General features: G+C 67.9%; 59 protein-coding genes (1 of these 59 running past the window's edge). 25 read left to right on the top strand and 34 right to left on the bottom strand.

Features of this window, described 5'->3' with window-relative positions:
• Positions 1-346: 346 nt before the first annotated feature.
• From ACO0E1_RS14710 to ACO0E1_RS14720, 3 genes are read right to left on the bottom strand one after another with little or no spacing between them, the layout of a single operon-like run.
• Positions 347-1,003, bottom strand: a complete 657-nt coding sequence (locus tag ACO0E1_RS14710) for an ABC-2 transporter permease (RefSeq protein WP_422874878.1) — start codon at positions 1,001-1,003, stop codon at positions 347-349.
• Positions 1,000-1,890: an ABC transporter ATP-binding protein gene (locus ACO0E1_RS14715; RefSeq protein ID WP_422874879.1), complete on the bottom strand. Its 891-nt coding sequence runs from the start codon at positions 1,888-1,890 to the stop codon at positions 1,000-1,002. The genes ACO0E1_RS14710 and ACO0E1_RS14715 overlap by 4 nt, the downstream gene beginning before the upstream one ends.
• Positions 1,875-2,249, bottom strand: coding sequence for a GntR family transcriptional regulator (locus ACO0E1_RS14720; protein WP_281266246.1), 375 nt, complete (start codon positions 2,247-2,249; stop codon positions 1,875-1,877). Before ACO0E1_RS14720 ends, ACO0E1_RS14715 begins: the two co-directional genes overlap by 16 nt.
• Positions 2,250-2,326: 77 nt before the next feature.
• Between ACO0E1_RS14720 and ACO0E1_RS14725 the strand changes: the two genes are divergently transcribed.
• Positions 2,327-3,118 carry a phosphatase PAP2 family protein gene (locus ACO0E1_RS14725; RefSeq protein ID WP_422874880.1) on the top strand — a complete coding sequence of 264 codons (792 nt, stop codon included), beginning with the start codon at positions 2,327-2,329 and terminating at the stop codon, positions 3,116-3,118.
• Between the two features lie 59 nt (positions 3,119-3,177).
• Here the strand turns inward: ACO0E1_RS14725 and msrA are convergent, their stop codons facing one another.
• Positions 3,178-3,699 (bottom strand): peptide-methionine (S)-S-oxide reductase MsrA, encoded by a 522-nt coding sequence (gene msrA / locus ACO0E1_RS14730; protein WP_422874881.1) that lies wholly within the window; start codon positions 3,697-3,699, stop codon positions 3,178-3,180.
• A gap of 96 nt (positions 3,700-3,795) precedes the next feature.
• On the opposite strand from msrA, the gene ACO0E1_RS14735 reads away from it, so the two are divergent.
• From ACO0E1_RS14735 to ACO0E1_RS14745, 3 genes are read left to right on the top strand one after another with little or no spacing between them, the layout of a single operon-like run.
• Positions 3,796-4,440 carry an alpha/beta hydrolase gene (locus ACO0E1_RS14735; RefSeq protein ID WP_422874882.1) on the top strand — a complete coding sequence of 215 codons (645 nt, stop codon included), beginning with the start codon at positions 3,796-3,798 and terminating at the stop codon, positions 4,438-4,440.
• 33 nt (positions 4,441-4,473) lie between these two features.
• The gene (locus ACO0E1_RS14740; RefSeq protein WP_422874883.1) at positions 4,474-4,911 is read left to right on the top strand and encodes an SRPBCC domain-containing protein; all 438 of its coding nucleotides are present in this window, start codon (positions 4,474-4,476) and stop codon (positions 4,909-4,911) included.
• Entirely contained in the window at positions 4,895-5,218 is a 324-nt protein-coding gene (locus tag ACO0E1_RS14745) for an ArsR/SmtB family transcription factor (RefSeq protein WP_422874884.1), read from the top strand. The genes ACO0E1_RS14740 and ACO0E1_RS14745 overlap by 17 nt, the downstream gene beginning before the upstream one ends.
• 107 nt (positions 5,219-5,325) lie before the next feature.
• Here ACO0E1_RS14745 and ACO0E1_RS14750 read toward each other — a convergent pair whose 3' ends face one another.
• From ACO0E1_RS14750 to ACO0E1_RS14760, 3 genes are all read right to left on the bottom strand, one after another.
• Positions 5,326-6,558 carry an ice-binding family protein gene (locus ACO0E1_RS14750; protein WP_422874885.1) on the bottom strand — a complete coding sequence of 411 codons (1,233 nt, stop codon included), beginning with the start codon at positions 6,556-6,558 and terminating at the stop codon, positions 5,326-5,328.
• A 128-nt stretch (positions 6,559-6,686) separates the two neighbouring features.
• Positions 6,687-7,670, bottom strand: a complete 984-nt coding sequence (locus ACO0E1_RS14755; RefSeq protein WP_422874886.1) for a hypothetical protein — start codon at positions 7,668-7,670, stop codon at positions 6,687-6,689.
• The gene (locus tag ACO0E1_RS14760; RefSeq protein WP_422874887.1) at positions 7,667-8,545 is read right to left on the bottom strand and encodes an SDR family NAD(P)-dependent oxidoreductase; all 879 of its coding nucleotides are present in this window, start codon (positions 8,543-8,545) and stop codon (positions 7,667-7,669) included. Before ACO0E1_RS14760 ends, ACO0E1_RS14755 begins: the two co-directional genes overlap by 4 nt.
• Before the next feature lie 51 nt (positions 8,546-8,596).
• Here ACO0E1_RS14760 and ACO0E1_RS14765 point away from each other — a divergent pair, with 51 nt between their 5' ends.
• Complete coding sequence (locus ACO0E1_RS14765) at positions 8,597-9,202, top strand: TetR/AcrR family transcriptional regulator (RefSeq protein ID WP_422874888.1); 606 nt, start codon at positions 8,597-8,599, stop codon at positions 9,200-9,202.
• 46 nt (positions 9,203-9,248) lie between these two features.
• Here ACO0E1_RS14765 and ACO0E1_RS14770 read toward each other — a convergent pair whose 3' ends face one another.
• From ACO0E1_RS14770 to ACO0E1_RS14780, 3 genes are read right to left on the bottom strand one after another with little or no spacing between them, the layout of a single operon-like run.
• Positions 9,249-9,455, bottom strand: coding sequence for a tautomerase family protein (locus tag ACO0E1_RS14770; protein WP_422874889.1), 207 nt, complete (start codon positions 9,453-9,455; stop codon positions 9,249-9,251).
• 40 nt (positions 9,456-9,495) lie between these two features.
• The gene (locus ACO0E1_RS14775) at positions 9,496-10,398 is read right to left on the bottom strand and encodes an SDR family oxidoreductase (RefSeq protein WP_422874890.1); all 903 of its coding nucleotides are present in this window, start codon (positions 10,396-10,398) and stop codon (positions 9,496-9,498) included.
• Positions 10,398-11,138, bottom strand: coding sequence for an SDR family oxidoreductase (locus ACO0E1_RS14780; protein WP_422874891.1), 741 nt, complete (start codon positions 11,136-11,138; stop codon positions 10,398-10,400). Before ACO0E1_RS14780 ends, ACO0E1_RS14775 begins: the two co-directional genes overlap by 1 nt.
• A 96-nt stretch (positions 11,139-11,234) precedes the next feature.
• On the opposite strand from ACO0E1_RS14780, the gene ACO0E1_RS14785 reads away from it, so the two are divergent.
• A complete protein-coding gene (locus tag ACO0E1_RS14785) occupies positions 11,235-11,945 on the top strand; it encodes a TetR/AcrR family transcriptional regulator (RefSeq protein WP_422874892.1) in 711 nt (236 codons plus the stop codon).
• Positions 11,942-12,442: a VanZ family protein gene (locus ACO0E1_RS14790; RefSeq protein ID WP_422874893.1), complete on the top strand. Its 501-nt coding sequence runs from the start codon at positions 11,942-11,944 to the stop codon at positions 12,440-12,442. The genes ACO0E1_RS14785 and ACO0E1_RS14790 overlap by 4 nt, the downstream gene beginning before the upstream one ends.
• Before the next feature lie 27 nt (positions 12,443-12,469).
• Here the strand turns inward: ACO0E1_RS14790 and ACO0E1_RS14795 are convergent, their stop codons facing one another.
• Positions 12,470-13,381 carry a helix-turn-helix transcriptional regulator gene (locus ACO0E1_RS14795; RefSeq protein ID WP_422875002.1) on the bottom strand — a complete coding sequence of 304 codons (912 nt, stop codon included), beginning with the start codon at positions 13,379-13,381 and terminating at the stop codon, positions 12,470-12,472.
• 17 nt (positions 13,382-13,398) lie between these two features.
• On the opposite strand from ACO0E1_RS14795, the gene ACO0E1_RS14800 reads away from it, so the two are divergent.
• Positions 13,399-14,082 (top strand): SDR family NAD(P)-dependent oxidoreductase, encoded by a 684-nt coding sequence (locus ACO0E1_RS14800; protein WP_422874894.1) that lies wholly within the window; start codon positions 13,399-13,401, stop codon positions 14,080-14,082.
• Positions 14,083-14,163: 81 nt separating this feature from the next.
• Here the strand turns inward: ACO0E1_RS14800 and ACO0E1_RS14805 are convergent, their stop codons facing one another.
• Positions 14,164-14,991 carry an SDR family oxidoreductase gene (locus ACO0E1_RS14805; protein ID WP_422874895.1) on the bottom strand — a complete coding sequence of 276 codons (828 nt, stop codon included), beginning with the start codon at positions 14,989-14,991 and terminating at the stop codon, positions 14,164-14,166.
• An 87-nt stretch (positions 14,992-15,078) separates the two neighbouring features.
• Here ACO0E1_RS14805 and ACO0E1_RS14810 point away from each other — a divergent pair, with 87 nt between their 5' ends.
• Positions 15,079-15,504 carry a MerR family transcriptional regulator gene (locus tag ACO0E1_RS14810; protein ID WP_422874896.1) on the top strand — a complete coding sequence of 142 codons (426 nt, stop codon included), beginning with the start codon at positions 15,079-15,081 and terminating at the stop codon, positions 15,502-15,504.
• Positions 15,505-15,507: 3 nt separating this feature from the next.
• Here the strand turns inward: ACO0E1_RS14810 and ACO0E1_RS14815 are convergent, their stop codons facing one another.
• Positions 15,508-16,578, bottom strand: a complete 1,071-nt coding sequence (locus ACO0E1_RS14815) for an alpha/beta fold hydrolase (protein WP_422874897.1) — start codon at positions 16,576-16,578, stop codon at positions 15,508-15,510.
• 66 nt (positions 16,579-16,644) lie between these two features.
• On the opposite strand from ACO0E1_RS14815, the gene ACO0E1_RS14820 reads away from it, so the two are divergent.
• Together ACO0E1_RS14820 and ACO0E1_RS14825 are read left to right on the top strand one after the other, a co-directional pair.
• Positions 16,645-17,220 (top strand): TetR/AcrR family transcriptional regulator, encoded by a 576-nt coding sequence (locus ACO0E1_RS14820; RefSeq protein WP_422874898.1) that lies wholly within the window; start codon positions 16,645-16,647, stop codon positions 17,218-17,220.
• 205 nt (positions 17,221-17,425) lie between these two features.
• Positions 17,426-18,031: a GNAT family N-acetyltransferase gene (locus ACO0E1_RS14825; protein ID WP_422874899.1), complete on the top strand. Its 606-nt coding sequence runs from the start codon at positions 17,426-17,428 to the stop codon at positions 18,029-18,031.
• Between the two features lie 167 nt (positions 18,032-18,198).
• Here ACO0E1_RS14825 and ACO0E1_RS14830 read toward each other — a convergent pair whose 3' ends face one another.
• The 9 genes from ACO0E1_RS14830 to ACO0E1_RS14870 form a co-directional block, all read right to left on the bottom strand.
• Positions 18,199-19,419 (bottom strand): glycoside hydrolase family 32 protein, encoded by a 1,221-nt coding sequence (locus ACO0E1_RS14830; RefSeq protein WP_422874900.1) that lies wholly within the window; start codon positions 19,417-19,419, stop codon positions 18,199-18,201.
• 24 nt (positions 19,420-19,443) lie between these two features.
• Entirely contained in the window at positions 19,444-20,544 is a 1,101-nt protein-coding gene (locus tag ACO0E1_RS14835; protein ID WP_422874901.1) for a glycoside hydrolase family 172 protein, read from the bottom strand.
• Between the two features lie 12 nt (positions 20,545-20,556).
• A complete protein-coding gene (locus tag ACO0E1_RS14840) occupies positions 20,557-21,447 on the bottom strand; it encodes a carbohydrate ABC transporter permease (RefSeq protein WP_422874902.1) in 891 nt (296 codons plus the stop codon).
• On the bottom strand, positions 21,447-22,325 hold the full coding sequence (locus ACO0E1_RS14845) for a carbohydrate ABC transporter permease (protein WP_422874903.1): 879 nt from the start codon (positions 22,323-22,325) through the stop codon (positions 21,447-21,449). Before ACO0E1_RS14845 ends, ACO0E1_RS14840 begins: the two co-directional genes overlap by 1 nt.
• 140 nt (positions 22,326-22,465) lie before the next feature.
• The gene (locus tag ACO0E1_RS14850; RefSeq protein WP_422874904.1) at positions 22,466-23,770 is read right to left on the bottom strand and encodes an ABC transporter substrate-binding protein; all 1,305 of its coding nucleotides are present in this window, start codon (positions 23,768-23,770) and stop codon (positions 22,466-22,468) included.
• 126 nt (positions 23,771-23,896) lie between these two features.
• A complete protein-coding gene (locus ACO0E1_RS14855) occupies positions 23,897-24,979 on the bottom strand; it encodes a LacI family DNA-binding transcriptional regulator (protein WP_422874905.1) in 1,083 nt (360 codons plus the stop codon).
• A 175-nt stretch (positions 24,980-25,154) separates the two neighbouring features.
• The gene (locus tag ACO0E1_RS14860; protein WP_422874906.1) at positions 25,155-26,411 is read right to left on the bottom strand and encodes an erythromycin esterase family protein; all 1,257 of its coding nucleotides are present in this window, start codon (positions 26,409-26,411) and stop codon (positions 25,155-25,157) included.
• Between the two features lie 321 nt (positions 26,412-26,732).
• Positions 26,733-27,437, bottom strand: a complete 705-nt coding sequence (locus ACO0E1_RS14865; protein WP_422874907.1) for a carboxymuconolactone decarboxylase family protein — start codon at positions 27,435-27,437, stop codon at positions 26,733-26,735.
• Positions 27,434-28,828 carry an MFS transporter gene (locus ACO0E1_RS14870; RefSeq protein WP_422874908.1) on the bottom strand — a complete coding sequence of 465 codons (1,395 nt, stop codon included), beginning with the start codon at positions 28,826-28,828 and terminating at the stop codon, positions 27,434-27,436. The genes ACO0E1_RS14865 and ACO0E1_RS14870 overlap by 4 nt, the downstream gene beginning before the upstream one ends.
• Before the next feature lie 113 nt (positions 28,829-28,941).
• Here ACO0E1_RS14870 and ACO0E1_RS14875 point away from each other — a divergent pair, with 113 nt between their 5' ends.
• The 12 genes from ACO0E1_RS14875 to ACO0E1_RS14930 all read left to right on the top strand — a co-directional run bounded on the left by ACO0E1_RS14875 (position 28,942) and on the right by ACO0E1_RS14930 (position 37,516).
• Positions 28,942-30,006, top strand: coding sequence for an aldo/keto reductase (locus ACO0E1_RS14875; protein WP_422874909.1), 1,065 nt, complete (start codon positions 28,942-28,944; stop codon positions 30,004-30,006).
• 32 nt (positions 30,007-30,038) lie between these two features.
• Complete coding sequence (locus tag ACO0E1_RS14880) at positions 30,039-30,497, top strand: GlcG/HbpS family heme-binding protein (RefSeq protein ID WP_422874910.1); 459 nt, start codon at positions 30,039-30,041, stop codon at positions 30,495-30,497.
• A gap of 85 nt (positions 30,498-30,582) precedes the next feature.
• On the top strand, positions 30,583-31,500 hold the full coding sequence (locus tag ACO0E1_RS14885) for a helix-turn-helix domain-containing protein (RefSeq protein ID WP_422874911.1): 918 nt from the start codon (positions 30,583-30,585) through the stop codon (positions 31,498-31,500).
• Between the two features lie 25 nt (positions 31,501-31,525).
• Entirely contained in the window at positions 31,526-31,927 is a 402-nt protein-coding gene (locus ACO0E1_RS14890; protein ID WP_422874912.1) for a (R)-mandelonitrile lyase, read from the top strand.
• A 62-nt stretch (positions 31,928-31,989) separates the two neighbouring features.
• Positions 31,990-32,202, top strand: coding sequence for a hypothetical protein (locus ACO0E1_RS14895; protein ID WP_422874913.1), 213 nt, complete (start codon positions 31,990-31,992; stop codon positions 32,200-32,202).
• A gap of 24 nt (positions 32,203-32,226) precedes the next feature.
• Positions 32,227-33,249, top strand: coding sequence for a zinc-dependent alcohol dehydrogenase family protein (locus tag ACO0E1_RS14900; protein ID WP_422874914.1), 1,023 nt, complete (start codon positions 32,227-32,229; stop codon positions 33,247-33,249).
• Between the two features lie 101 nt (positions 33,250-33,350).
• Positions 33,351-33,725: a DUF2255 family protein gene (locus ACO0E1_RS14905; RefSeq protein WP_422874915.1), complete on the top strand. Its 375-nt coding sequence runs from the start codon at positions 33,351-33,353 to the stop codon at positions 33,723-33,725.
• Positions 33,722-34,936: an MFS transporter gene (locus tag ACO0E1_RS14910; RefSeq protein WP_422874916.1), complete on the top strand. Its 1,215-nt coding sequence runs from the start codon at positions 33,722-33,724 to the stop codon at positions 34,934-34,936. The genes ACO0E1_RS14905 and ACO0E1_RS14910 overlap by 4 nt, the downstream gene beginning before the upstream one ends.
• The gene (locus tag ACO0E1_RS14915; protein ID WP_422874917.1) at positions 34,936-35,925 is read left to right on the top strand and encodes an aldo/keto reductase; all 990 of its coding nucleotides are present in this window, start codon (positions 34,936-34,938) and stop codon (positions 35,923-35,925) included. Before ACO0E1_RS14910 ends, ACO0E1_RS14915 begins: the two co-directional genes overlap by 1 nt.
• Positions 35,926-35,937: 12 nt before the next feature.
• Positions 35,938-36,141 (top strand): aldo/keto reductase, encoded by a 204-nt coding sequence (locus ACO0E1_RS14920; protein WP_422875003.1) that lies wholly within the window; start codon positions 35,938-35,940, stop codon positions 36,139-36,141.
• Between the two features lie 143 nt (positions 36,142-36,284).
• Positions 36,285-36,410 carry a hypothetical protein gene (locus tag ACO0E1_RS14925; RefSeq protein WP_422874918.1) on the top strand — a complete coding sequence of 42 codons (126 nt, stop codon included), beginning with the start codon at positions 36,285-36,287 and terminating at the stop codon, positions 36,408-36,410.
• A 374-nt stretch (positions 36,411-36,784) separates the two neighbouring features.
• Positions 36,785-37,516, top strand: coding sequence for a hypothetical protein (locus tag ACO0E1_RS14930; RefSeq protein WP_422874919.1), 732 nt, complete (start codon positions 36,785-36,787; stop codon positions 37,514-37,516).
• A gap of 577 nt (positions 37,517-38,093) precedes the next feature.
• On the opposite strand, the gene ACO0E1_RS14935 is transcribed toward ACO0E1_RS14930, so the two are convergent.
• From ACO0E1_RS14935 to ACO0E1_RS14945, 3 genes are all read right to left on the bottom strand, one after another.
• Positions 38,094-38,690, bottom strand: coding sequence for a TetR/AcrR family transcriptional regulator (locus ACO0E1_RS14935; RefSeq protein ID WP_422874920.1), 597 nt, complete (start codon positions 38,688-38,690; stop codon positions 38,094-38,096).
• A gap of 87 nt (positions 38,691-38,777) precedes the next feature.
• Positions 38,778-38,951 (bottom strand): hypothetical protein, encoded by a 174-nt coding sequence (locus ACO0E1_RS14940; protein WP_422874921.1) that lies wholly within the window; start codon positions 38,949-38,951, stop codon positions 38,778-38,780.
• 49 nt (positions 38,952-39,000) lie between these two features.
• Positions 39,001-39,216 (bottom strand): hypothetical protein, encoded by a 216-nt coding sequence (locus ACO0E1_RS14945; RefSeq protein ID WP_422874922.1) that lies wholly within the window; start codon positions 39,214-39,216, stop codon positions 39,001-39,003.
• A 272-nt stretch (positions 39,217-39,488) separates the two neighbouring features.
• On the opposite strand from ACO0E1_RS14945, the gene ACO0E1_RS14950 reads away from it, so the two are divergent.
• Complete coding sequence (locus tag ACO0E1_RS14950; protein ID WP_422874923.1) at positions 39,489-40,442, top strand: AraC family transcriptional regulator; 954 nt, start codon at positions 39,489-39,491, stop codon at positions 40,440-40,442.
• A 14-nt stretch (positions 40,443-40,456) separates the two neighbouring features.
• Positions 40,457-41,461: a helix-turn-helix transcriptional regulator gene (locus ACO0E1_RS14955; protein ID WP_422874924.1), complete on the top strand. Its 1,005-nt coding sequence runs from the start codon at positions 40,457-40,459 to the stop codon at positions 41,459-41,461.
• Positions 41,462-41,502: 41 nt separating this feature from the next.
• Here ACO0E1_RS14955 and ACO0E1_RS14960 read toward each other — a convergent pair whose 3' ends face one another.
• The 9 genes from ACO0E1_RS14960 to ACO0E1_RS15000 all read right to left on the bottom strand — a co-directional run.
• Positions 41,503-41,727 carry a hypothetical protein gene (locus ACO0E1_RS14960; RefSeq protein WP_422874925.1) on the bottom strand — a complete coding sequence of 75 codons (225 nt, stop codon included), beginning with the start codon at positions 41,725-41,727 and terminating at the stop codon, positions 41,503-41,505.
• A 194-nt stretch (positions 41,728-41,921) separates the two neighbouring features.
• Positions 41,922-42,827, bottom strand: coding sequence for an SDR family oxidoreductase (locus ACO0E1_RS14965; protein ID WP_422874926.1), 906 nt, complete (start codon positions 42,825-42,827; stop codon positions 41,922-41,924).
• 2 nt (positions 42,828-42,829) lie between these two features.
• Complete coding sequence (locus ACO0E1_RS14970) at positions 42,830-44,041, bottom strand: zinc-dependent alcohol dehydrogenase (RefSeq protein ID WP_422874927.1); 1,212 nt, start codon at positions 44,039-44,041, stop codon at positions 42,830-42,832.
• Positions 44,042-44,094: 53 nt separating this feature from the next.
• Complete coding sequence (locus ACO0E1_RS14975; protein ID WP_422874928.1) at positions 44,095-45,243, bottom strand: glutathione-independent formaldehyde dehydrogenase; 1,149 nt, start codon at positions 45,241-45,243, stop codon at positions 44,095-44,097.
• Positions 45,244-46,238: 995 nt separating this feature from the next.
• Entirely contained in the window at positions 46,239-49,961 is a 3,723-nt protein-coding gene (locus ACO0E1_RS14980) for a hypothetical protein (protein ID WP_422874929.1), read from the bottom strand.
• A 626-nt stretch (positions 49,962-50,587) separates the two neighbouring features.
• Positions 50,588-51,451 carry a hypothetical protein gene (locus ACO0E1_RS14985; RefSeq protein WP_153001724.1) on the bottom strand — a complete coding sequence of 288 codons (864 nt, stop codon included), beginning with the start codon at positions 51,449-51,451 and terminating at the stop codon, positions 50,588-50,590.
• A 116-nt stretch (positions 51,452-51,567) separates the two neighbouring features.
• Positions 51,568-51,738 carry a hypothetical protein gene (locus tag ACO0E1_RS14990; RefSeq protein WP_161968397.1) on the bottom strand — a complete coding sequence of 57 codons (171 nt, stop codon included), beginning with the start codon at positions 51,736-51,738 and terminating at the stop codon, positions 51,568-51,570.
• A gap of 86 nt (positions 51,739-51,824) precedes the next feature.
• Entirely contained in the window at positions 51,825-53,894 is a 2,070-nt protein-coding gene (locus ACO0E1_RS14995; RefSeq protein WP_058749358.1) for a TniQ family protein, read from the bottom strand.
• Positions 53,891-55,040, bottom strand: partial view of an AAA family ATPase gene (locus tag ACO0E1_RS15000; RefSeq protein WP_422874930.1) — the 3' portion only. 8 nt of this gene lie beyond the right edge of the window; 1,150 of the gene's 1,158 nt are visible here — the last part of the coding sequence; its start codon lies beyond the right edge, outside the window; its stop codon occupies positions 53,891-53,893. Before ACO0E1_RS15000 ends, ACO0E1_RS14995 begins: the two co-directional genes overlap by 4 nt.

Consider the following 55,040-nt stretch of genomic DNA (forward strand, 5'->3'; position numbering starts at 1 on the left):
GAACGCGGCACCGCCGAGGACGAGGGCACCCGTCGTGGCGAGGGTGATGGTGGTCTTGAGGGACTTGCGCATGATGGAGCCTTCCTGATGCGATCTGTCGCGTCGATGCTGTGAGCACGACAGATCGGCCCCGGAGGGGGCGTGTGGAACAGCTGATCGCTGTGTGACCACCACGGATCGTGGTGGTCTGTGGAACGTATTCGGCGGACATGCGAGCCCGGAACGGGCCCGTGTACCCCGATGTTGTCCCCTGGGTGCTGTCCAGCGGTCGTGCGCGGATGGCGAAGGGGGCGACGTCGAGCAACGGTGACGAGTCGCCGACGCGACCAGGTGCTGGGCGGGAGGCTCAGAGCTCGCGTCGCCGGTACACCCGCACGGCGACCGCAGCAGATCCGACGAACAGAGATCCCACCACGACGAGCACGAGCGCCGTGAGCCACGGTGCCGGGGTGAGGACGTCAGCGGGACCGATCCCGGCGAACCACCCGGTTTGCCCGACGATGAACCCGGCCACCGCGATGATGCCGACCGGGATGTAGATCATCGGCCGTCCGCGGGTGAACCCCAGCGCGAAGAACCACGGCAGTTGGACGGCGAACGAGATCCCGACGCAGGCGGCAGCTCCGAGGAGCATCGTCGCGACGAGCGGCCACCCGATGTCCTGGTGGCGGACCGCCCCCGTCACGAGCGTCGTCGCCGTCCCGATGCCCACCGCGACGACGGCGAACACCAGCATCGACAGGTAGCGGCCGAGGACGACGGCGGTGCGGCCGATCGGTGCGATGCCGTAGAGGGTGTCCAGCCGGCCGCGCTCGTCGCCCTGGAACGGGATCGAAGCCGAGACCGCCGTGACGACGGCACCCACGGCGATGCCCATGCCCGGAACCGGCAGGGTGACGCAGAACACGACCGTGAAGAGCAAGGGCAGCAGCACGCGCAGGGGCTGCGTGCGAGCCATCGCGACGAGGTCGAACCGGGCGAAGCGGATGACGGCGGCGCTCATGCGGGGATCTCCTTCCTGGTGGAACGGGTGTCTTCGGCGAGGTGCACGACCACGTCGTCGGTGGTGGCCTGGTCGATGACGACGTCCGGCCCGAACCAGGCCGTGTCGTCGGAGCGGATGAGCCCCTCCCACCGACCGGTGGTGTCGTGCCGGACGCCGATCGTCGACGGCCGCGCGACCTCCGGGAACGCGCCCGCACCGCGGACGACGGCGAAGCGCTCGTGCAGTTCGTCGACCGCACCCTCGTACGCGACCGTCCCGCCGGCGAGCACCACGAGGTGGTCGGCGAGGTCGTCGAGCTCCTCGGTGATGTGCGTCGAGAACAGCACCGTGTGACCGGGGTCGAGGACGAACTCCCGGATCGTGTCGGCGAGCTCGCGCCGTGCCACGGGGTCGAGGCCGCTCGACGGCTCGTCGAGCACGAGCAGCTCGGGATCGTGGGCGAGCGCCATCGCGAGCGAGAGCTTCACCGTCTGCCCGCGCGAGAGTCCGCCGACCCGGTTCCCGGCGGGGACGTCGTACCGGTCGAGCAGCTCGCGGAAGCGGCGGTCGTCCCACCGCTCGTAGAGCAGCCCCGCGTACCGACCGACAGATCCGACCTTCCACTCCGGGGCTGCGCTCACCTGGTCGAGCACGACGCCGATCCGCTCACGGACCCCGGCGTCCTGCGGGCTGCCCGTACCGAAGAGCTCGACGGAGCCGGAGTCCGTGCCGACCAGGCCGAGGATGCTCTTGACGAGGGTCGTCTTGCCGGCGCCGTTCGGCCCGACCAGGCCGGTCACGAGCCCGGTCGGGATCGTGACGTCGACGTCGTGCAGGGCGAAGGTCCCCTGTCGTCTGTGGAGGGAACGGACCGCGATCGCGGTGTCGGTCAGTGTCGGTTCCATGCGTCTTCGACCTTCCGTCGGATGTCGTCGATGGTCATGCGGGCTGCTCGGGCCGCCTGGACGAGTTCGTCGGTCGCGCCGTCGACCCGTGCGGCGAGGGCGGACCCCGCCGCGCCGGCGTCCACGGCTCGAACCACGAAGCCGCGGCCGTGCTCGTTCCGGACCAGCCCCTCGGCCACGAGGTCGTTGTAGGCGCGCGTCACGGTGATGACGCTGACCCGCAGTTCGAGGGCGAGCTGGCGGAGCGACGGCAGGAGCGCACCCTCGGCGAGCTCCCCGGCGTGCACCGCGTTGCGGACCTGGGTCTTGATCTGTTCGTACATCGGCACCGAACTGGTGCTCGAGAGGATGATCCGCAAGCCGTGCTCCAACTGTTTATGTACAGCAGAACAGTACGCATGCAGCAACGGCCAGTCAAGAGGAGCACGATGATGTCGTGACCGATGCGACGACGACGGTGTTCGGGCGAGACGTGCGGACGTGGTCGACCCGACCGGGTGAACGGCTCGCCCGCGCGCACCGGAAGGTCGCGCAGCGGGTCGGTAGCCGCGCGGCGTCGACGATCGGCCTCGTCGTCGGAGGCGTCGTCGTCGCGATGAGCACCGCCGCCGCGATCGCCGTCTACGACGACGTGACCGGTCGGTCCGGGGTGCAGCGGCTCGACGGCCCGGCACTCCGGCTCGGGAAGCGCCTCCGCTCACCGTCGATCAACACGGCCGCGGGGTCGATCGCGTACGGGTTCGGACCGGTCGGCATGCCGCTGCTCACGCTCGGGACCGGCGCCGTGCTGGCGCTCCGGTCCCGCAAGGCCACACCGCTCGCGTTCGTCGCGGCTGCCGGCGGCGGATCCCTGGCGATGACGTTGCTCGGGAAGCGGATCGTCCACCGCAACCGGCCGCCCCGCCGAGACGCGGCGCCGCCGTACGAACACTCGCCGTCGTTCCCGTCCGGACACACGATCAACGCGGCCTCGGTCGGCGCGGTCGTCGCGTACCTGCTCGTGCTGCAGCAGCGGCGGCGCGGGAACGAGATCGCCGTCGCCACCGCTGCCGGCACCACCATCGCGGCGGTGGGGGCGTCCCGTGTCCTGCTCGGCGCGCACTGGTTCACGGACGTCGTGATGGGGTGGACCACCGGCCTCGGCTGGGCCACTGCGGTCATCACCGCGCACCGACTCCACCTGTCGCTCTCCGAGGACCGGGCGGGCGACGCGGGCCAGGCCGGCTGAACGGACGGGAGGCGCGGTGCCAGCTGGCACCGCGCCTCCCGTCCTGTGTCGCGACCGGATCAGACCGTCGCGGTCGCCTCGTCGCGGTGCGGCAGCTTCCAGCCGGGCCGCACGAAGTGGCAGGTGTAGCCGGCCGGGTACTTCTCGAGGTAGTCCTGGTGCTCCTCCTCGGCCTCCCAGAAGGCTCCGGCGGGCTCCACCTCGGTCACGACCCGGCCGGGCCAGATCCCCGAAGCGTCGACGTCCGCGATCGTGTCGCGTGCGACCCGCTCCTGCTCGGGCGAGGTGAAGAAGATCGCCGAGCGGTAGCTGCGGCCGACGTCGTTGCCCTGGCGGTCCTTCGTCGACGGGTCGTGGATCTGGAAGAAGAACTCGAGCAGGTCACGGTACGAGATCACCGACGGGTCGAAGACGATCTCCACCGCTTCGGCGTGGTCGCCGTGGTTCCGGTAGGTCGCGTTCGGGGTGTCGCCACCCGAGTAGCCGACGCGGGTGCTGATGACGCCCGGTCGACGACGGAGGAGCTGCTGCGCTCCCCAGAAGCAGCCGCCGGCGAGGATGGCGGTTTCGGTGGTGGTCATGCTGGCCTCCTTTGGTCGTGCCACTGGTGCGGGCACTGCTCGATGCAACACGGGACGGGGGTTCCCTGTTCCCGTGGTCCGGGGCAGAGTCGGAACATGTCATCCTCCCGCCGGCTGCTGCACGCCCCCCGTGGGGTGTCGCTGACCGTCGCGCCGGGAACGTCTGCGACCGAATCGCCATTGGTGCTCCTGCACGGATCGGACGGCCACGAGACCGACCTGCTGCCGCTTGCCGGTCGCGTCGCGCCCGGCAGCGCGACGATCGCACTCCGTGGCGCGGCGACGACCCCGCTCGGACACGCCTTCTTCGACCGGCGAGCAGATCGGACGATCGACGAAGCGCTGGTCCGCGACCGCATCGATCCGGTCGTCGACGCGATCGAGTTCGTTGAGCCCCTGGTCGGAGCTGATCGGCGCAGGTGGGTGATCGGCTTCTCGAACGGGGCGGTGATGGCAGCAGCCCTGGTCGAGACACGGCCGGACCTGTTCGCCGCAGCGGTCCTCATCCGCCCGGCAGCGCCGTTCCGCTCGGGACCGGTCCCGGTGCGCCTCTCGATGCCGGTTCTGGTGCTCGATGCCCGACACGATGCGCGTCGGACGCCGGAGGACGGGATCGCAGTGGCGAACAGGCTCCGGGACGCTGGCGCCACCGTCCAGCACACGACCCTCGAGGTCGGCCACGGCATCACGCCTGCCGACGAGGAGGTGGTGCGCACCTGGCTCGCCTTGCAGACCCCTTGACAAGAGTCCCGAGAAAGGCAACCATTTGGTTGCATGAAGGATCGCATCGAGACGAACGTGGAGATCACCGCGAGCCGTGAGCGAGTGTGGGAACTCGTGTCCGAGCCCGGGTGGTGGATCAACACCGGCACACTCGGCGGCCACCGGATCGAGCGCAGTGGCGCGGAGTGCACGGTCACCGATGCCACGCTCGGTGCCTTCACGGTCGGCATCGTGGCGCTGGAACCGACAAGCAGGGCGGTCTTCACCTGGCAACCCGGGGGCGACGACGTCCCGCGCACGACGGTGGAGTTCACGCTGACGGAGGTCGATCCGGACACCGTGCGCGTGACCGTCGTCGAGAGCGGCTTCGCGCAGATGGACCCGGATCAGCACCGACGCAACTACGGCGACAACGTGTCGGGCTGGACCGAGGAGCTCGGGCTGCTCCAGCAGCGGTCGGAACAGGTGTCCGATGCCCCTCGCCCCTGAGACGCGGAGCGTCCTCGCCGCACTCTCGGATCCCACCAGGGTCAGCATCTTCGACACCCTGTCGCGCGCTCCCTCGAGCATCACGACACTGTCGCGCGATCTGCCCATCACGCGTCAGGCGACGACCAAGCACCTCGCGGTCCTCGAGACGGTCGGTCTGGTCAGGTCGCACCGCGTCGGACGACAGACCGTGTACGAAGCCGTGCCCGGCCCCTTGGAGCCGGCCGTCGTCGACCTCTCCGAATCCGTCTCCACCTGGACCAGCCAGCTCGCGCTGCTGAAGCGGGTGGCCGAAGCGCAGCGGTGACGGCCCGTCACGCGTTCCGACCACCGGACGGGAGGCACGGGTCGGGCCCGCACCGAGCCTCCAGTCCGGCGGATGGCGGTGCGCTCACTGCCGGTCCCGCCGACCGGTCAGGCGCGGCCAGCGCGTCGGCGGTGGCGGGCGACGACGGTGAGTGCGGTGCCGGCGGCGAGCAGCGCTCCCGCGAACCCGAGGGGGACGGTGGGGTCGCTGCCGGTGGAGGCGAGCTCACGACCTGATCCGTTGCCGGCGCGGACGGCTGCCGCGGTCGGCGTGGACTGGGCGGGCGTCGGCGCTGCTGCCGACGGCGTGGGGGTCGCGGCGGCGCTCGGTTGCACGGTGATGGTGACCGTCTGCGTGTCGTTCGGCGCTGTCCCGTTGGACGCGGTGATCGTCACCTCCGAGGTTCCCGGCGTCGTCGGTGTCCCGCTGATGACACCGGTCGTGCTGTCGATCGTGAGCCCCGCTGGCAGCCCGGCCGCGGTGTACGTCGGGGTCGGGGTGCCCGTCGCGGTCACGGTGTACGAGTAGGGCGTTCCGGCGGTGGCCGGGGTGGGTGCGCCGGAGGAGATCACCGGCGCGGTCGTCTCCGAGGGAGTTCCCGGCGTGGGGCAGCCGCTCGAGGCGGTGATCGTGTTCGTGTCGAGCGTCACCGCACCGGTGCGGGCGAGCAGGCGTCCGACGATGGTGGCGCCGGTGGTCGCGGTCACGGACTGCTGGGCGAGGACGGTGCCCTGGAACTGTGCGCCGCTGCCGATGGTCGCGGAGCTGCCCACCTGCCAGAACACGTTGCACGCGTTCGCGCCGCCCGTGATGGTGATGCGGCTCCCGGATCCGATCGTCAGCGTCGACGCGGCTTGGAAGACCCACACCGAGTTCGCGCTGCCGGCCAGGGTGAGTGCGCCGGTGTCCGCGAGCTGCAGCGCGCCACCGGAGTACACGCCGGGTGACAGCGAGAGCCCGTCGAGCCCGGTGATGCCGGTCCGGGTCGGGGTGAGGGACGCCGCGACGTCGTACGCCGTCGTCGTGTCCCGTTGTGCCTGCGCAGCTGCCGCGTCGGTCTGGTGCACGGTGCCGTTGACGACGCCGTTCGGTGCGGTGCCGAACCCGGTGATCGACGTGCCGGGGGAGACCCCGAGGTCGCCGTTGACGACGGAGGGGCCGGTGTTGGTGACGGCGCTGGCGCCGAGGACGCCGTACGTCGACGCGGTACCGAGGCCCACCGGACCGTCGATCACCGTGGCTGCCGATGCGGACGACGGTGCGGTCACCGCCAGGCACGCCGCGAGACCGAGGCCCGTGAGGACGAGGAGGACCGGTTGGAAGGAACGGGACGTAGCCATGGGAGGCCTCTGTCTGAGCGGGAGAGGCACAAGGCGAACGTCGACGACGCGAACATGATCTCCGGTCTCCGCAGTATGCGCGTCATCCGCCTCGAACGGTGGGGATACCTCGCATCCCAGGCGAACGGTCAGGAACGTCCAGTCCGGTCCTGGCCCGGACTGCTGGACTCGGGACGCGCGCGGCGGAACCGTGCGACGGAGACCACGGCCGAGGTCGCGACGAGCGCGGCGACGACCCCGACCGCCCCGATCGTGAGCGCGTCGGGACGGAGGACCGACTGCCCGCGCAGGGCTTGCCACAACGCGATCGCGGTGACCGCGGCGTAGGCCGATCCTGCGAGGACGACGATGCGCAGGCGCGTCCGCTCCCGCATCGTCGCCGGCAGGACGAGCGCGACCATCGGCAGCACCTGCAACGCGTGCATCCCGATGAAGTGGGACACGCGCAGGTCACCGTGCACGGTGTTCCACCCGAGGAGTGGGATCCCGCCGGATGCGTCGTCACCGCGGACGGAGTGGGAGCCGTAGGTCCCCGATGACGGGTCGGCGAGCTGGGCCGCCGTCGGGACGACCATGAGGAAGCCCACGGACAGGCCGACCAGCGCGATGACGAGCCCGGTCCGGAGCGCCCAGGTCAGGGCCCGGTCCCGCACGGTCGAGGACACGGCCACCGCGCCGCCGACGAACAGGGTGGCGCAGTACATCAGGGTCACCCCGCCTGCCATGAGCTGGTAGAAGAGCTGGTTCGTCGGGGTCGAGACGTTGAAGTGGCTCCCCACACCTCGGACCACCTGGATCGATATCACGACGATCTCCAGGAGGGACGCGGCCGCGCCGATCGTCCCGGCCCACCAGCCGATCCGTCGCAGGACGGGCCGCTGCAGCAGGGACAGCATCCACGCGAGCGTCACCGCGTACAGCGCGAGCGAGACGGAGAACTTGAGCGGTTTCGCCCAGATCGGATCCGCTGCGAGCGTGCGTGGGTCGATGAGCAGTCCGGCGAGGCACACCACCGCCCACACGCACATCGCCGCGGCGAAGACGACGAGCGGGCGGTGCCACGCTCGTACCCCGCGCCGAACCGAGCGCGTGTCGTCGAGGACGATGCTCACGGGCGGGCGTCCACTGCCGTCATCTGCTCGGAGATCGACCAGAGGCGTGCCGCGGTCTCCGGGTCCTGGGCTTGCTTCGACCGGCCGATGACCTCGGCCCCGCCGCGCATGTGCATCATGCGCTGTGGTCCGACGAAGGTCCCGCCGGGCAGGTCGGCGGTCGCCGCCAGGAGGGACGGCAGCGCCCCGTCCTCCGGCTCCTGCCCGAGGATCGGGACGAGACGGTCCCACAGGTTGGGGCGCTGTCCGGCCGGTCGCTGGTAGATGGCCGTCTTCACCAGGCCGGGGTGGGCGGCGAACGCGCGCACGTGGGAACCCGAGGCCAGGAGGCGCCGGTCGAGTTCGGAGGTGAACAGCAGGTTGGCGAGCTTGGAATCGGCGTACGCGCGGCCGCCGTTGTAGGTCCGCCGGTACCAGTCGAGGTCGGTGAGGTCCAGCCGGGCCATGCGTTCCGCTTGGGAGGCGACGGTGACGATCCGGTCGGTGATCCGCGGCAGGAGCAGCGTCGTCAGCAGGAAGTGCCCGAGGTGGTTCGTCCCGAACTGGAGTTCGTGCCCGTCCGCCGTCCGCTGCAGGTCCTTGGACTCGACCCCGGCGTTGTTGACGAGGATCGCGACGGGCTCGTCGACGCCCCCCGCGAAGGCCTCGACCGTCTCGAGCCGGGCGAGGTCGAGGTGCCGAACCCGATGGGTTCCGCGTGTGCCGGGGAACTCGGCTGCGACCGCGCGCCCCTTCTCCTCGTTGCGGACCGCGAGGATGACGCGCGCTCCTGACTCGGCCAACGCGACGGCGGTCGCTCGGCCGATGCCGCTCGTGCCGCCGGTGATGATCACGGTCTCGTCGGTCGGAGCGCGACCGGTCCTGATGTCGTCCATGTCGCCAATGTAGACAGTGACCACTTTGTTGTCAACGTCTACACTGGAGTCATGAGTGGGCAAGCACGTCCGTACCACCACGGGTCACTCCGACAGGAGCTCGTGCGAGAAGGCCGTGCGCTCCTGGTCAAGGAGGGACAGCAGGCCGTGACCGTGCGAGAGCTCGCGCGTCGCGTCGGCGTCAGCCATGGTGCGCCCCTCAGACACTTCCGCGATCGGGACGCCGTGCTCGACGCGATCGCCGCAGACGGCTTCGACGAGCTGCGCGGTCACCTGGAAGTCGCTCGTGGCACCGGGGACCTCGAAGGCCGCCTCACCGAGTACGTCCGGGCACACGTCCGGTTCGCCCAGCAGAACGGTCCGCTCATGCAGCTGATGTTCGCGGCGACCGACGACGGCTCGCACACCGAGCGCGACCCGGAGTCGCAGTCCGCGGCGGAGCGGTTCTTCGCGTTGGGCGCCGAACTGCTCGGTGAGCGCGACCCGGGCTCGATGGGCCCGGTTCCCTTCCTGCTCGCAGCGACGACCGAGGGCATCAGCGCACTGGCCGCGGCCGGCCGGATCCCGCCGGATCGTGTGGACGAGGTCGTCGTCACGGCCGTGCGGATGCTCCTGCCGCAAATCGAGGAGCAGCTCGGCGGCGCCACCACGGCGTGACGAGTGCCCGGTCCGCCGGGGCACTCGTCACGCCGTCAGCAGGGAGTCAGACGCGGCCGAGCATCGCCTCGTTGAGGACGGTGCCGCCGAGCATCCAGCCGCCGTCGGCGACCTCGTCGAGGATCACGAGCGTCGTCGGGCGCGCTCGCTCGCCGTACACGTCGACGATGGCGTCCGTGACCGCGTCCTGCAGCTTCTTCTTCGACTCGGCGGTCAGGGTGTCAGCGGGGATCTTGATGTTGACGAAGGGCATGGTGTTCCTCTCGGTTGGGGTGTCCCGGACGATCCGGGGGTCAGAGTGCGGCGTTCGAGGACAGGAGGTCCTCGATGCCGACACGGCGGTAGAACTCGGCTCGGATGCGGTCCGCGACCGCCGACACGACCTCGCTGCCGTCACGAGACGGGTCGACGTGGACGCGGTGTGGACGACTGCCGTCCGGGAGGCCGACCACGCGGACGATCTCGTCGGCGACGTCCCGCACGTCGGCGTCAGCCGGAACGATCGCGGCGAGGCGGTCGGTCAGGTCCTGTCGGAGCGCCCCGTACTCCACGTCGTGTTCGGCGAGACGGGCGGTGTCCGCCGGGGTCGCGGCGTTCGTGAAGTGGTTCGTCCCCGAGGTGAAGGCGCCGGGGACGACGATCGTGGTGTCGATGCCGAAGCGGACCAGCTCGGCGGCGTAGCTCTCGGCCAGGGCGTCCATGCCGGCCTTCGCCGCGAAGTACGGGGCGAGGAACGGCGGGTGACCGCCTCGGGTCGAGGAACTCCCGACCCACACCACCAGTCCCGACCGTCGCGCGCGCATGTGGGGCAGGACCGCACGGGCGACGCGCTGGGTGCCGACGACGTTGACGTCGTACAGGGCGGCGAACTGCTCCGGTGTGAACGCCTCGGCGGGGCCGTAGGCCATGTGACCGGCGTTCTGCACCAGCACGTCGATCCGCCCGTGGGCATCGGTCACGGCGTCGATCGCCCGGTCGACGGAGTCCTGCGCCTGGACGTCGAGCTCGACCGTGCTGAGCCGGAGGCCCTCGCGGGTGGCGAGCTCCCCGAGCGAGTCCCGGGCGGGCGCGTTCCGGCCGTCGACGGCGCGCATCCCCGCCACGACCACGTTGCCCGCCCGCGCGAGCGCCTCGGCCGTGAGCCGACCGAAGCCGCTGGAGGCACCCGTGACGAGGACGACCCGTGAGCCGGACATCAGACCATCCCGCCGTTCGCACGGATCGTCTGGCCGTTGACCCAGTGGCCGTCGGGCCCGACGAGGAACGCGACGACACCGGCGATGTCCTCCGGCGTGCCGAGGCGCTCGAGGGGCGGGACCTTCGCGAGCGTGTCGATCTGTTCCTGCGTCTTGCCGTCGAGGAAGAGCTCGGTCGCCGTCGGCCCCGGCGCGACCACGTTCGCGGTGACGTCCCGACCACGGAGTTCCTTCGCCAGGATCATCGTCATGCCCTCGACGGCGCTCTTGCTCGCGACGTACGCCCCGTAGGTCGGGAACTGCGTCCCGACGACCGAGGTCGACATGGACACGAACGCGCCACCGGGCCGCAGACGACGGGCAGCCTGCTGCGCGACGACGAAGGTGCCGCGGATGTTCGTCCGGTGCAGTGCGTCGAGGACCTCGAGGTCCTGGTCGGCGATCGTCGACAGTGCGAGCCGTCCAGCGGAGTGGACGACGACGTCGACGCCGCCGTGATCGGCCTCGACCCGGTCGAACATCGCGGCGACGGCGTGCTCGTCGGCCACGTCGGCCTGCACGGCGACGGCGCGACCGCCAGTGGCTTCGATCTCCTCGACGGTGGAGGCGGCGGCCGCTGATCCGCTGGCGTGGTTCACGACGACGGTGAAGCCGTCCGCCGCCAACCGGGTCGCGACCGCGCGACCGATGCCGCGGGAGCCGCCCGTGACCACGGCGACGCGTTGTGGAGTGCTGCTCATTGCGGTTCCTTTCAGTGATATGCGCTTGTGATTTCAGCGCTAGCGGCAGAGTAGCACGGTTACGATCATCGATAGCAACTGCGCTACGATCGCTCCATGGCCCGATCTGACGAAGCACTCCGGAACGCGCTGCTCCGCGCGGCGGAGGAGCAACTCATCGCAGCTCCCGACGGCGACATCGCCACCCGTGCCGTCTGCGAAGCGGTCGGCGTGACCCAACCCGTCCTCTACCGCCTCTTCGGTGACAAGCGCGGGCTGCTCGACGCCCTCGCCGACGCGGGACTGCAGCGGTACGCGGCTCGGAAGGCCGAGCTCGAGGTGTCCGACGACCCGTCAGCAGACCTGCGCCGCGGCTGGGACGACCACCTCGCGTTCGCACGCGAGCACGCGGCGCTCTACCGCCTGATGTTCGCTCCCCGGCCGTGGGCGAGCAGTTCGGCGCGAGACGGCGTGACGGCGTTGCTCGAACGGACGCTGACCCGCTGCGCGGCCGCCGGCGTGCTCCGTGTCGACATCGGCGTCGCGGCGACGATGCTGCTCGCCGCGAACGTCGGACTCGCGCTCGACCGGATGGACACGAACGGCCGCGACGACTCCGACGACGTCGCCGACGCGCTCCGGAACGCGGTCCTCGACGCGGTTCTGCTGGGCTCGTCCAGCGGGGACCAGCACGACGTCGACGCGGCCTCCCGACGTCAGCTCCGCGCGCGGCTCGAGGCAGGCGGATCGAACGCGCTGCTCCCGGAGGAATCCGCGCTCATGCGGCTGTGGCTCGACCGACTCGACTCCGAGGCGGACTCCCGATGATCTCCACCTTCCTCGTCGAACACGCACCGCTCGTCCGCCCGGCGTTCTGGGCGGCCGTCACCGTCGCGGCCGCGCTCGCTTGGATCCTCCAACGCCTGCGGTTCCGCGGCGTGCTGCTGGGACTGTCCGGGGCGTCGCTCGTCGCGGTGCTCGTGCTGACCCTGCTGCCCGACGGCGCCCGGTCGGGAGGCATCACCTGCACCGTGCAGTTCTCCGCGCCGTTCCAGGGCATCGACACGCTCGCCAACGTCGCGATGCTGCTGCCGCTCGTGCTCTTCCTCGGAACGGCGACGAACCGCCCCCTCGTCGTCCTCGCCGGTGCGGTCGCGCTCTCCGTCGCGATCGAGGTCGTGCAGGCACTCGCGCCGGTGCTCGGTCGACGCTGCGACACGAACGACTGGTTCATGAACGCCGTCGGAGCGGTCCTCGCCGCCCTAGTCGCCCTCGTCATCTGCAGGACCGATCGACGTCGCAGGAGCGCCACCGTCGCCCAGTGACTGAAGTGCGCCGCGACGGCGGTTTCGCTACCGCAAGAGCGCGCGCAGCCGCTCGGCGTCGACGGACCCCGCGTCCGCGTGGTGGACCACGAGCGCCAGACCGTCCGTGCCGCTGACCTCCAGACGGTCGCGGTTCAGCGTGAGCGGCCCGACGTGGGGGTGCACGATCCGCACCGTTCCGCTGCTCTGCCCCTGCACCTCGTGCCGCGCCCACAGTTCACGGAACCGCGGGTTCCCGGCGAGCGCCGTGATCAGCTCCTCGAAGCGCCGATCCCCGTCGTTGCCGATGACCTGCCGCAGGCTCCCGACGAAGCACTCGGTCAAGCTCGTCCAGTCCGGGTACATCGCCTGCTCGGACGGGTCCTCGAACAGGGCGAGCAACTGGTTACCACCGACGTCGAACCGGGTCGAGAGCGCCCGCGCCCACTCGTTCGACGCGACGACGTCGAAGTGCCGGTCCTCGATGAACGCCGGCTGGTCGATCGAGTCGAGGAGCTTCCGGACGCTGTCCGGCACCTCGGTCGCTCCCTGCCGCGGACGACGGTGCGCCGGGTCGTCTCCGCCGAGGCCGAGCAGGTGCGCACGGTGGTCGTCGTCGAGCCGGAGGACGCGGGCCAGGGAGTCGAGCACCTGCACGGACGGGTTCCGGTCGCGTCCCTTCTCGAGCCGCAGGTAGTAGTCGGCACTGATGCCGGCGAGCATCGCCACTTCCTCGCGACGGAGGCCGGGCACCCGCCGGACGCCGATCACGGAGATGCCGGCGACCTCCGGCGTGACGAGCTCTCGACGGGCGCGGAGATACTCCCCGAGGGGGTTACTCCGCCCTGCAGGAGGGTGCTGGTCGAGCGGGAGTCCCGCGGGACCCCCCGGGACGAGAGGGCTCTGGGAGCAGGACGTCAGCGCGCATACCGTCGACAACGGCCGACCCCGGCACAGCATTTCGAGAGGACCCACGCATGACCGTCACCCTGATCACCGGCGCCAACAAGGGCATCGGACTCGCGACCGCCCGCCAGCTGACCGACCTCGGGCACACCGTCTACATCGGCGCCCGCGATGCCGAGCGCGGTGCCAGGGCGGCCGAGTCGATCGGTGCGCGGTCGGTGCAGCTCGACGTGACCGACGACGACTCGGTCCGCGCCGCCCTCGCCACGATCGACGCCGCCGAGGGGCGCCTCGACGTGCTCGTCCACAACGCGGGCGTGCTCGACACCACGGTCGACGGCCCGACCGCCCTCCGCTCGTTCGACACGAACGCCGTCGGCATCGTCCGCGTCACCGAGGCAGCGCTCCCGCTCCTCCAGCGCTCCGACGACCCGAACGTCGTCACGGTGTCGAGCAGCGCCGGCTCGTTCTGGGCGGTGACCAACCCGGAGCGCGTCGAGTCGACCCTGCCGTTGCCGCTGTACTCCGCGTCCAAGGCGGCGGCCACGATGCTGACCGTGCAGTACGCGAAGGCACACCCCGCGATCCGGTTCAACGCGGTCGAGCCGGGTCCGACCGCGACGGACATGACCGCGGGGTTCGGCATCGGTCGGCCGGTCGAGGAGAGCGCACGGGTCGTCGTGCGCCTCGCGACGCTCGGCGCGGACGGTCCGACGGGCACCCTCCAGGACGAAGGCGGCCCGCTCGCCTGGTGACGGACCAACGGGACCAGCAGCGGACTGGAGGCACGGTGCGGGCCCGCACCGAGCCTCCCGTCCGGTGGGTGGTCGCGACGGTCAGCTCGTGGTGACCACCGAGTAGGCGGTGTCCCGTGCCGCCTCGTGCTCAGCGAGGCGCGCCCGGAGCGCCCCTCGGACGTCCTCGTAGGTGTCCGAACCGAGCGGCAACCGGAGCACCCTCGAGCCGGAGTCCACGTGCGCGATGATCGCGGCGGCGATCTTCTCCGGGTCGTTCGGCAGCGGGAACCCGCCGTCCGCCAGCGCGCGCCGGACGTCACCGGCAGGGGTCGCGTCGTACGCCTCCATGACGGGCGCACGGTCCAGCCCGCTCCCGAAGCCGGTCGGCGTCGCGCCGGGCTCGACGATGGTCACGGTGATGCCGAACGGCGCCACCTCGGCGGCGAGGGTCTGCGCGAAGCCCTCGATGCCCCACTTCGACGCGTGGTAGTAGCTGAAGTTCGGGTACGTGGTCTGTCCACCGGCGGTCGAAACCTGCATGATGTGCCCCGAACCCTGCGCCCGGAGGTGGGGGAGTGCCGCGCGGACGACCCGGATCGAGCCGAGCAGGTTCGTGTCGACGACGCGCTCGATCTGCTCGTCCGACGCCTCCTCCACCGAGGCGAAGACGCCGTAGCCGGCGTTGTTCACGACGACGTCGATCGTGCCGAGCTCGGCGAACGCGCGATCGACGACCTCGCGGACCTCGTCGGGATCCGTGACGTCCAGCCGCGCGACCCAGAGGCGGTCACCGAAGCGCTCGCGGAGGTCGTCGAGCACTTCGGGCCGACGGAGCGTCGCCGCGACGCGGTCTCCACGGGCGAGGAGCTGTTCGGTGAGGAGCCGACCGAAACCGGTCGACGTGCCGGTGATGAACCAGGTGGTCATGGTGTCCTTCCACGCCGGGAGTCTCTCGGCGACATGAGCACGGTAGGAGTTCGAGTCGACTCGAGGTCAAGTGCTTATGCTCGGCACATGACGACGACCCAGGAGCGCACCTTCACCATCGGCGAGGTCGGCGAGCAGACCGGGCTCACCACCCACACCCTCCGCTTCTACGAGAAGGAGGGGCTCTTCCCGATGCCGGTGCGCCGTGACTCGGCCGGCCGCCGTGTGTTCTCGGTCGAGGACGTCGAGTGGCTGCGGGTCTGCACGAAACTGCGGTCGTCCGGCATGCCGTTGCCGTCGATCCGGGCGTACGTCGAACTCGTCGTCGCCGGACCCGGGAACGAGCACGAACGACTCGCCGTCCTCCAGGAGCACGAGGAGAACGTCCGGCGGCAGGTGGCCGACCTGCAGGACGCGCTCGCGGTGATCCACCACAAGGTGGACCTCTACCAGCGGCGGCTTTCCGAGGGCACGGCGGACGGGCTGTGGCGGAACGGGCCGGAGTGCGACTGAGGCTCAGGCCGATCGGTCGGTCTGGGCGATCCCGAGTGCCATCCGGAGATCGCGCGCGTACACCTCCGGCTGTTCCCAAGCCGCGAAGTGACCGCCGTGCGAGTGCGTCAGGTACTCCCTGACGTTCACGAACCGTTCGGCGAACTCGCGCGGTGCGGGTTTCGTGTCGTGGCCGAACACGCTGAGGACGGTCGGCGTCGCGACGTACGGTACGGGCGGCACGAAGGATGCGTACGTGGCGAACGACGACCCGATCGTGTTGGTGAACCAGTACGCGCTGATCCACTCGAGCGCGTGCTGCGCGGACGGCGGCTCGTCGCTCCAGCTGGTCAGCTTCTCGAGGAGCCAGGCAGCGAGGCCGGCCGGTGAATCGCTCAGGCCCACGGCGAGCGTGCCCGGAGCGCTCGACTGCGCCGCGACGTACGCTCCCTCCGACCGTGACCAGCGAACGACCAGGTCGAGGTAGTCGAGTTCGAGGTCGGACATGCCCGTTCGGTCCGCGAACACAGCGTGCAGCGGCGAGATGTTCGTCAGGTGCAGGCTGGCAACGGCAGCCGGGTGGTGGACGGCCAGGTGCTCGGCGACGTCAGCGCCGACGTCGCCCGCAGAGACCGTGTAGGTGTCGTACCCGAGTTGGTCCATCACTGCTGCCACTGCCGTCGCGATCGATGCGGTGTCGATGGGACCAGGAGACCACGGGGCGGCGAAGGGGAACCCCGGGAGGGCGGGGACGACGACGTGCACGTCCTCGAGGAGCGGCAGAACCCGTTCGTACCGCAGGACGGAGTCCGGCCAACCATGCAGGAGCACGACGACCGGGGCGTCGGCTCGTTCCGCACGCTGGTGGACGAACGCCAGGGCGCCGACACGTTCCCACGGCATTGCAGCCACGCGGCGTTCGACGGCATGCCAGTCGAAATCGGATCGCCAAGCCGCGAGGAGGTCGGCCAGGGCGGTTCGGTCGACGCCCACCGACGCCGGTCCGTCGACGAGCACCGGCGGACGGCGCCGATCGAGGCGTTGCCGCAGGTCGGCGATCGCTGCATCGTCCACACGAGGGAGGTTCTCCGTCATGTGTACGAGCATACACATCATGTGTTCACGTGTACACTCAGCCGTGCGACCCGGTACTGTCAGCGGATGGGCACTCCCGGGCAGGTCAAGGACGCGAGCAGGACGCGGGCGCGGATCCTGTCCGCGGCTGCTCGCGAGTTCAGCCGGGACGGCTACCAGGCGACCACCGTGCGGTCCATCGCGGCGGCCGCCGAGGTGTCGCCGAACCTCATCACCCGGTACTTCGGCGGGAAGGAGGGGCTCTTCGACGCGGTCGCGGAGATCGACCTCGGCGTCGATCGCTTCGCCAGGGGCCCTCTCGAGACCATCGGCGAGCGCCTCAGCGACTCGGTCGTGACGCGGTGGAGCCGACTCGAGGACGGAGACCCGCTGGTGGCCCTGCTGCGTGCATCCGGAGAGCACCCCCCGTCGGCCGCCAGGCTCGCAGCCTTCCTCGACTCGGAGTCGTTGGCGCCGATGCAGCGACAGCTCGAGGAACACGGCCTGCCTCCGGAAGACGCGGCCGCACGTGCACGAGCGGTCGATGTCTTCCTCCTCGGCGTCACGGCCCGCTTCCGCATGCTCCGCGACGAGTTCGAGGACACCCCGGCGACACGGACCTGGATCGCGCAGTCCGTGCAGCGACTCGTCAGCGGGCACTGAAGGTCAGGCCCACCCGCCGCATCCGCGAGGCCCAGCCGTGTCTACGGGTAAGCGAAGTGCCCGATCCCCTTCGGCAGCTGCTGGACCTGGTCGACCAGCGGCCGCATCCACTCGTCGAACGCCGTCGAGGATGCTATCCGTCTGCCAGCCCGCACCGGGCCGGAGAGCGACTGAGACCTGCCCGTTCGTCCAGTACCGTGCTCGTGTGCTCGCGTTCCCCCTGCTGACCGCACGGTTCGCCCTGTCCCCGCTCGGCTCCGCCGACCGCGTCGCGTTCACCACGTACCGCCGCGACCCCGACGTCGCCCGCTTCCAGTCATGGACACCCGACTGGTCGGACGCCGACACCGACGCCCTCATCGCCGACCAGCCAGTGGGCCTGCAATCGCAGTCCGGCGCCTGGCTCCAGCTCGCCGTCCACGAACGAGCCACCGGCGTCCTCGTCGGGGACGTCGCCGTCCACGCCCTCGCCGATCAACCGGACACGTACGAGCTCGGCGTGACCCTCGCGCGGGCGTCGCAGGGCGCCGGAGCCGGCCGGGAGGCACTTGGTCACCTCGTCGACGCCCTGTTCCGTTCGCAGCGTGCGCACCGGATCATCGCGATGACCGACGCCCGCAACGCGGCCGCGGCTCGCCTGTTCCAGCGACTCGGGTTCCGGCACGAGGGCCGCGCCGTCGACGCCGACTGGTTCAAGGGCGAGTGGACGAGCCTCGACACCTGGGCGATGCTCCGAGACGACCACGACCGACGGGGCCCGCTCGCGGAGCGGCAGCCGTCCATGGCTGGCGCGGCGACTGCGCGTCCCTGACGCGAGCCGTCGTCGGTCGGGAGGCACGGTACGAGCCCGCACCGCGCCTCCCGTCCGTCAGATGGCGGCTGGATCGGTCCGCAGCGGCGGCAGGGGGGCGATCGCTGTCGGTCACGTGGTAGTGCGACCGTCGACTCAGGACAGAAAGCGCGCGTGCACTTCGTCCTCTACCGGCCCCGGTCGGCCGCTGCGCTCCGCCGCCGCCTGACCGCATCGGACGCGACGACCGCGGCGGCGAGCACGGCCCCGTCGTGCGTGAGTTCGAGAACGGGGCCGTCGAGGATCAGGGCCGCTGGCCCGCTCCTGCGTGGCAGACTCCAGCGGGTGCTGTCGACGTCGAGGGCGAACTCGTCCTGGTGGACCTGCAGCGTCCAGACGACACCGGTCTCGGTGTGGCCTTCGAGTACCTCACCGGTGCGCGGTGCCCAGCGGATGACGCAGGCACCTTCGATTCGGTCGTCGATGTCGACGGAACGGAGGTGACGTGTGGCGTCGCCGTGCAGGGTCAGCCGCAGCGTTCCGTCGGTGACCGACAGCACCCATGGAAGGCTGTGCGCACCTGCCCAGGTCCGATCAGGGTCGACGACGTCGCGGAGCCAGAAGGTGATGCACGGACGTCCGCTGGCATCGTGGTACACCGTGGGGGCGTACGGGCTCGCGCCGTAGGCCAGATCGCCCCACCGTTCGACGTCGAACCGGCCCGCGCTCCACCGTCCGAGCGCGTACACGGTGCCGTACCCGGTGTCGGCAGCCCACACACTGAAGACGAGCACGTCGTGTCCGTCGACAGTGATCAGTTGCGGGCACTCCCACAGCTCACCGGTCCAGAGGGGCAGCTGTGCCAGTGAGGACCGCGATGCGGCCACGCCATCGAAGTGCCACGCCCTCAGATCGCTGGACGAGTACGAGAGCAGCCCGGCGACGCCGTCGGCCATCGCTCCACCGACGAGCATCCGCCACACGCCGTCATCGTCGAACACGAACGGGTCCCGGAACGCGGTCAACCCGAGCCCTTCGGGGGCGTCGACGACGACCGGACCCTTCTGCCAGGACCGGAGCTCCTGGTCGGTCGCGGTCGCCACCCGGATCCGACCCACCTGTGTCCCCGGGCTCACGACGGCGGTGTAGAACGCGCGTGCTCCATCGTCTGCGGTGACGATGCTCCCGGTCCAGATGCCGTCGTCGCCGTCACCCGGTTCGAGTGCGCTCCCGAGCAGCGTCAGGGACAGCAGATCCGGCCCGACCGCGTGCCCCCAATGGATGCCGGTCTCCCACTCGGTGCTGCCGGGGACGTACTGGAAGAACACGTGGTACTCGCCGTCGATGACGACGAAGCCGTGCGGGTCGTTGATCCACCCGTCGGCCGTGAAGTGCGCGTCTGGTCGCATCTCGAGGTCCCGTTCCGATGCGTGTCAGCGGGGTCGGCGCGCTGCAGCGTCGGGGAGTGCCGGGTACGGCGCATGCGGTTCCACCTGGTACCAGTACGCGGTGGTGCTGATGTCGTCGCTGCGTTCGAACAGCCCGTGTTCTGCCGCGCCGATCTGCTGCAGGGTGACACGCAGCTCCTGCCGGAACGCGATCGGGTCGGGCAGGTGCCACCGGTACATCGCGTGCGCCGGGGGCATCGCCTGCCAGAACGGCGACCCCTTCGACTCGTCCGCCTGTGACACGTGCGGGTAGCCGAAGTACGGCGCACTGAACGGCAGCGGCGTCGGGTTCGGGTTCTCGCGCAGTTCGTCCTGGAAGGCCCATGCGCCGCCGGCGTAGTCCTCCAGCCCGGTGCTGCAGAGCGTCGGGAACTCGGCGTCGCCGTCGAGGTAGAACTTCACCTCGCCCTCACCCCACCAGTACCGCTCGAGCTGTGACAGTGCCACGTACGTGCCGACGTAGTGGCCGCGCCCCGCGATGCCGTCGACGATCACGTGGTCCTCGCCCAGGGCCGTCGTGCCGTTGCTCCGGCGCCACTGCGCGTGGAACCGAGCGACGTCGTCCGGGTGTTCGTCACCGATCGTGTAGTCGACCTGGTAGAACACAGCACCGATCTCGTCGGGGTGCTCGCTGCTCAGTGTCATGCGCGCTGAAGTCCTGAACGGCATCGGGAAGTAGCTGTTCATCCCGCCGGTCGGCGCGACCACGATCGGGATCGACGTCACCAACGCACGGGCGCCGAAACCGTTGCAGAAGAAGTCGCCGAGCGGCACCTCCACCGACGGTTCCGCTTCACCGTCCCAGTAGGCCCGCAGGACCAGGTTGCGGAGGACGAACGCGCCACCGTCGGTGCGGTCCGGGACGGTGATCCAGATGTGGCGGATGGTGCCAGGCCCGGTGATCTCCGCCAAGGTGATGGTCGCACCTGCGGCGAGCGGGACGAACGCGGTGCCCTTGCGGCCGGGACCGAGGTCGGACGCGGTCGTGGCGCCGGCGCCCCGTGCTCCGGTGGGGTTCTCGGCGTTGATCGAACGGCTCTCGACGCGGGTGGGCGCTGACAGGACGGTGTCCCAGGAGAACGACATGCGGGTGGTTCCTTACTTGACGGCGCCGGCGGTGATTCCGCGGGTCAGGGAGCGTTGGAAGATGACGAAAAAGATCAGGGTCGGCAGCAGTGACAGCAGGGAGCCGGCGTTCTGTTCCGTGATGTCGGTGGACAGCTGGCCCTGCAGCGTGGACAGGGCGATCGGCACCGTCTGGTTGGTGGGATCGGTGAGCATCACGACCGGGATGTAGAACTCGTTCCACGTCCAGATGAAGAAGAAGATCATGAGCACCGCAAGGGTCGGCCGCATGACGGGGAACACCACTCGCCAGAGGATCTGCCACCGGTTCGCGCCGTCCAGTGCCGCCGCCTCGAGCAGGGAGGGTTCGAAGGTGCCGAGGATCGATCCGAGCAGGTACGTGCCGAACGCTGCCTGCAGCACGGAGAAGATGATGATCACGGACCAGATCGACCCTTGCAGGCCGAGCGCCTGCGCGCCGTAGAACAGCGGGTAGATGATCGACTCCTGCGGCAACATCGTCGCGAACAGCAGGATCGCGGTGATGACGGCGCCGCCGCGGATCCGACCGATTCCGATGGCGTACGCGGCCAGGAGTGCGATGACCACGGCGACGAGGGCGACGATGCCGGAGATCAGGATGGAGTTGAGCAGCGCGACCGGGAAGTCGACATCGGCGAGGTACTTCGAGAACGCGATGGTGGTGAACTGTTCCGGCCATGCGAATGGTCCGTTCGCCGAGTAGTCCGCTCGGGTCTTGAACGCGTTGAGGATGAGGATCAGGAACGGTGCGGCGAGGATAACGCCGACGAGGACCGCGACGGCGAGGAGCAGCCACCGGGTCGGGCTCTTCCGAGCGCGACGGAGTGGCGCCGAGGGGGCGGCTTCCGGCGCGGTCGTGGGGGCGCTGAGAACGGTGGTCATCAGCGTTCCGCCTTTCGGATGCTGGCGCGCTGCCACCAGAGGATCAGCGACGCGATGATGAGGATCAGGACGGTCAGGACGGTCGCGATCGCGGAGCCGTAGCCGACGCGGGAGAGCTGGAAGAAGTTGAGGTACGAGTAGTAGGAGGGCACGTAGGTGGAGCTCTCCGGTCCGCCGTTGGTGAGGATCAGGACCGGGGCGAACACCTTGAGCGCACCGACGGTGGCGGTGAGGATCACGATGAAGACCTCCGGACGGATCTGCGGGATGGTGATCGCCCGGAAGCGGCGCCACCAGCCGGCGCCGTCGACCTCGGCTGCTTCGAGCAGTTCCGGATCCACCCGTTGCAGACCGGACATGAAGATCACGACCGGGTATCCGATCTGTCCCCAGATGAGCACGATCATGATCGAGTACAGCGCCAGGTGGGGGTCGCCCAGCCAGTCCGGCCCCTCGATGCCGACGGTCCCGAGGAGGGTGTTGATGGCGCCGCTCTGCGCGCCGAGGACCCAGCTCCAGATGACCCCGGCGACGGCCACCGGCACGATCTGCGGAAGGTAGTAGGTGGCGCGGAGGAAACTCGCGACTCGGGGCCCGAACTGACGGCCGAGGTAGTCGAACAAGAGCGCTGCCAAGACGAGGCCGATCGCGGTCGGGATGACGACGATCGCGACGATCATGTAGATGGAGTTCTTGAACGAGGACCAGAACAACTCGTCGTGCAGCAACGACGTGTAGTTGCCGAAGCCGATGAACTCCATCGGGGCGAGACCGCCCTTCCACTGGAACATGCTGAAGAACAGGTTGCAGGCGAAGGGGACGAGGACGATCGCGGCGAACCCGAGCCCGATCGGCAGCAGGTACCAGTAGTACGACATCGGTCGCATTCTGCGGTGTGGAGCGTGCCTGGTCGCGGGGCGCGCCAAGTCGGAGCTGAGGGTGGCCACGAGAGCCCTTTCCGTGCGGTGAGGGGAGAAGGCCGTGGGCCGCCGCGGGGAGCAGCGGCCCACGGGAGGGGCTACTGCAACTGCGATTTGCCCTTGGTGTAGTACTGCTGGAAGGACTTGCTGAACGCGTCGGCGGTGGTCGACTTGTTCGTCAGGGCCTGCATGCCGCTCTGCTGGAAGTCGAGCATTCCGGGCAGCGGGTAGTCCGGGAAGTAGGACAGCTTGTCGCCGTCGACGAGGGTCTGGAACTGCTCCGACAAGGCCTTCACCTGCGGGTCGCTGATGACGCTCGGGTCGCCGGCGAGCGGCAGCCCTGCGTTCTTGCCCATCACGTTCTGCACCTCGGGGCTGAGCGTGGTGTTGATCCAGTCGTAGGCGAGCTCCTTGTTGCTGGACTTCGTTGGGACAGCCCAGAGGTGCCCTGAGGACCCGACGTTGAGGTTGGCGTCGGGGAGGGCGAACGTGCCCCAGTCGAACTTCGCGGACGCCTTGATGTTCGTGAACGCGTTCGAGTCCTCGAGCAGCATGGGGTTCTTCTGGCTGAGCCAGGCCTGGTCCATCTGGTCGCCCGTCACCGACGCGAGTCGAGTGCCGAGGTAGCCCTTGTCGATCCAGTCCTGGAACTCCTCGGCGCCGGTGGACCAGGGAGCCTTGTCGACGTCCGGGGAGCCCTTGAGGAACATGTAGTCGTCGATCTGGTCGCGGGTGGCGCCGGCGGAGACGAGGGAGTACCAGGTCCACAGCGCACCGAACCCGTTGGCGCTGCTCGCCACGGGTGTCGTGCCCTGCTCGGTGAACTTCTGCATGTCTGCTTCGAGTTCGGCGCGGGTGGTCGGCGGCTCGGTGATACCCGCCTTCGCGAACATGTCCTTGTTGTAGAACCAGACGATGAACTCGCCGATGTTCGGGATGCCGTACCAGTTGCCGCTCCCGGCGTTGCCGTCGGCGTCGTACTTCGCCAGGCTGGCGACGGAGCCCTTGATGTCCTTGTCCCAGCCGTACTTCTTCACCTCGTCGTTCAGGTTCTCCAGGAGGCCCTGCGAGGCGAGCTGACCAGCATCGGCGCCGCCCTTGTTGACCTCGAGGACGTCGGGCGCCTTGTTGCCGGAGAGCAGGAGCTTGCCGTTCTTCTGGATGTTGGCGAAGCTGGTCGTGACGAACTTGACGTTCACGTCGGGGTGCTTCTTCTTGAAGATCGTGACGGCTTCCTGCCAGCCCTTGTACTGCGCGCTGCTGGTCGCTTCGTACTGCCAGATGGTGAAGGTCTTCGAGTCGCCGTTGCCGGCACTGGAGCAGCCGGACAGCGCGGTGGCAGCCAGGCCGATGCTGACGAGTCCGACGACGGCACGCCAGAACTTCCGGGGGTTGCGTTGCATGGGGGTACACCTCTTCGTGTTGGGGACAGGACTGATTCCGGGCGCGCTGGAGACCGTCGGGTCACGACGGTTCGGCAGCGCTCCGGACTAGCGCGAGTCAGGCTGCGGGATGTGCAGCGCTCCGGGTCAGGAGACGAGTTCGGGGTCGGGTTTCCGCGGGTTGGGCGATGCTGGCACGCGGGACAACGGCGGGGCGACGGAGCCACGACGCACGACCGGGCACGGGACGATGTGTTCGGTGGGGTGGCGTTCCGTGTGGGGGTCTTCTCCCGCGCGCTGGATCGTGAGGTGCGCGGCGAGTTCTCCCATGGCTCGGTGGGGGAGTTGCACGGTGGTCAGTCCGGGGACGAGCCCCTCGGAGATGTCGATCTGGTTGTCGAACCCGACGACGGACAGGTCCTCCGGGATGCGAAGGCCCCGCTCGTGCGCGACGTGGTAGACCGCGTTCGCCATCCGATCGCCGAAGCAGAACACCGCGGTCGGCCGATCCGGTCGGTCGAGCAGCGCTCGAGCAGGTTCCAACGTGTGCACCGTTCCCGCCTCCGCTGCCTCGACGACGAGAGTCGGGTCAAACGGGATACCGGCTGCTGCCAACGCGTCCGCGTACCCCTGCAGGCGGAGCTCCCGAGCCGGGAGGTCCCGAGAGACCGTGCAGAACCCGATGCGGCGATGGCCGGCGTCGGTGAGCACGGACACTGCATCGGCAGCGCCGCCGCGTTCGTCCGGGATGATCCAGTCGACCGGGGCGGATGGGTCCTTCGGTCGGCCATCGAGGATGACCAGCGGGACACGGTCGGGGACCACCGGTGGGACGACGACCTGGTGGTACTCGCACGCGTAGATCAGGGCGTCGACGTTGCGCTGCAGGAGCATCGTCAGTGCCTCACGGACGACGCGCTGATCGCCGTCCGTGTCGACCATCAGGATCAGGTACTTCTCGTCGATCGCGACGTGCTGTGCCCCGCCGATCATCTGTCCTGCGAACGGGATGCTCGCCACGCGGTCCGAGATGAGTCCGATGGTGTGCGTCTGGCGGGTCCGTAACCCTCGCGCCATGAGGTCGGGGACGTAGCCGAGCGTGTCGGCGACGTCCCGGACGTGGTCGACCACGCTGTCGCGTACCCGTCCCTTGTGGCGGCCGCTCAACACCAGCGAGACGGTCGAGATCGACACGCCGGCGCGGGTGGCGACATCCTTCATCGTCAGCATGATCAACCTCCTCGTCAATCGGTTGATCTGACGGTAGGAGGTCAACAGATTTGACGCAAAGGCCGTGCGGAGATTTTCTTCGACCGTGTGGATCAGGGCGGGCCATGCGGTCGCCCCGCCGCCCGATGCTGGCCGCCGTCGCTACGACGACGGCCAGCATGCTCGTGTCGTCAGATCACTCGAGACCGAGAGCGGCGACTGCGGTATCCGTCGCTGCGGAAGCGAAGACGAGCGCTGCGTCGAACGTCTTCGCCGTCACCTCCATCGCGGCGCTCTGCGATCGGATGCGCGAGATGCCGTCACCGTCGGCTGCGTCCCAGAGAACGATGGCCGCCGAAGCCGACTGCAATACGGCAGTGCCTGCGGCTTCGAAGCTGTGCTCGTCGATGGCTGCCGCGGCCGTGCGCTCCACACGGAATCCGACTTCGGTCGGAGCCGGGAACGCCATCTCCGGTACCCGCTCGTCGGTGTGCGTGAGGGCGATAGCGCGGTACTCGGAGCCGAGCATGCCCGCGAGCAGGCTGCCTGCCGGGTGCGCCGTCAGCACGCCGTCGAACAGGACCGGCGTCTTCTGGATGTGATTGTTGTGCGCAACGTATGCGATTCGCTCTCCCTCAGGGAGCGTGCGGACGGCATCGCTGATACGCCGAGCGACGAACACCTCCCGGATCGTTGTGTCGTCGACGCGCCCAGTGCCGGAAAACAAGTCGGCCATGGCTCGCAGCATGACTTCCGTCGTCGCGGCCGCTTCGATGAGCGCACTGGCTTCTCGCCACAGGGGCGCGTTGTCGTCCGTCCGGTGCACCGCACCGAGCGCGTCGACCCGAGCTCGCAGCCGGGTCAGGTGCACCGTGAGCGAATCTTGGACACCCCGCTCGAGCGCGAGCCACGACGTGGCGCTGGCCGCCGCCGAGCCTCCCTTGACCCGTGACGCCAGTTCGCTGGTCGTCTCGACGAGTTCCGCGGCGGCAGGATCGATTGCGGCGAGCACATCAACGAGCGGCGCGACGCTCGGTGCAATCGAGAGGGCGTCCGGCAAGTCGATACCCAGGACGCGGATGCCGTGACCTCGCGGTAGCCGGCGGCGCAGGTCGTCGAGGAACGTCCCGTACAGGGCTACGGTCAGCGGGCCGACCAGTGTTCGCAGCTCCTCGGATCGCTTCCCTGAGAGCCACTGCTCGACGAGAGGCGCTTCGTCACGACCAATTTCGAGGGCCACACCACAGACACCGACGTCTCGGACGAGTGCGGCGACGATGCTCGCTCGTGCGGTGTTGAGTTCTGCGACGAAGTGAGCAGACTCTCCGACGCCGATGACGCGGGCACTCGAGACGAGTTCGCGCAGTCTCGTGTCTGCGAGGGGGTCCCGCTCGTCCCAAACTGTTGCGGCGAAGGAGATGGCCGCGGACGCGGAATCGTTGTGGTTGGACATGGGAGCACTCCTCGATCAGAAACGGCATGCGGATGACCCGGACGAGCCGGGCAGGACGACGCAGTGCCGAATCAGAGCAGGATGCTTGCAATCACTCTCGGACCATATCGGGCCAGATTGGCTACCGCCTCCGAACTACGTCGTGCGCATCGGAACCGGCGGCTGCGAGCTTCAAGCACCGGTACGAGCCCTCTACGAGCCCCTCGGCTTCATCCCGTATCCGACCGTCGATCAGGCCAGGACGCTTTGATTTGAGCCCGCAGTACCGCCGACGGCGTCTCGGTAGCCGATCCCTCACCGGTCGCCGGGACGGCGCGGCCGTCAGTCGGCGGGGGCGCCGTCGTTGACTGCAGCGAGGCCGTTGAGGGTCCGCGGGTAGCCGACCCACGACACGAGTGCGGCGAGGACGTCGAGGAGGTGGGCGCGGGTGTTGCCGACGTTGAGGTTCGCGGCGACGTGCCCCTTGACCTGGTTGTCGGCGCCGCCGAGTCCGACGAGGATCGCAAAGGTCAGCAGTTCCCGCTGCCGGAGGTCGAGGCCGGCGCGGGTGTAGTAGTCGCCGAAGCAGTTCCCGGAGAGAAACCGCTGGAATCGAAGCGTGTCCGGGGTGGCGTTCGCATACATGCCGTCGACGTTGTCACCACCGACGGCTTCCTTCTGCTTCGCCGTACCGAGCGCCATCCGGTCCTCGGGTGCCGTCGTGGACTGGCCTGGCAACGGCAGAGTGACGCCGCGGCTGGCGAGGATCTCGTTGGTGACCTCGAGGAACGCGATCGCTCGCGCCCCGCCGGCGTAGGCGGCAGCCTGGTAGACGACTTCCTTCACTTGGACCGGTGTGACGTCGGCGTCGAGCGCAGCCGCAAGCTGATTCCGGAACGGAGCGTCCGCACCGACGGCGATCAGGGCACCGAGCTGGTACAGGTACCGATCCGACGTCGGTAGGGCGTTGTCAGTGAGGGACTCGTCGGTGGTGAACGCGGTAAAGAACGCTGCGAATTCGGGGTCGGTTTCGGTCAGTGCGGTCATCGGGTTGCTCCTTGGGTGGGGGTGCGGATGAAGACGGCGGCGATCGCCGCGGTGAGGATGACGGCGGCGGCGAGGACGAAGCTGAGCTGGGTGCCGGCGATGAAGTGGGTGCGGTCGGCGAGGAACGCGCCGAACACGGCGATCGCGACGGCGCCGCCGACCTGCCGGAACGTGTTGAACACCGCACTGGCCGTCCCGGCCCGGTCGGACGGGACGCTGGCAAGCACGACGGAGGTCGCGGGTGGCATCGCGACGGACCCACCGGCACCGGTGAAGATGGTGCAGATCACAACAAGCCAGATCGATTCGGTCGGCGCGCCGATGATCATCACGAGCAGGCCGACGACCATGCAGGTCAGCCCGGTGACGACGGGCACGCGGGGCCCGAACCGGTTTGCGAGGGTACCGCTGATGATGTTGCCGGTGATGCTGAACGCCGCCGACGGCAGGAACACCAGTCCGGCGAGCAGCGGCGTCAATCCGAGGTGCTGTTGCAGGAACAGGCTGAGCACGAAGACGCTGCCGAAGTTGCCGACCATGAACGCGAATCCGACGCCGAGCGCGATCCGCATCCCACTGGATCGGAACAGCTCCAGCGGCATCATCGGATGCGCTCCCCGCGCCTGTACGAGCAGAAACATCGTCAGGGCGACCGCTGCGATCACGAGCGCCGCGATGACGATCGGTGCACCGAACCCGATGGCCCCTCCCTCGATGAGCCCGAACACCAGCCCGACGAGCGTGATCAGTGACAGGGCTTGGCCGGCCCAGTCGAAGGGGCTCGGCCGGACAGCGGAGCGCGCGATGCGGGTGAGGAGGATGAGCATCGCGATACAGACCGGCAGGTTGATCGCGAACACGAGCCGCCAGTCGAAGGTGGTGAGGAGGCCGCCGAGGATGGGGCCGATGGTGCCGGCGACGGCGCCGCCGACTGCCCAGATCCCGAGGGCGTGTGCACGCTTCGCCGGGTCCGGGTATGCCTCACGGATCAGCGCCATCGATGCCGGCAGCATGATCGCGGCCGCGGCGCCCTGGACGGCGCGAGCGGCGATCAGTGCACCCAACGTCGGTGCCAGCGCGCACGCAACCGATGCGACGAGGAACCCGGCGATGCCGGTGCCGATGGCCCGTTTCGCGCCGATCCGGTCGGACAAGTTCCCGGCGAACAGCAGCAGGGAGGCGAACAGCAGCGTGTACGCGTCGATCACCCACTGCAGCCCGGCGGTGGTGCCACCGAGCTCACGGCCGATGCGGGTCAGCGCGACGTTCACGATGAGGATGTCGAGGGTGATGAGGAAGAACCCCATCGACGCCAGCAGCAGCGCAGATCCCGGCCGGTGCGGCACATCCGTCGATGTCGGTGCGGAGGAGGAGGAGGCTGGTGCGGTCACGTCCTGATTGAACCGCGCGGCATGTAGCCGGAGGGATCCCCTGTCAGGGAACCTCTCACCGGCTGCTGGCGGCCTACCGTTCCCGGTGCAACCCCCAGACGAAAGGCTCCCCCATGCAGCACCGCACGCTTGGTAACTCCGGCACCGTCGTGTCCTCGATGGCGCTCGGCACCATGGACTTTGGCACCATGACCTCCGAGGAGGACGCGTTCGCTGTCATCGACGCGTTCCTCGACGAGGGTGGCAACTTCCTTGACACCGCGAACGTGTACGGCGGCGGGAAGTCCGAAGAGACCCTCGGGAAGTGGTTCGCGTCCCGCCCCGCGGATGTCACCGACAACGTCGTCATCGCCACGAAGGCCCGCTCCCCGCAGGGCCCGGGTGTGAACGATCAGGGCAACTCCCGCCGTCACCTGGACCGGCAGCTGAACCAGTCGCTCCGCCGGCTCGGTCGCGACAACGTGGACCTGTACCAGCTGCATGCCTGGGATCCGATCACTCCCGTCGAGGAGACCTTCGGGTTCCTCGCTGACGCGGTCAGCGCCGGGAAGATCCACCAGGTGGGGCTGTCGAACTTCACCGGGTGGCAGCTGCAGCTGATGGTCTCCACCGCCATGCAGATGGGTGTCCCGGTGCCGGCGACCCTGCAGCAGCAGTACAGCCTCCTCTCGAGGGAGAGCGAGTCCGACGTGTTCGCCGGCGCCGAGTACAACCGGGTTGGCATCCTCGCCTGGTCGCCGCTCGCGGACGGGTTCCTGACCGGCAAGTACAGCCGAGACAGCAACCCCACCTCCGGCAGCCGCGCCGCATCCGACAACCCCGTCTACGAGTTCACCGCCGCCTACCGGGCCGCGGCCCCGAAGACGTGGGACGTCGTCGACGCCGTCGTGAAAGCCGCTGACGAGATCGGCACCAGCCCGGCCCGGGTGGCGCTGAGCTGGGTGCACGACCGCCCCGGCATGGTCGCCCCGATCATCGGCGCACGCAACGTCGAGCAGCTGCAGGACAATGTCGCCGCCGCCGACCTGCACCTCGACGACGCCATCCGGACCCGCCTCGACGAGGTCAGCGCACCCACGGTGGGTCAGTACCCGTACGGACCGTTCGGGACCGCGCAGCGCGCCCGCCGGGTCGAGGGCGGCGTGCCGCTGATGGACATGATCCAGGCCACAAAGTGACCGAGCAGGGTACTGGCGCATTGACACGGTCGGTGCCACGACTGACCGCCGACGCCGCAATGGCCCTGGTGCATGCTGCGGTCCGGGAGGTGCAGACGCAAGGGCATCCCGCGGCGATCGCTGTCGTGTCGGACACGGGGCAGGAGATCCTGACGTACTGCATGGACGGTGCGGCACCGCAGGCGCCGCAGGTTGCGCGGAACAAGGCGTTCACCGCGGCCACCTACGGGATGCCGTCGGATGAGTTCCTTGAGCACACCCGCACCTTCGGTCCCGACGGCGCAGCGATGCTCACCGCCGCCGTTGACCACATCATGCTGCTCGGTGGCGGCGTACCGGTCACCGTCGACGAGGTGGCAGTCGGCGCGGTCGGGATCAGCGGCGGCAGCGGTGCCGAGGATCATGCTGCGGCGACCGCCGCCATCGCCACGGTGCTGCAGCGCACCGGGCCTTCCCAAAACACCGGACCATCTCCGGGCACCGCGCCGTGACTGCCTGCTGCGCGCTCAACGGCGGCACGAGAAGTGTACTCGCCGGGTATCCCACACATGCAGAGCACGTTCTACGGTCGTGGGTATGAGCAATCGAGACGACGTGCGTGAGTTCCTCACGACCCGCCGTGCGAAGGTCACCCCGGAGCAGGTCGGGTTGCCTGGCGGTCAGAATCGTCGTGTTCCGGGATTGCGCCGCGGGGAGGTCGCGATGCTCGCCGACGTGAGCGTGGAGTACTACTCCCGCATTGAGCGCGGCGACCTGTCCGGAGCATCTGAGCCGGTGCTTTTCGCCATCGCCGATGCCCTCCGACTGAGCGACGCTGAACGAGATCATCTGTTCGACCTCGCACGGGCATCGTCGTCGTCGCCTCTGCGCCGCACGAAGCGCACCGTCCGGGCGCGGGGCATCCGGCCAGGGCTGCAGCTGATCCTCGACAACGTCACCGCCGGCCCTGCCATCGTCCGCAACGGCCGCCTCGACGTGCTGGGCACGAACCGGCTCGCCCGCGCCATGTACTCCGACCTGTTCCCGAACGCGGCCCTCCTCACCGACGGCAGCATCCCGAACCTGGCCCGGTACACGTTCCTCGACCGGCCCCGATCGGACGCGTTCCACCCGGACTGGGAACTCGCCGCCGACCAGACCGTCGCGATCCTCCGCACCACCGCCGGGAAAGACCCCTACGACAAGGCCCTGCAGGACCTCGTCGGAGAGCTCTCCACCCGCAGTCCGGAGTTCCGGCAGCGGTGGGGAGCCCACGATGTGCGCCGCCACGCGATCGGCGAAAAACACTTCCAACACCCGATGGTCGGGCCCCTCGACCTCATCTACGAGGGCGCCGACCTGATGGCCGACGACGACCTCAGCTTGCTGTTCTACACCGCAGAACCCGGTTCCCCCACAGCGGAACGGCTGCAACTGCTGGCGAACTGGGCCGCCACCCACGAACACGACGCCGCCACCGCTGCGGGGTCCCCGGCAACCGCAGCAGACGCCTGACCCGGCGTCGAGAAAGGCACAGAGCATGCAGATCGAACCGAAGAAACCGACCACGCTGAACTCGAAAGATATGTTCACCGGAGATGTGTGGCTGGACCCGATCATGGGCCCGCACCAGGACGGTGACCGGATGACGGTCGCGAAGGTGCGCTTCACCCCCGGCGCGCACACCGCCTGGCACTTCCACGAGCGCGGCCAGACCCTGCACGTCACGGAAGGCGTCGCATTGATGGGTACCCGGAGCGGCGGCGTCATCGAAGTCCATCCCGGTCAGACCGTGTACACCGCCCCCGGAGAAGAGCACTGGCACGGTGCGACGCCGGAGGACTACATGGAGCACCTGGCGATGATGGAACTCGGCGACGACTCCGCCACCGCCACCACCTGGCTCGAGCACGTCGCCGACGAGGACTACCACCGCCCCTAACCACCAGCAGACTGCCGCCCGCTCCGGAGGCGGCGTCAACAGTTGCGCCCGAACGGACCCTCGTGACCCACTTCCCCTCCCCAACCACCGCGACGGTGCCTACCCCGGCGAAGCGCGCCTGCTTGGTCCAGCGGGTGCAGCTGTGGTGGAGCGTCACCACCACCATCACCGACCTCACCCGTGACCGGGAGCGCGAGGACCGCATCCTCGCCGAAGCAGCCGTCCGGATGAACCCCGGCAGGTGGGGCCTTGCGCTCCTGTTCCGCCGTCGATAACTCTGTCTTGAAAGGAGCCCCTCCATGCGAGGAGCAGTCATCAACGCCCCCGGGGACGTCGAGGTCATCGACCGCGACACCCCCACGGTGCAGCACCCCACCGACGCGGTCATCAAGGTCGTCGCCGCGTGCGTCTGTGGCTCCGATATGTGGCCCTGGCGCGGCGTCGAGCAGATGCCGCACGCCACCCCGATGGGACACGAATACGTCGGCATCGTCCACGAAGTCGGCGATGACGTGACCAGCGTCGAGGTCGGTCAGTTCGTGATCGGGTCGTTCATGTTCTCCGACAACACCTGCGAGATCTGCCGGGCCGGGTACCAGTCGAACTGCATCCACGGCGGCTACATCGGCATGAACGGTGCCCAGTCCGAATACCTCCTCGTCCCGCAGGCCGACGGCACCCTCGTCGCCACCCCCGACATGCCCGCCGCTGACAAGATCCCCTCCCTCCTCACCGCATCGGACGTGCTCGGTACCGGCTGGTTCGGGGCGAAGGCGGCTGAGGTCGGTCCCGGGAAGACGGTCGTCGTCGTCGGCGACGGCGCGGTGGGACTACTCGCGGTGCTGTCTGCGAAGCAGCTCGGCGCCGAACGGATCATCGCCATGTCACGGCATGAGGACCGGCAGACCCTCGCCCGTGAGTTCGGCGCGACCGACATCGTCGCAGAACGCGGCGACGACGGCGTGGCGAAGGTGAAGGAACTCACCGACGGGCTCGGCGCGCACTCGGTCGTCGAAGCAGTCGGGACGCAGGAGTCGATGATGCAGGCCATCCAATCCACCCGGCCCGGCGGTCACGTCGGCTACGTCGGCGTCTCCCACGGCGTCGAACTGCCCGGTGATGCACTGTTCCCCTCGCACGTGCACCTGCACGGCGGCCCCGCCCCCGTCCGGGAATACCTCCCGGAGCTGATCAACCTGATCTGGACCGATCAGATCAACCCCGGCCGCGTGTTTGACCTCGAAGTCGGACTCGAGAACATCGTCGACGGCTACCAGGCCATGGACGAGCGCCGCGCGATCAAAGCCATCGTCCGCTTCTAAGCCCCAAACGACAGCTCCCCTGAACCGGGCCTCCGGCCGTGCCCCCCCCCCCCCCCCTACACGGCCGGAGGCCCCCCTTCCCTTTCCGAAAGGACACCATGATGGCCGCCTGGCCCTCTGACACGCTCGCGGGGATCGCCGCGTCCGATGACCTACACGTCAGCCCGTTCCGCGCCGACGGCACCACATACGGCACGCCCACATGGATCTGGTCCGTCGTCGTCGACGACGATCTGTACGTCCGCGCCTACAACGGGCAGGCCTCCCGCTGGTACCGGTCCGCGATCGAGCAGGGTGCCGGCCGCATCCGCGTCGCGGGCGCCAAGCACGAGGTGACCTTTGAGGCTGTCGGGCCGGACCTGAACAGCCGCATCGACGCCGCGTACGAAGCGAAGTACGCCGGTAGCCAATACCTGCCGCCGATGCTGCAGGACGGGCCAACCTCGGCGACCGTCCGGATCAGCCCGCGCTCGTGAGCGTCGCGACCGGATCCACCGCAACCAGTACCGCGCCGGCACCGTCCGGCCGGTTGCCGTTCGTCGTGCCCCTACTCGCCGTCGGCACGTTCCTGATGAGCACCAGCGAGAACATCATCGCCGGACTCCTGCAGGAGATGTCCGCCGACCTGCACGTCTCGGTCGCCCGGGTGGGGCTGCTCATCACGGCGTTCGCGATCGGGATGATCATCGGCGCACCCGTCATGGCGTTGGCAACGCTCCGGCTCCCCCGCCGGGCAACTCTGATCGCTGCGTTGGCGGTGTTCGCGGCCGGCCACGTCGTCGCTGCGCTCAGCGACAGCTTCACCGTCGTCATCATCGCCCGCGTCATCACCGCAGTTGCGACCGGGGCATTCTGGGCCGTCGCCGCGGTTGTCGCCACCACCGCCGCCGGCCCGGCCCGCAGCTCACGGGCGCTCGGGGTGATGATGAGCGGCGTCGGCCTCGCCGTCGTCGCCGGCGTCCCCCTCGGCTCCTTCGCCGGTCAGGTGCTCGGGTGGCGCGGGTCGTTCTGGGCTCTCGCCGTCCTCGCCGCCGTCGCCGCCGTCGTCATCCGCATGTTCGCCCCCGCGGACGGCAAGCGGGAGCAGCAGTCCGCCACCGCGGAGATCCGCGCACTCATCACCGGCCGGACCGGGCTGCTCGTCATCGCGACGATCCTGATCACCGGGTCGTACATGGGCGCGTTCGCCTACATCTCCCCGCTGCTGACCGACCGCACCGGATACCCGGAATGGGCAGTCCCGATCGTGCTCGTCTGCTTCGGCGCCGGCGCTCTCATCGGCACCAACCTCGCCGGACGGCTCGCCGACCGCAGACCCCTCACCGTCTTCATCACCGCAGCCGCCGGCGTCGGCGTCGTGCTCGCGCTGCTGCTGCCCTTGTCCGCGTACGGGGTGCCAACGATCATCCTCGTGATCCTGCTCGGCATCACCGGCATGGCCGTCCCACCGGTCGCCACCGGCCTCGCCGGCCGGTTCGCGCCCACCGCACCGACACTCGCCGCCGCGGTCGCCGTGTCCGCGTTCAACGCCGGCATCGCCATCGCCACCTGGGTCGAGAGCGACGCGCTCGACGGCCCGCTCGGCGTCACCGCTCCCGAGACGATCGGCATCGTGCTCGTCATCCTCGGGCTCATCCCGCTCGCCGTTCTCGGAGCACGTCGGGCGACCACGAACAAGGAGCACTGATGCAGACACGCACGCTCGGCACCGACCTCACCGTCTCGACGGTCGGGCTCGGCTGCATGACCATGACCGGCGGCTACAGCGGCAATCCGGATCGTGACGCGATGATCGCGCTCCTGCACGGCGCCGTCGACCAGGGCGTCACGTTCTTCGACACGGCGGAGACCTACGGCCCGCACCGCAACAAGGAACTCGTCGGCGAGGCCCTCGCCCCGTTCCGCGACCGGGTCACGATCGCCACGAAGTTCGCGAACGCGATCGACCCGGACACGCATCAGCCGCTCGGCCGCCTCCTGCGCCCAGACGAGGTCCGTGCCGCCGCCGAGGGATCGCTCCGCCGGCTTGGGGTCGATCACTTGGACCTCTACTACCAGCACCGCGTCAACCCGGAGCACCCGATCGAGGAGTTCGCCGGGGTCGTGTCGGAGCTCGTCGCCGAGGGCAAGGTCCTGCGGTACGGGATGTCCGAGGCGGCCGAGGCGACGATCCGCCGGGCCCACGCCGTGCAGCCGGTGACCGCGATCCAGAGCGAGTACTCGCTGTGGTGGCGCCGCCCGGAAGACGGCGTCCTCGCCGCCTGCGCAGAACTCGGCATCGGATTCGTACCGTTCAGCCCCCTCGGCAAGGGGTTCCTCACCGGCACCATCGACCCGACAGCGACGTTCGGCGACAACGACCTGCGCGCGAGCATCCCACGCTTCGGCGAGGAAGCGCTCGCTACGAACGTCGCGCTCGTCGATGGCGTCAAGCAGATCGCCGCCGACCTCGGCGCGACGCCCGGGCAAGTCGCCCTCGCGTGGCTCCTCGCCCGCCAGCCGTGGATCGTGCCGATCCCCGGCACGACGAAACCGCACAGGCTCACCGAGAACATCGGTGCCGCGGCGGTCGAGCTGTCGCCGGCCGACGTCAACCGCCTCACGGCGCTCTCCGACTCCGTCGAGATCATCGGCGGCCGATACCCCGACTGGCTCGAAGCGCAAACCAACCTCTGACCCCGGCAGCAGATCGCGGAGGCACGGAACGTGCCGATGGCGCAGATCGCAATGGCATGGGTCGTCAGCAATCCCGTCGTGAGCGCACCGATAATCGGTGCGACGAAGCCCCATCACCTCGACGACGCCGCCGCCGCTGTCGACATCGACCTCACCCCAGACGAGGTCACCGCGCTCGGAGAGCACTACCAAGCGCGCCCCGCTGGCGGCCTCTGAGCACTACCCCAGAGCGCATTGACTACTACATGTAGTGGTTGGCGGCGTTTCGGACCACTAGATGCACACTTCCTAGCGGGATAATAGTCATGCCAAAGAGGGTGGACCGTCCGCTCGCTCGTGGCAGGAAGGAGCGCGGAGTCATGGCCAAGTCCGGCAAGAGCAGCAGCGGTTCGTCGCGAAGCTCGATCACTGGCAAGTACGTGACGTCGAAGTACGCGAAGTCGCACCCCAGCACCACGCAGACCTCGCACAAGAAGAGCAAGTAGCAAGCGCCGCAACGCGGTGACTCACTGGCGGGAATCCGGGCAGCCGGGTTCCCGCCAGTGCTCTGCGTAGGCGGGTTTGACGCCTCGAGCCACTACTGCGCTGGCTTCGGCTTCGGCGGCTGAATCTGCGAGTTCGGAGGTCGCACGGCCGGTGGGCGCTGCATATTCGCGGGCTGAATGCCGAACTGGCCTTCCGGCTCTCGCGACTTGTCGTCTGTCACGAGTCGGGCTGCGAGTTCGTCGGCGGCTGGATCCGGGAGGTGGACGGGCGAACTGAGGGACGGAACTGCACGTGCGCGGCCTGCATGCCGCGCTCGGTCACTCGAGACGTGGCGAGGTGCGACTTCGCGTACGTCGCCGTCACGAACTTGCCCGTGACCGAACTGCGCGACGAACCGCCGCCACTCTTGCTGCTCTTCGCCATCGCCCCTCTCTTCGTGCTCCCGGACGTGGTCGAGGACCTGCTCCGATCGACCGAGCACGCCGAGGAGAACCTCGAGGACTACACACCTGCTCTCACGGCGGCTCGAGCTGCCATGTCAGTCGTCGCTGAGGCGACCAACGGCATGTCGCTGATGAAGCAGCGTCTCGACACCGGACACGTCCAGTCCCTCAGGAGCTGCAGCCGACCTCTGCAACGCCTACCTGGAGTAGGGGCCCCGTCCGACGACCAACTAGCAGAAGTCCGAGATAGCGCTCAGGCGTTGATCGACTCGATCAATGATGCAATGGATCTTCCGACCGCGGTGCGGGAGACCTTGCTGGGTTACGCGTACTCCGCCATCCACGACGTCGATCTCTTCAGGATCGGTGGCGCAGATGCTCTGATCCGAAAGGCCAAGCATCTGCGGGGTCAGGCGCTCGACCCGTGGTCGATGGTGCCGCCCCCATCGGAAAAGGGCGTGCTGTCTAACGTGAAGCGACTCGCGGCTGCATTGGGCGTGATCGCGTTGTTCGTTCATACCCCGGTTGCTATCGGTGCAGACCTCGAGGAATACAAGAAGGCGCTCACTTCGATCACGGAGGAAGTTCCCGCGGAGCTCCTTGCTCCTGGGCGGTCGTCGCTACCTGCTTTGGAACCGCCAACCACGAACGACTCAGTCTGATCAAAGCTTGCCGGTTCGCAACAGCCGGTCCACCAGTGGGTCCCGGAGTGCTTACGGGGGCGTCGGACTCCTACGGCCCTGCTCCGGAGCGATCCCCGTCTCACATAGGTGGTCCGCGAGCTATCTCAGTGCACGCACGCCACACGGACGCCCCGAGACGCACGAAGGCTGAGCGGTGCCCTTATGGAGTCAGCGGCTCCGTGCTTCCAGACGACGGGTCCACACCCGTACCTCGGACACGTTGGATACCAGTCGGACGAGTTAGCCGGCGGACGACATGTGAGCGTCTTCGCAAAGTGTCGCGTCTCACCGCGTGACATCGCGGATTGCAGCTTCACTGTCGCCGCGCTTCTGCAGAGTTTTAGGTCGCCTGCAGTAAACCCCTGGTCAAACGGAGGACCATCAGCGCGCTTCCCCCACCCCCACCGGACCCACCGAGCTGACCTCAGCTCTCTTCCGGCAGTCGGTGGCGCGCTCAAGGTCCGCCACTCACACCTCGCGCGAATAGGTAACGGCCAGCGCGACCACACCGCGGCGAACCACGGGATCGGTCCTGTTCAGCGAGCGGTGAAACTCGTCAGAAGGTCGAGCGGGTGTCGTAGACCGACATGAGCATCGCGGCCGTGAGGCGGGCAGACCGTGCCGGCTGGGCAGATTGCTGCACTGCGGATTCGACGCGCGCGCCCTCGATCAGCAGCGACAAGCCCTGGGCGATGTGGGCGGGCATGTTGCCGCGTTCGCAGACCAGGGTGAGGTGGCGTTCGACGTCCATGAAGTGTTCCCGGGCGAGGGCGGCGATGTCGGGGTCCTGGCGGCCGAGCTCTGCATGTCCGTTGATGAACGCGCAGCCACGCCAACCCTGGTCGGCGAAGCACTCTTCGAGGTACGTGAAGATCCCGAGGACCTCGTCGCGCGGGTCGTCGGAAACGTCGGTGATGTGACTCAATGCGCGCCGCCATGCGCCGTGCCAGCGCTGCAGGACGGCGATGACGAGGGACTGCTTCGTCGGGTACGCGGCCGTCAGCTCAGTCACCGTGAGACCGGCCCGGTCGGCGATCTGCTGCAGGGTCACCGGGATGACGCCGTGCTCGGTGAAGAGGGCGTCGGCAGCGCCGGACGCTGCGCGTTGCACTGACGTCTCGCGCGTGGAGGGGGTGAGTGTGAGCAGTGTCATGTCCAGGTGGTGTTGGAGCTGAGCGTACCCGTCGCGATGGGACCGGTCATGCTGAGAGGGTCGTGGCGAGAGGGTCGTGGCGAGAGGTCAGGCGACGACGAAGAAGTCCGCGTACGCCGGCTCGGCCGTGTGCTGGGTGGTGTAGTGCTCCCCGAGGCGGGCGGTGATGATCTGGTCGATCTCACCGGGGGCGCTCATCCCGCGGCGATGCCACTCGGTCGGGATTCGACGCAGTTGGTCGAGGACGTCTCGTTCAGTCATCAGTGCGGTCCTGTTCTGCGAGGAAGGTGGTCATGTGGAACGGCTGCACTCAGACCGTCAAGGTGAGGACGACGGCCGCGGAAGCCGCCAGGGTGACGGACGCGACGCCCGTGCTGACCGCTGCGACCTGCAGGACGTGCTGGCGTCGGGCTTCGCGGACCTCACTGAGGGGATCGCGTTGTGCCGGCCGGCGCCGCCGCAGCGACACAGCGTCGTGCGCCGTCTTGGGTGCGATCTGGAAGTCGGGGATGGTGATCGTGGTCATGGTTCGTCCTTGTCTGCATGGCGTCGGTGCGACAGCGCCGGGCGATGAGACGACCGTACGGAATCGCCGTTCCGGCTCGCGAGTCGTGACCGCAGGGTCGTCGACTTCCGGACACCAAGGGCACATCCCTGTGTCGCCCACCGGCTAAACCAGCGTTCCCACGACACCGTGCTGGCGGGAGCGAGACTCACGACAGCGGCACGCTTCTGTGACGTGTTTCGGATACTCGCCCAGTCGCGGGCGGCCGCTCGGGGCACACTGCTGCCGATCCCATGAACGACCAGCATCCGACCCGAGTGCGGGAAGAGACGCAGAGCACCGATCTCGGTGAGGCTCGCGACTTCCTCGCTGACGCGTACGCGGGGCAGCGATGGAGCGCCGACCGGACACGGCAACCGTTCTCGTTCCGGTACACCGCCGTCGGCGACCAGTCGATGACGCTCCGGAGGATCCAGTTCGATGGCCACCTCGACGGGGTGATGACGCCGTCCGAGGACTTCGTCGTCCAGTGGACGACGAAGGGCACCGCGAGGATCGGGACCGGGGACGAGCAGATCCGGATGGAACCGGGCCGTCCGCAGCTGTGGCCGCAGCAGGGCGCCGCGTTCTCCTACAACGACTACGATCAGCGCATCGTCCAGATCAACCGGTCCGCGCTCGAGGCCGTTGTCGGCGAACGCGGTGTCTCCCCCGGCGACCTGCAGCTCGACCACACGGTCCGACCGGACGACCGCGCGCTGCAGGTCTGGCGCAACAGCGTGCAGCTGATCTCCCACACCGTCATGGACCGCAACGCCTCACCACTGCTGCAGGCCGAGATGGGGCGGCTCGGAGCACTCGCGCTGTTGGAGCTCTACCCCGTCGTTTCTTCGTCGCTGCCTGCTGAGCTGCTGCTGCCGAAGAACGGCCACATCCGTCAGGCGGTCGAGTACATCCACGAACACGCGCACCTGCCGATCACGACGACGGACATCGCCCAGGTCGCCAACCTGAGCCTGCGGGCCCTGCAGCACGCCTTCCAGCGGGTGTTCGCGATGAGCCCGAACGCGTACATCCGACAGGTGCGACTCGACCGGGTACGCGACGCCCTGCGCGCTGGCGACCCTGCGACGACGAACATCGGTGACGTCGCCCGACACTGGGGCTTCGCGCACGCCGGCCGGTTCTCCGCCGCGTACGTAGAACACCATGGCGAGTACCCGCGAGACACCCTCCGCCGATCCTGACAGGACAGCGCACCATGACCGAGACAACCGCCACCACCGCCGACCGCAGCGTCGGAAGTGCAGACCAGTCGGACACCGAGACGATCACCCGGACCCGTCTGGTGACGCGCACGCGAGAGCCCGCCGTCGCCCGGGCGGCGATCCTGCACACCTTCCAGGGACGCGGTCTCGACGTCACCGGCAGCAGCGACTTCGCGTTCGAGGAGACGCTCACCGGCACCTCACTGCTGTCGCTGGAGTCCACCAGCTGCACCGGAACGATCCGCGGGGAGGTCGACGCGTCCGCCGCGATGGTCCTCGTCTGGCTGAAGGCCGGCCACGCGGTGGTCGCCGGCCAGCAGCTGCCCATCGGTCGTCCCGTGCTCTACGCGCCCGGGTTCCAGCACGTGCAGTGGGACCGTTTCCAGAAGGACGTCATGCGCATCGACCGTGACGTCGTCGAGCGCGTCGCCGCAGACCGAGGCGGTTGGGAACCGGGTCCGCTGGAGTTCAAACCGAACCACATCCCGGACGGCGCGCCGTTGGCAGCTTGGTGGCTCATGGTCCGCATGGTCGCCGCCGAGATCCTCAGCACGCAGGGAGAAGTTTCCGTCGAGCGGGAATTCGAACTTGCTCGCACAGCTGCGGCCGGGTTGCTGACCGCGATCCCACACTGGCCCGTCGGGCGGACCGAGGACCAACCCCCGCAGACCAGGCTCGGCCAGGCGGAGACGTTCATCCTGGACCACATCGCGGACCGCATCAGCCTCGAGGACATCGCCGACGCAGCGGGACTGAGCGCGCGCGGCCTGCAGAGCGCATTCCAACGCGTGCACGGCACCACGCCGATGAGCTACCTCCGGGGCATCCGGCTGCTCATGGCCCGCCAGCAGCTGGAATCCGGAGATGCCACCTCAGTGACCGACGTCGCCCGAGCGATCGGCTTCCGGCACCTGGGTCGGTTCTCCGGTGCCTACCGAGACGAGTTCGGTGAGCTCCCCGGCGAGACGCTCCGTTTTGCGCACGACCGAAGAGGCTGATCGCAAGCGTCACAGCATCAGAGACATCTGGACGGTCAGAATCAGGCCGGGGTTCCGCGGAAGATCCACCGCGCGAATGCCTCGAGCTCGCTCTTGGCCGCATCCAAGGATCCGTGTGAGCCCGCGACCGATCCGTCGGCGCTGAGCACGCTGTAGCGACCGGTGCGGGTGACGGTGCCGAACGCCGACCCGCTGGCGTTGCAGGAAGTCCACACGCCGTCGCTCTCAGGCGACCACACAAGGTCTTGCAGCTTCACCGGAATCATCGGTCCCCTCCTCGAACAGCCTCGTCGGTGGCACCGAGAAGGAACACCGCCGAACGATCTGACGGTGCTGTCGACGCTACGCACCGCGTGCTGAGAACGCCGTAACCCCACGCTCGTCACGCGGTGCCCGAGGCCCTACGAGACCACGCCCGGCGTGCATCCGGTGCAGATTGCTGCGTCAACTGCGGGGCGTGTCAGGCAGTCATCCCGCCGTTGATGTCGAGGGTCGCGCCGACGACGAACGACGACTCCGCCGACGTCAAGAACACGTACGCCGGCGCGATCTCCGCGGGCTGCGCCGCACGACCCAGCGGCGCCTCACTCGACCCGAACTCCGGCAACGACTCCGGATCGACACCGTCGGTGACCTGCAGCACGCTCCACGTCGGCCCCGGGGCAACGACGTTCACACGGATCCCCTTGTCGATCAGCTGCAACGCGAGCCCGTGCGACAGGTTGTCCACCGCGGCCTTCGTCGACGCGTAGTCGAGCCGGTCCGGCGCCGGCGAGTGGATCTCGGCCGAAGCGGTCGTGACGATCGTCGATCCGGGAGCGAGGTGCGGAACCGCTGCCCGGACGATCCGGAACAGCGCCGTGACGTTGGTGGCGTATGTGGTCGTGAACTGTTCGTCGGTGATCTCGGTCACGTCCGACTGCCAGACCTGCTTCCCAGCGACGATGACGAGCGCGTCGAGCCCTGCGAGGCCGGTTACGGCGTTTTCAACGACGGACGCGCAGACCACCGGATCGGTGAGGTCGCCGGGCAGAGCGACCGCGGTTCGCCCAGCGGCGCGGATCTGTTCGAGCACGTGGTCCGCGTCCGACTGCTCCGACGGCAGGTACGAGATCGCGACGTCCGCGCCTTCTCGCGCGAACGCGATGGCGACCGCGGCACCGATCCCGGAGTCGCCACCGGTGATGAGCGCCTTCCGTCCGGCGAGCCGGCCGGTCCCCCGGTAGCTCGACTCACCGAGGTCCGGTACCGGCGTCATCTCGGACTGGAGGCCCGGCTCGGCCTGGTGCTGCACCGGTGGCGAGATCACGGGGTACCGATCACGCGGATCGCCGAACGCGTACTGGTCCACCGGTCCGTCGGTCATGCCTACGCTCCCGTCGTGAGTTCCACCTTGATCCAGCCGGGTTCGCGACGGTCGAACACCTCGTACGCGTCGATGGCGGAACCGATCGGCTCGTGCTCGGTGATGAGTGCCGTCGGGTCGAACTGGCCTGCGGCGACCATGTCGATCAGCGGCGGCGTGACCGAGTGGTGGTCGCAGTTGCCCATCCGGATCGTCAGGTTCTTGTTCATCGCCTCACCGATCGGGTACCGGTCCGCGGTCGGACCGTACACGCCGATGATGCCGATGCGGCCGTACTTCGCAACGCTCGCAACCGCCCACCGCGCGACCTGTGACGGACCGTCACCGGGCCTCCAGAGCGGACCGTCCGGTGCCGCGTCGGGGGCGACCTCTGCGACCTCCGCGTCGAACGCCGCAGCCTCGTCGTCGGAGACGGCCGCCGGTCCGCGCTTCGGGCGTTCGGCGTCGACGCCGACGGCGTCGATGACGCAGTCCGCGCCGATGCCGTTGGTCAGCTCGAGGATCGCCTTGACCGGATCCTCACGGTTGAAGTCGACGACCTCACAGTTCTGCGCCAGGGCCTGAGCGAGACGCGTCTCTTCACCATCGACGACGATGACCCGGCCTGCGCCCTGCTTGAACGCCGAGACCGCGGCGAACTGGCCGACGATGCCGGCGCCGAACACGACGACGACGTCGCCTCGGGTGACCCCGGCGAGTTCAGCGCCGAACCAGCCGGTCGGGAAGATGTCGGAGAGCAGGATCGCTTGCTCGTCGGAGACGTTCTCCGGAAGCGGATGCATGGTGTTCTGCGCCCATGGCACACGCACCGACTCGGCCTGCAGTCCGTTGACCGGACCGGTGGAGGACGGACCCCCGAAGAACGACGTGCCGGCGGCGGGGCCGTTCGGGTTCGCCACGTCGCACTGCGCGGTCTTGCCCATCCGGCAGTACCGGCAAGCGCCGCACGAGATCGTCGAGTTGATCAGGACCCGGTCGCCGGGACTGAACCCGCGCACGGCGTCGCCGACCTCGGCCACGACACCGACGGCTTCATGTCCGAGGATCGTGCCGGGCTCCATACCGGCGAGCGTGCCGCGGACCATGTGCAGGTCCGTCCCGCAGATCGCGCTGCGTGTGATCCGGACGATCGCGTCGTGCGGGTCCTGGATCGTGGGTTCAGGAACGTCATCGAGTCGGATGTCTCCGACCCCGTGCCAGACCACTGCCTTCATCGAGGAGTTCCTTTCGAACGGTTGGTCACGTCAGCTGGACGTCTTCGACGTGCTCAGGCCTGAGCGGGGTGCAGGACGACCTTGGTCCAGCCGTCGTCTCGAGCGTCGAAGTGCCGGTACGCGTCCGGCGCCTGCTCGAGCGGCAGGTCGTGGCTGACGATGAACGACGGCTCGGCCTTCCCCGCGGCGATCAGGTCACGCAGCTGCCGGTTGTACCGCTTCACCGGCGCCTGGCCGGTCCCCATGCGCTGGCCCTTGAAGAAGAACGTGCCGTAGTCCAGCGCGATCTGCCCCTTCTTCGCCAGCTCATCGGAAGCACCCGGATCCTCCGGCAGGTACACGCCGACGACGCCGATCCCTCCGGTGAACCGAACGGACGCGATGAGCCGGTTCAGCACCAGGTTCGGCTGCTCCTTCCCGTCGTTGTCGTGCGCCTGGTAGCCCACGGCCTCGATGCCACAGTCGGCGCCCAAGCCGAGGGTCGCGTCGAGGACGGTCTGCACCGGGTCGACCTTCGAGTCGTCGACAGCGATCGCACCGATCGACTCAGCCAGCCGGAGGCGGTCCGCCTGACGATCGACGACGAAGATGCGTGCAGCACCCTTGAGCGACGCGGACAACGCCGCCATCAGACCAACCGGGCCCGCGCCGTACACGACGACCGTGTCGCCCGGCTGCACGCCGGCGAGCTCAGCACCGTGCCACCCCGTCGGGAAGATGTCCGACAGCATCGCGTAGTCGTTCTCCTTCTCGACGGAGTCCTCACCGAGCCGGAGCGCGTTGTAGTCAGCGAACGGCACGCGGAGCAGCTCTGCCTGACCGCCGCGGTACGGACCCATGTCGGCGTACCCGTACGCGGCACCTGCAGCGGCCGGGTTCGGCTGCATCGTCAAGCAGAAACTCGACCAACCACGCTCGCAGTTCTTGCAGAAGCCGCACGCGACGTTGAACGGCAAGACGACACGGTCCCCGACCCGCACCTTCTGCACGCCGTCGCCGACCTCGACGACGGTCCCGAGGTTCTCATGGCCGAAGACACTGCCCGTTTCGATGTCGGTACGGCCTTCGTACATGTGCAGATCCGACCCGCAGATGTTCGTCGCGGTGACCTGCACCACGACATCGGTCGGCTGCTCGATCGTGGCATCCGGCACCTCGTCGACGCTGACGTCGTGCGGCCCGTTGTAGACGACTGCTCGCATGATGCGTGTTCCTCCCTCATCGCTTCGGCACACGACATCGACGACGGGAAGCCACCGACACCGTGACGCTAAGGACGGTACGCCGACCGACATGAACGCTGTCCCATTGCCGCACGCGGTCTACACGACGTCTCGGTGGCCGGTCGTCGACCGGACTCGGCGACACCGAGAACGCGGAGTTCCTTGCCGTCGGCGAGGTGGGAGCGTCGCTGAGGCGCCTGCTAGCGCTGGATGTCGGGAGCTCTTGTCTCAGATAGGTGGTCCGCGATCCTTCTCGGTGAAGGTGCGTCATGCGGACGCTTCGCGCACGCTTCCAGGACTCGGGGTGAGCGACGGACCGTCGCCCGCCGCCCGCACGCATGGCGGCAAGTTGTGTGCGAAGGAGACAGATTATGTGCGCGGCGACTGTCGACGACACCAGCAGATGGTCCGGAATCGGGCGCGCAATCGGGTCTCCGCCACATCTTGTCTGCGATTTCCGCCAACTAGATCGTCCGACTTCGTAGGCCCGACGGCGAGTTGGGCGTCCGGTGCAACGAAGCCAATTCCGTCAGAATGGGGGCGCAAACGAGAGGCCACTACCTCCTGGCTCAGTGATCGGTCGATCGCGTCGGGGCCAAACCGGATTATGCCGCCGCCACCCTTCGGTCTTGGGCGGGGCGCCCTCCGCAGCGAGACCCGAGAAAACCCACCCGTATGGACCACGTCCGGTGTCCTCAGGAAGAGCCACCTGCGCCGCGATTCGGGTGCTTGATCATCCAACGCATCCTGCGTCGAACGCGTCGAGCGCGTCGAACGAGCGTGCGGTAGCCCGATCGGAACGGACCGAAAGAGATGACCACCAGCGCGGCCTACTCAATGAGCACGGCCCACAGCGGGAGCGATGTGCCTGCCAGGTACCCGGCAGCCGTCACGAAGACGCCCACAAGGGCGGTCAGCACGGATCCGGACACGTTTCTTCCGTTCGATCCGCTCCTGGCAGGGAAGCGTGGATCTCAAGCATCGGACGATCCGCCCTCGGCGCGGTCGGATCTCACGTCGGCGAGGAGATCGTCGAGAGTGAGGACCGGGAAGCGGGCCGGTATGAATCCGGCTGCGGTGATCCCGCGCGTGACGAACACGGTCTTCAGGTCGAGGGCTGCTTGTTCAGGCGCCGCTGCGCCGAGCTTCCGCGCGACCTCCCGCACGTACGGGCGGACTTCGTCGTCTTTCCGCGCGAGCTGGGTGGCGTACGACGGTGAGGTTCGTCCGTTGGAGCGTGGCCGATCACGGTAGAACGTCTGCAATTGTCGAGCCGTTTCCATAATGCCGAACACGGCTGCGGGATCCTTCGCTTCGATGAGCCAGACTGTGTTGTCTCCAGGCCGCGCGGCGACGATGTCGATCTCGGTTGTCAGTTCCGGGACGCCGATACGTGTTCCGTCGCCGGGTTTGATGCGGCTGACGGTGGTGAACCCCTCATCGTTCAACGCTTCCGCGACAGCAGTTTCGAAGTGGTTGTTCCGTTCCGCACGTAGCGCCGCGAGTGCTTGGCCGAGTTGAGCTGTCGGCGGTGCCGACCACGGGAGGATCCCTTGTGTGAGGTAGTTGTTGTAGACGCCGAGGGCAACTGTCATGAACTGGGGCGCTATGAGAAGGTCAGCGTCGACCTGGACAATCGGTTGCACGAGCAAGCGGTGTCGCCGTGTGCGCGTGAGCCACGGTTCCCACTCTCCTGCCAGAGTCTGGCTGCTGCTGGTGAGCAGTCGAGTCGCTGCGCGCAACCGTGCGCGACGTGCTTCGTCGGTCGTGTCCACCGCTTCGAACACCCACTGTTCGACCTCGTCCGGACTGGCGCGGGCGATGTTGGCCGCGTCCTCGAATCGATCCCAATGCGTCAGGGCGATGAGGACGAAGTAGATGTCTTCGCGCGACGCGCCGAATTCATGCAGCATCGCCGCGTCGAGGTTGTTGATGACGCGTGTCGATGCGACTGACTCGATCGGGTCGACGTCGTCCAGGTTGGATGCGGCGGTTGCCATGTTGAGGCTCGCGGAGTCGAGTGGCCACTCGGCGGCCTGGTCCGTGAGATCCGGCCTGACTCGCAGCTCGAAAAGGTCCGTCAGCTCGATTTCAACGGGCGTGATCCCGTGGTGAAGTCGTTCGCTGTGCTGCGTGATTGCTAGGTACGCATCGGCGGCGGCGAGAAGTGCTCTCCACGCGTGTCCGTCGATTGGAGCTACTGCCGGTGCACTGGGAATGTCGGGAGCGCCCGTGAGGTCCTGGACGGCTGCTTCGATGAGTATCTCGTTCGCTTGACGGAGGCGGACGAATTCGGCAGAGGCGAGGGCCATCCGTTCGGTGGGGTCCCACGCGGTTGTTAGGTGACGGGCAACGCGCTGCAGGTTGCCGACTGATCGCTCTCGGGCATCGGCAACGCGAACGAGCTGTTCGAGGCCGTAGCTGATGACCTCCCGGGGGGCGTGCACGCGAATTCGTCGGCGGAGTTCCTGGCGGGCGGTCGGGGCGATCAGGTCCCGCACGAGCGCGTTCGCTGCAGTGCCCCGGTAGGTTGCCGGTCGTGTCGCCGATCCGGCGATCCGCTCGGCCAGGATGCGCGTCATTCGGGACTCTTCCGCATCGTCGAAGCGCACTGGGGATGGCAAGTTGAACCGAGCCGTGCGAGATTCCTTGCGCTCCATAATCAGGAAGGGCGGTGCCGCGATGAGCGCCGCGCGGATGTGCTCCGCGTCCGCGTCGCTCGTGCCGGTGCCCCGGACCATGTCGGCGAGCGGGGCTGCGCACATCTCGTTCGTCGCTGTCGGGTTCCCGTCCGCACGGTCGGCGAATGATTCGATGCCAACTCTCCAGGTCGTGTGCCCGATTAGTCCGATTGGGGAGATGTCGGTGGTGCTGCCGGCGATCGGGCTGCTGTCGTCGCTTGACTCGAATCGGACGCGGTAGCCGCGCGCCGCCGAGGTGTGATGCGCCTGCGCCCATTGGTCACCGATGGAGTCCACGGCGAACGCAAGCCCGCCTCCAAGGTCGCTGAGCAGCGTGAAGGGGTTCCCGCGATCCCAATCGTCGCTCGCGACCGGGAAGGCCACGGGAGGTGAGGTTGTAGTGACCGCCCACGCGTCAGGAATGGGCGCCTCGTACGTTCCGCGGCGTTCGTTGTAAAAGGGATTGCCCGCGAAGACGGCCTTCGGCCGCCCGCTCGTGATGTCGGCGAGCTGTGCATCTCGAAGTGGCGGAAGTCCGACATTCAGAAGTGCGGCTTCGAGGGTGTTGAGTTCGGCCGCCCTCTCCCACTCAGCTTCACCGGCGTGCGCTTCGAACATAGCTGCTGAAGGCATGACGCCGCCCGGGAAGAGCTGCTTGCCGTTTGCCCGCCATGGCTCCCAGAGGTTGATCGTCTCCCAGCCGAATAGCGGTGGCAGGTTCGGATCGGCCAGCTCTCGCGCGAACGCGAGCAGATCGCCGTTGTCGTCGGCGGTTTCTGCGATCCAAGTGAGATCTTCGAGAGCGGCCGTAGCACAGCCATTCCGTTGCGGGGCCACGAGATGTGTCGCGCCTGCAAACACGAGCAAGGGAACGATCTCCGTACCCGCGGGAAGTGTAAGCAGGCCACCGTGAGCGAACGGCACCTCGACTGGTTCGGATGCGTCGCGCGCCGCGGAGGCGACCAACTCGACGGCGAACTCGTGCGCGGTGTCCGGGTCGCGCATCACCGGCACCACTTGGACGGCAAGCACACTTGTGGGGCTGAAGGGCACGACCCAGTCGACAGCGTGGGAGTTAGCCCCCAAGAAGTGGTCTGGCGCACCGATGACGGTGCTGTCGAAGCGGAGCAGGGCATCTCGGGTCTGGATGCGGACGCTGCGGCGCACCCGGGCCGCCATTTTGTTGTCCGCCTTGATGCTGAGGACGAGTTCTGCGGTCGCAGCTTGGAGGATTTCGGGGATGAACGCGATTGGGACCCATCGTTCGCGAACGGGGTTGCTGCCGACGCGGAACCGGAGAAATCTGCCGAAGCCGCTGACCCCGTCTGGTGTGTAGTGCGCGTGTGCTCCGGCGGTCGTCATCCATTCGAGGGCACGCGAGTCAGCGTCGGTAAGCGCGAGATCCGGCTGATCGGCGACGAAGCGTTGAACTGCGTCAAGTTCCGCGGCCGCGACGTCTATCGGATCGCCGAGGGCCAGATCGGGTTTCGGCCGCCAGCTGTCCGCAACTGCAGCGATTGTTCGGTCTGCGTAGCGGAGGGCAACTCGCAGAACGTTGCCGATCCCAAAGCCGTGTCGTTCTATGAGGGTGTCGTCCAGGACATCGGCGAAGCGGAGTGCGCGCGTGATGTCTGCGATCGGGCGTTCGACTGTGCCGGGAAACAGGTTGAGGAGTTCGTCATCGAGCCTGGTTCGGACGCGGAGAGTCGGGTCGGTTGCGATGAAGTCTTCGTAGCGAATGTCGATGCCGGCAGCCTGGGCAACGCTGTCGACAGCGTGCTGCAGGCTGGGCTGTCGCTCACCGCGCGTCAGGGCCGCGTCTTCCGCTCGAAGGGCCGCGGCAACTGTCGCCCCAACGGCCGTCCAGCGGTGCCGGCCTCCCGGGGAAGCTCCAGCGGCGGTCAGCTTGACCCAGAGATCGTCAGGGTCGGTCCCGACCAGGACCGCGGCGACTTCGTCGACGCGTCTGCCACTGGTGCGTTGCTTCTTCGGCTTCTTTTGTTTGGTTCGCCCCATACGTTGATTCTCATACATACAGCCGACATCCGTGACGATGCCTCAGTGCGAGTTACTGATCGCACTATGGCTCGTCGAGGAGTTTGATGGCCCGCCCGCAGGAGATGATCACCAGTTCGAGGCTGCGGCAGTAGAGCGATACATCGCGTCTGGTGCCGTTCAGGGGGACCGACTCCCGTGGTCAGAGTCGCTTGCGATCATGCACACACTCGACGAGATCTGTCGGCGAAACATGTGCGTCGTCCGAACCGGTGCCTTCGCTAGCAGGCCCGCCCGCAGGCGGTCTGCACACCCCGCCGCTCGCAGGTCCGGCCGCCTACGCGGCATCTCCCGGTGCGAAGCGGTCATCAGTTGCTCGGAATAGAAGTCAGGGCAAGCCGAAGGGGGCGCACCCTTGCCCGGGTTGCAGCACTCGCTGCCTTCGCCCCACCGGCCGCTGATGCAACGCTCCAACGGTCGCACTTCCTACATCGGAGCACCTGCGCTATTCTTCTGTCAGGTGTATGGCCCTGGGGCCCACTGGCTCGTGACCAGATATGCCACAGAACAGGTTTGACCCGGGTTCGAGTCCCGGCCCGCTTTAGCGCGGTGTAGCTCAACAGGACAGAGCCACCTCGTTCATCCTCTCACGACCAAGTCGCCTTGGTCCAGAAATTTCCCGAGCGAGCAGCGGTTTCAAGATCGAATTCTTGAAGGTCTACCGGGCCATAGTTGTGACGGGCGTATCCAACCAGGGAGCGGCGCCAGGAACTTGAGTTCCTTGCCTTCGCTGTATGCTCAGAGAAATCCGCAGTCGCGATCGACGCCCACCGACTCTTCGGTAGAGTAGCCGAAAGTAATTCGTTGATCTCACGGCCGAGTGACTTGGTGATCGCAAACGCAGTGAACATCGTCTCCGCCGTAACAGCGACCCGGCCATCGCGCAGCAGATCCTCAGGAGAGCTCCCGCCGTTTATTTGGCGCCAGACGGACAATGCTGGTTCCTCTACTTCAGCAATCTTTACCTCTAGATTATCGCTTACTTCTCCACCTGCGTGCGTGATCGAATTGCGAACCTCTCGGAGCACATGAAAGAGCTGAATGAGCTGAAGCGGCTCCGTCGCTCCACAAGTTTCGAAAAGCACGGTATGCATGTTCCAGGCTTTCACCGGCTTCCCATGTGTGATAAGCGTGAAGCCCGAACTCCTGAGTTCGCCTAGGGTATCCATGACGAAGTCCTCGTGCGTCGCTAAAGCGTACGGCACCGCAACAGAGGCTATGTGAAAGTCCGCGTCGTCAAGATAGCGACGGGCATCATCGCTCCGCAGATTGAAGCGCTTGATGTGGGGAACAGAAGGAAACAGCTCGGCGAGCGGCTGACTCTGATTCTCACTCGACGATAAAGCGTGGGCGGCAAGACGGGACCCTGCGAGCATGGCGGTCATAGCGTCATTCACCTCAATGCGGCTCTGAACATACTTCCGATACCCGGGGTACTGAACTTCGGTCATTCGGACGCTCCTCTCCAGTGAACTAACTACTGATGGGTTCCGGCCCTCGGAAACTGGTGACGCGAGCCGGTCGCTGGCAATCGACCATATGTGGAAACTTGATGCAGTAATTCAGCCTAACTCAATTCGACAGACGGGTGAACGACGACGTGGTGATTGTGCTCGCGGGCGAGGCGGAGCAGGTCCGCCAGGGCGGGACTCTGCTCGTCGTGGGAGCCTGCGTACGGTTTCAGCGCAATCACCGCGTTGGTGTCGAGGAGGAAAGTGAGGAGCGGCGGCGCAGCCATGATCTGAAGCTAGTCGAACGCGAGCGTTCTTTGCGAAGACTGCGCGAGTGTCGGGATTGCTCGTTCTCCGCGTCGTCGGTCCGTTGTTACGGCAAGCGGACCCAGGGTGGCTTCGATGGAAGGTGTGCGAGCCAGTCGATTGGCTCGCAATGGTGCTCTGTCACTGGAGGGAAAGTAGTGATGGCCCAGCGCACGTGTCGCACGGGCCGGCCGAGCTCGACAGCGAGAGCTTTCAGCGTTGGCGCCTTCACCCTGAGGCGATCGTGAAGTAGATCGAGGTCGATGTCATGCAGTTCGTGGCCGAGGCTGGCTCCAGGGTGCGCGAAGCGACGAGGACTCCAAGTGACGACTGGAGAGCTGGAAGGGATCGATGGGTTCGGGGGTGGAGTCAGGGTGAGCCAGGCGCTGAGGTAGGTATCGATGGCCTCCTTGAGCTCGGCAGTCATCTGCATGAGGAACTCGGTGTAGCTCGCTGCGTCGGATACATGTTCTCGGAAGCGCAGGCGGTCGGGCAGCGCTGAGGGAGGCGTGGCGGTGATGCGCATGTAGGCGTAACGCTGGGCGTTGAGATGGCGTCGCGCTCGGCCCGTGTCGTGGCCGACAGATTGGCAGATGAGGCGCCAGTGGTGTTCATCGAGGAGCCGTGACGTGTCGAGCTGTTGCCGCTGTCGGTAGTTGATGGGGCCGGGAGCGGCCCTGAGTGAGAGTGCGAGTTCGGTGAGTTGGCGCAGTATCGAGGTGGTCTGCTGGCGTGTACCGAACATCGTCGGCCGCAGCTTCCGCCCGATGCCCGCGATCGCCTCGTAGTCCGGAAGAGCGCCGGTCCCGGCGATGCGAAGCGCGTCAGCGAGTGCGTGTTGCAGCGTGATGCCGTCAGTTCTGGGGTTGATGCCGAGGGGTGCCGCCCATGATGGCCAGAGCAGCGGGGGTATGGCGCCCTCGGCCCAGGTGACGCTGGTGGGGGAGTCGGCGGCATTCATCAGGGCGCTGAACGATTCGGGGTGCGCATCGGGCGCGTCCCATCCCGCTCGGCGGATGAGTTCGAAGCCTTCCCATGCGGCTGCTGAGGCTGCGGATCCGTGTACAAGGCGCTGTATTGGGCTGAGGTCCTGGTCGAGACTGCGGATCACTCGTCCGCGCATGAGTGCGTCGATACCTGGCCAGGCGTCGAGGAAGTTGCGGGCGCTCCAAGGTGCGGGCGCTTCTTTATCGGTGCGAGCCGATCGGTCGTAGGTGAGCTGCCGGATCGTCGGGGCAACAACTGCCTCGTCGTCCATGATGAGTCGGTAGGCGGCTCCGAGGAGCGCTGCCATGGCAAGGGGTTCCTTGGGTGGCGAGGTGCCGATCCGGACGCTGTGATCGAACAGTCCCCGAAGTTCCCATTCGTCGACGCCGGAGAGTTCGGAGATGGTGTCGTGATGGCCCGCCGAGAGCAGCGCGATCGCGACGCCGCGGAGCGTCGCAGCGGGAATGTCGGGGCTGTCGTACGGCCCGGAACGCCAGTGTCGCGAGATCGCTCGTTGAGCGAGGAGCATGGGGGAGTCTGCCGTCAGCGGCTCTTCACGCCATGTCTGTGCGAGCGGATGGCGGCAGTAGTCACCCTCACTCAAGAGTGCCCAGCAAAGGGCCGGGTCGCGACACTCGGTCTCGCGAGGAGATGCTTCGACGATCGGTTGATGGCAGGCGGGGCACGAGTCGTGGAGGACGGCGTTGTGTCGTTCGCAGACGAAGCACCACCACAGTCGCCACTCGGTGTAAAACACGCCAGGCCGTTCCAGCAGGCACGTTGGGCAGTAGCGGGTTCCGCCGCCACGCGTCCAGTTCTTCGACTGCGCGAACGTGCCGTTCACGCGGAATGCTTCGAGCTCTTCGGGGAGGTGCCCCATCACCATCGTCGACAACGTATCGGCGTCGACACCGAGGCCAATATGGATCGCGCGGGCAACCTCTTCCGTGAGCAGGTTGCCGATCTTCTGTCGGCCAGCGCTCGGGAGGGCATCCAGTCCGCACCAAGCGACGATGTCAGCGGCGGACGAGTCTAAGGCGTGCCCTACGCGCCGGAACATGGAGGGCAGCCACTCTCGAGGCGTGAACTCGATGCTCGCGCCGATCCGACGGACGGCAGTGAGGTCGATGTAGGTGAGGGGTTTGTTCATGGTGTCGGCACGGCATCGGTAGCCCAGCGGAACCGATGGGCCCGCCACCCCTCCAGCCGGCGGTGCCGGTCGCGAGCCACGCGCTCGTTCAGCCGCACGGCGTCAATGATCTCCGCAGTGATGCGCTGACCGGGCGTTCGAGTAGCAGCGAGGCAGGCCCCGGTGACGAGCGCGGCGAGAGCATTGACGTAGCCCAGCGTCGATACCCAGAGATGCTCCTCGAACTGCTCACTGAACACCGTCTCGCCACGTTCGTGTCCTGCGAGTCGGACGTGTGCTTCGAGGCCTCGGAGGAGCGCGCGCCACTCACTGATCTCTGCCTTCGTGTCATGGCCGTACCGCTCGAGATCCTGGAAGGCCCACCGGGCGATCGATTGTGTCTGCGTGGCGTTCTGCGCGACCGTCTTCCGGTCCACGAGTAGGTGACGCACGTTGTGCCCGGCGAGCACGATTCGGAGATTCATGTTCTGCAGCGCCTTGAGTGCGTTGTGCAGGTACATGCCGTACTGACCGTCGAAGTTGATCATCTGAACCTCGTCAATGAAGACGTACTGCACGCCATGCCGAAGCGCTGCCTTCTGAAACGCCACCTGCGGGTCCTTCGTTGCCGGGACGGAGAGCTCGTCACAGAGATGGGCGAAGAACGTCTTCACGTGAGGGTTCCCGTCGGCAGAGTGGAAGATCACCGGACGCCAGTCCGGGCTTACCAGCTCGCCTCGCCGTTGTCTTGTGCTGCCGTCCAAGCGGCGATCCCAAGCGGCCGTGCAGAGCGCGCGTACTGCGGCGCGCTTGAGAAGAGTGGTCTTCCCGGTACCGGGCGGGCCGGTGATGACGGGAACGTCGAGGAGGTTGTCGTCCGCTTCGGGCTGAGGCTCCGGCAGGTGCGCAAGGTGCTCCTCCACCGCTCGCACCTGTGCTGTCCGGACGTACGGCCACGCCTTGTACCAGTCTTCAAAGGCCCGGAGGCAGCGGCGCCGGGCGTCGCCGCCAAGCTTCCGGAGATCGTCGTATGAGAGCACTCCGGGATCATCGCTGCCAGCCATCGCTATGCGGCTCACCCATGCTTGGTCGACCGCGTGGAGGAGCCGCCAACTTGCGAGCGGGTGTTCGTCGGCGCCGAAGTACGCGCGGATCCGAGGATCAAGT

Source organism: Curtobacterium guangdongense, assembly GCF_049341845.1.
Taxonomy (GTDB): domain Bacteria; phylum Actinomycetota; class Actinomycetes; order Actinomycetales; family Microbacteriaceae; genus Curtobacterium; species Curtobacterium guangdongense.

Coding starts and splice junctions, on each gene's coding strand:
- ACO0E1_RS14710 (WP_422874878.1), bottom strand. CDS start 1,003: ATGAGCGCCGCCGTCATCCGCTTCGCCCGGTTCGACCTCGTCGCGATG.
- ACO0E1_RS14715 (WP_422874879.1), bottom strand. CDS start 1,890: ATGGAACCGACACTGACCGACACCGCGATCGCGGTCCGTTCCCTCCAC.
- msrA (WP_422874881.1), bottom strand. CDS start 3,699: ATGACCACCACCGAAACCGCCATCCTCGCCGGCGGCTGCTTCTGGGGA.
- ACO0E1_RS14735 (WP_422874882.1), top strand. CDS start 3,796: ATGTCATCCTCCCGCCGGCTGCTGCACGCCCCCCGTGGGGTGTCGCTG.
- ACO0E1_RS14740 (WP_422874883.1), top strand. CDS start 4,474: ATGAAGGATCGCATCGAGACGAACGTGGAGATCACCGCGAGCCGTGAG.
- ACO0E1_RS14745 (WP_422874884.1), top strand. CDS start 4,895: ATGCCCCTCGCCCCTGAGACGCGGAGCGTCCTCGCCGCACTCTCGGAT.
- ACO0E1_RS14750 (WP_422874885.1), bottom strand. CDS start 6,558: ATGGCTACGTCCCGTTCCTTCCAACCGGTCCTCCTCGTCCTCACGGGC.
- ACO0E1_RS14760 (WP_422874887.1), bottom strand. CDS start 8,545: ATGGACGACATCAGGACCGGTCGCGCTCCGACCGACGAGACCGTGATC.
- ACO0E1_RS14765 (WP_422874888.1), top strand. CDS start 8,597: ATGAGTGGGCAAGCACGTCCGTACCACCACGGGTCACTCCGACAGGAG.
- ACO0E1_RS14770 (WP_422874889.1), bottom strand. CDS start 9,455: ATGCCCTTCGTCAACATCAAGATCCCCGCTGACACCCTGACCGCCGAG.
- ACO0E1_RS14775 (WP_422874890.1), bottom strand. CDS start 10,398: ATGTCCGGCTCACGGGTCGTCCTCGTCACGGGTGCCTCCAGCGGCTTC.
- ACO0E1_RS14780 (WP_422874891.1), bottom strand. CDS start 11,138: ATGAGCAGCACTCCACAACGCGTCGCCGTGGTCACGGGCGGCTCCCGC.
- ACO0E1_RS14785 (WP_422874892.1), top strand. CDS start 11,235: ATGGCCCGATCTGACGAAGCACTCCGGAACGCGCTGCTCCGCGCGGCG.
- ACO0E1_RS14790 (WP_422874893.1), top strand. CDS start 11,942: ATGATCTCCACCTTCCTCGTCGAACACGCACCGCTCGTCCGCCCGGCG.
- ACO0E1_RS14795 (WP_422875002.1), bottom strand. CDS start 13,381: ATGCTGTGCCGGGGTCGGCCGTTGTCGACGGTATGCGCGCTGACGTCC.
- ACO0E1_RS14800 (WP_422874894.1), top strand. CDS start 13,399: ATGACCGTCACCCTGATCACCGGCGCCAACAAGGGCATCGGACTCGCG.
- ACO0E1_RS14805 (WP_422874895.1), bottom strand. CDS start 14,991: ATGACCACCTGGTTCATCACCGGCACGTCGACCGGTTTCGGTCGGCTC.
- ACO0E1_RS14810 (WP_422874896.1), top strand. CDS start 15,079: ATGACGACGACCCAGGAGCGCACCTTCACCATCGGCGAGGTCGGCGAG.
- ACO0E1_RS14815 (WP_422874897.1), bottom strand. CDS start 16,578: ATGACGGAGAACCTCCCTCGTGTGGACGATGCAGCGATCGCCGACCTG.
- ACO0E1_RS14820 (WP_422874898.1), top strand. CDS start 16,645: ATGGGCACTCCCGGGCAGGTCAAGGACGCGAGCAGGACGCGGGCGCGG.
- ACO0E1_RS14830 (WP_422874900.1), bottom strand. CDS start 19,419: ATGCGACCAGACGCGCACTTCACGGCCGACGGGTGGATCAACGACCCG.
- ACO0E1_RS14835 (WP_422874901.1), bottom strand. CDS start 20,544: ATGTCGTTCTCCTGGGACACCGTCCTGTCAGCGCCCACCCGCGTCGAG.
- ACO0E1_RS14840 (WP_422874902.1), bottom strand. CDS start 21,447: ATGACCACCGTTCTCAGCGCCCCCACGACCGCGCCGGAAGCCGCCCCC.
- ACO0E1_RS14845 (WP_422874903.1), bottom strand. CDS start 22,325: ATGTCGTACTACTGGTACCTGCTGCCGATCGGGCTCGGGTTCGCCGCG.
- ACO0E1_RS14850 (WP_422874904.1), bottom strand. CDS start 23,770: ATGCAACGCAACCCCCGGAAGTTCTGGCGTGCCGTCGTCGGACTCGTC.
- ACO0E1_RS14855 (WP_422874905.1), bottom strand. CDS start 24,979: ATGCTGACGATGAAGGATGTCGCCACCCGCGCCGGCGTGTCGATCTCG.
- ACO0E1_RS14860 (WP_422874906.1), bottom strand. CDS start 26,411: ATGTCCAACCACAACGATTCCGCGTCCGCGGCCATCTCCTTCGCCGCA.
- ACO0E1_RS14865 (WP_422874907.1), bottom strand. CDS start 27,437: ATGACCGCACTGACCGAAACCGACCCCGAATTCGCAGCGTTCTTTACC.
- ACO0E1_RS14875 (WP_422874909.1), top strand. CDS start 28,942: ATGCAGCACCGCACGCTTGGTAACTCCGGCACCGTCGTGTCCTCGATG.
- ACO0E1_RS14885 (WP_422874911.1), top strand. CDS start 30,583: ATGAGCAATCGAGACGACGTGCGTGAGTTCCTCACGACCCGCCGTGCG.
- ACO0E1_RS14890 (WP_422874912.1), top strand. CDS start 31,526: ATGCAGATCGAACCGAAGAAACCGACCACGCTGAACTCGAAAGATATG.
- ACO0E1_RS14900 (WP_422874914.1), top strand. CDS start 32,227: ATGCGAGGAGCAGTCATCAACGCCCCCGGGGACGTCGAGGTCATCGAC.
- ACO0E1_RS14905 (WP_422874915.1), top strand. CDS start 33,351: ATGGCCGCCTGGCCCTCTGACACGCTCGCGGGGATCGCCGCGTCCGAT.
- ACO0E1_RS14915 (WP_422874917.1), top strand. CDS start 34,936: ATGCAGACACGCACGCTCGGCACCGACCTCACCGTCTCGACGGTCGGG.
- ACO0E1_RS14925 (WP_422874918.1), top strand. CDS start 36,285: ATGGCCAAGTCCGGCAAGAGCAGCAGCGGTTCGTCGCGAAGCTCGATC.
- ACO0E1_RS14935 (WP_422874920.1), bottom strand. CDS start 38,690: ATGACACTGCTCACACTCACCCCCTCCACGCGCGAGACGTCAGTGCAA.
- ACO0E1_RS14940 (WP_422874921.1), bottom strand. CDS start 38,951: ATGACTGAACGAGACGTCCTCGACCAACTGCGTCGAATCCCGACCGAG.
- ACO0E1_RS14945 (WP_422874922.1), bottom strand. CDS start 39,216: ATGACCACGATCACCATCCCCGACTTCCAGATCGCACCCAAGACGGCG.
- ACO0E1_RS14950 (WP_422874923.1), top strand. CDS start 39,489: ATGAACGACCAGCATCCGACCCGAGTGCGGGAAGAGACGCAGAGCACC.
- ACO0E1_RS14955 (WP_422874924.1), top strand. CDS start 40,457: ATGACCGAGACAACCGCCACCACCGCCGACCGCAGCGTCGGAAGTGCA.
- ACO0E1_RS14960 (WP_422874925.1), bottom strand. CDS start 41,727: ATGATTCCGGTGAAGCTGCAAGACCTTGTGTGGTCGCCTGAGAGCGAC.
- ACO0E1_RS14965 (WP_422874926.1), bottom strand. CDS start 42,827: ATGACCGACGGACCGGTGGACCAGTACGCGTTCGGCGATCCGCGTGAT.
- ACO0E1_RS14970 (WP_422874927.1), bottom strand. CDS start 44,041: ATGAAGGCAGTGGTCTGGCACGGGGTCGGAGACATCCGACTCGATGAC.
- ACO0E1_RS14975 (WP_422874928.1), bottom strand. CDS start 45,243: ATGCGAGCAGTCGTCTACAACGGGCCGCACGACGTCAGCGTCGACGAG.
- ACO0E1_RS14980 (WP_422874929.1), bottom strand. CDS start 49,961: ATGGGGCGAACCAAACAAAAGAAGCCGAAGAAGCAACGCACCAGTGGC.
- ACO0E1_RS14985 (WP_153001724.1), bottom strand. CDS start 51,451: ATGACCGAAGTTCAGTACCCCGGGTATCGGAAGTATGTTCAGAGCCGC.
- ACO0E1_RS14990 (WP_161968397.1), bottom strand. CDS start 51,738: ATGGCTGCGCCGCCGCTCCTCACTTTCCTCCTCGACACCAACGCGGTG.
- ACO0E1_RS14995 (WP_058749358.1), bottom strand. CDS start 53,894: ATGAACAAACCCCTCACCTACATCGACCTCACTGCCGTCCGTCGGATC.